The sequence below is a fragment of the Nocardioides sp. GY 10113 genome, from assembly GCF_004919105.1.
GTDB lineage: Bacteria > Actinomycetota > Actinomycetes > Propionibacteriales > Nocardioidaceae > Nocardioides.
In genome coordinates this window covers 114,360-172,030 of sequence record NZ_STGK01000001.1, presented here as the reverse complement: position 1 = coordinate 172,030, position 57,671 = coordinate 114,360, and the positions used below count along the sequence as shown (strand labels likewise).

Sequence of the window (57,671 nt, the reverse complement as noted above, 5' to 3'; positions counted from 1 at the left end):
GGCCGACTCCGGCGACCCGGTGCTGACCGCCAACTACCAGCTCTTCGACGGCACGCTGGACGAGCTGTGGAGCGCGATGGGCCAGGAGTCGACCGCCGACGTCCGCGACGTCGACGTGCCCGGCGCGGACGGGGCCCGCCTGGTGGTCGACGCCCGCAACCAGCAGCTCTACGTGACCGGCTTCGTCGAGAACGGCACGCTGTTCCAGGTGGTCAACGTGGCGGACCCGAAGCCCTACGACGAGGAGATGGTGGTCGCCGGCGTCGAGGAGACGCTGCGGGTGCTCTCGCGGCACGCGGTCGACAGCGGCGCGGGCAAGCCGGCGCCGGCGTCGGAGTCGCCGGCTGAGTCGGCCTCCGAGTCGCCGGCTGAGTAGACGGGCTTTCCCGGCACCCGTTTCGCGCCGGCGCGACCGGGCAGGCTCCGAGCATGACCGAGTCCCAGCAGATCGTCATCGTGGGCGGCGGACTCGCCGCGGCCCACGCCATCACCACGCTGCGCGAGGAGGGGTACGACGGCGCGATCACCCTGGTCGCCGCCGAGGACCACCTGCCGTACGAGCGGCCACCGCTGTCGAAGAGCTACCTGAGCGGCACGAAGACCTTCGCCGACGCCCTCGTCCACGACCAGGCCTGGTACGACGAGCACCACGTGCGCGTGCTCACCGGCACGACCGCGACCGGCATCGACCTGGCAGCCCGGACGGTGACCGTCGACCCGGCGCCGCCGCTGGGCGACCCGCTCTCCTACGACGCGCTGCTGCTGGCCACCGGCGCCGAGCCGAAGGTGCCGGACCTCCCCGGCGCCGGCGCGGCGGCGTACCTGCGGACGGTGGAGGACGCGGATGCGCTGAAGGAGGCGTTCCGCGCCGGCGGCCGGGTCGTCCTGGTGGGCGGCGGCTGGATCGGCCTCGAGCTGGCCGCCGCGGCCCGGCAGGCCGGGATGGAGGTCACCGTGCTGGAGGCGGCTCCGCTGCCGCTGGCCGGGGTGCTGGGTGAGGAGATGGCGCAGTACCTGACCGACCTGCACCGCGGGCACGGGGTGGACATCCGCACCGGCGTCACCGTCGAGGCGATCGAGACCGTCGACGGCCACCCGCAGCTCGCACCCACCGGCGTACGGACCTCCGACGGCACGTTCGACGCGGACCTGGTTGTGGTCGCGGTGGGCGCCGCGCCACGCACCTCGCTGGCCGAGGAGGCAGGTCTCGGCGTCGCGACCCGCGAGGACGGCGGCGGGATCACCGTGGACCAGCAGCTGCGCGCGACCGACCCGCACGTGTGGGCCGCCGGCGACGCGGCGCTCGCGGTCAACACCGTCCTCGGACCGCTGCGCGTCGAGCACTGGGACAACGCGATCCGCCAGGGCAAGGCCGCGGCCAAGTCGATCCTCGGCCAGGAGGTCGCCTACGACTGGCTGCCGTACTTCTACACCGACCAGTTCGACTTCGGGATGGAGTACGTCGGGCACGGGTCGGCGTCCGACACCGTCGAGGTCCGCGGGTCGCTGGCGGACGGCGAGTTCATCGCCTACTGGCTGGACGACGAGAACCGGGTCACCGCCGCGATGAACGTGAACATCTGGGACGTCTCGGACCGGTTGCGCGAGATCGTCGGCACCACCGTCGACCCGGGGACGCTCACCGATCTGCGCTGACCATCCCATCCGCGGGTCGCCGGACCGGCCCAGACCGCTCCGGCGACGCGGGGCCCGAGGGGCTGGCGACTGCTAGCGTGGCGGGTCCAGCCGAAGGGGGTCCTCCATGGACCAGGCCACTCGCACGATGTTGTCCACGTCCCGGTGCACGCCGAGTGTCTCGACGGCGGAGGCCACGGTGGGCCCCACCACCGTGCGGCACCGCCGCAAGCAGTTCCACCTCCTGCACATGTACTTCCAGTCGGTCTTCGACTACGGGTATCGAGGGCGCTGGCTGGGCGTGGCGTGCGCCGGGACGGCGCACGACTACCCCACGCCGGCCGAGATCGAGTCCGGGAGGCTGACGATCGACCCCGACGCGGTCAGCAACTACGCCACCTGGCACGGCCACCCCGGCGCCGACGGGTGGATGACCCTGGCTCAGGGCGAGGGGGTCCTCACCGCCCAGCCCGACGGCACCCTGCGCGTCGAGCGTTACCGTCGGGCCGACGAGCAGCTCTGGGACCTGGAGATCTGCAGCGTCCCGCCCTCGTCGCTGCCGCGCTACCTGGGCGCGTACTCCTGGACGTCGATCGTCCGCATCCGCAGCAAGAAGTACGGAACCTGCATCCGGCTGGACGAGGAGGACCTCTCGAAGGTGGCCGAGCCGCGCCTCGAGCAGGCCGGCGACGAGGTGAGGCCCGAGCACCTCTTCGTCGGGAGAGGCAACAGGTCCGACGTCCCACGGATCTACCCGGAGGAGGCGACCTACGCCTACTGGGAGCAGCAACTGGCCCAGGCGGGCACCTACAAGCCGCCGGGGGAGCCGGCGCAATGGGACTTCGACGCCCCCGTCACCCGACGGTTGTCCAGCTTCTCCTTCGTGCCCTCCTACGCCGTCGATGACCCGGCTCTCGCCACGGTCGCGGCGTCCCTTCCGGGCTACAACCGCGCGACCTACTGCCCGTACTACCTGGTCCTGGGGTACGAGTCATGGTCCGGCGAGCGGTCCTGGGTGGCCGACCAGATCGACCAGGCCTCCGGCACGACGCTGAGCATCTCCTTCCAGTCCGGCATCACCGAGGAGGTCGCTGAGATCTGGAACAACGTCCTCGGCACCTCTACGACCTTCAAGGCGGACACCGGCGTGGTCTTCGCCAAGGTCGGTGTCGACCAGCAGTTCGTCTACGAGCACCACTGGGGCGGCTCGAAGACCCGCGCCACCTCCAGCTCGAGCGAGGTCGCCCGCTCCTGGGACGTCCCCGCGGGGCAAGCGCTGCTGGTGCTGGCGCTCACCCGCTCCTTCGAGCTGCGCCGCGTCCAGTGGGCGGCGAGCTCGACAGGACTTCCGGCCAACCCGATCCCCGCCGGTTCGCTGGCCGAGCCGGCCGCACGCATCGAGGACCGCACGCCCTACCTGGAACAGGTGTGGCACCGCGGGTCCGATGTCGTGGTCGCCCGGACCGGCGAGGCCCAGTACCTCGGGTCCTGGCTCTCGCGCGACGCCGGTCACATCGCGTACACGCTGAGGATCCTTCTTCAGGGCCGGTCGACGACCGTCCTGTACGCCGACCTCCGCGACGCCCACAGCCCGCCCCAGTGGATCAGCGTGACCCTGACCGTCGACCCGGGCGGAAAGAACCGCAACGTCAGCTACGACCTCGAGGGTCCGGCCGCCTCCCTCGGGACGGGGACCGGCGTCCACACCTTCCCCGGCGACGGGGATGGCGAGTTCGGGATCCTGGAGTTCGTCAGCGGGCCGCTGCAGGGGGTCAGCTGGGAGCACTACGACTGGGCGTGACGCCTGGTCCGGCGGCCACCGGCGCGGCATGCGCGACCGCGCTCAGCTGCGCAGGGCCTCGAGCAGCCGCGCGGCCTTCCACCGCGTCTCGGCGTACTCCTCGGCGGGGTCGCTGTCCACGATGATGCCGCCGCCGGTGCCGAGCACGTAGGTGCCGTCGCCGGCGGTGGCCAGTGACCGGATCACCACGCCGAGGTCGGCGCGACCGTCGCCTGAGACCCAGCCGAACGCGCCGGAGTAGACCCCGCGGGGGTCGGCCTCGACCTCGTCGATGATCTCCATCGTGCGCAGCTTGGGCGCGCCGGTCATCGAGCCGGCGGGGAAGAGCGAGCGCAGGGCGCCCACCGTCGTGACGTCCTCGCGCAGCCGACCCCGGACGGTGGAGACCAGCTGGTGCACCGACGCGTAGGACTCCACCTCCATCAGGTGCGGCACCTCCACGCTGCCGACCTCGCAGACCAGGCTCAGGTCGTTGCGGAGCAGATCGACGATCATCAGGTTCTCGGAGCGGAACTTGGGGTCGCCGGCCAGCCGCGCCCGCGCCGCCGCGTCCTCCTCGGGCAGCGGGTCGCGCGGTGTCGTGCCCTTGATCGGCTTCGCCTCCAGGGTGCGGTCGGCCGTGACCAGCGCGTACCGCTCCGGGCTGGAGCTGAGCAGCCACGCCCGGGCGCCCTCGACGTCATGCTGGAGGAAGCCGGCGTACGGCGCCGGGTTGAGGCTGCGCAGGCGCAGGTAGACCGCGGCGGGGGCGAGCGGGTTCTCCACGCGGAGCCGGTGGGTGAGGTTGACCTCGTAGGAGTTGCCGGCGTGCAGGTGCTCCTGGACGCGGGCGAAGGCGGTGGCGTAGTCGGCGGGGATCTCGCCGCCCCGGGAATCCCCGCTCGACCGGGGATTCCCCGGCTTGTCGGCCATTGCAGTGCCCGTCACGCGGCCGGAAACCTCCGCGGGTGTGACGTGAGTGAACTCCAGGACGTGCGAGGGCCGCATCCACACCGCGTCCGGCAGCGCCGGGTCGGGCGCCGCCGGCAGGTCCGGCCGGGCGGCGTACCCGAAGTAGCCGAACCACTGGTCGCTCTCCGACCCCGCGGCCAGCTCGGCCTCCAGCGCGGCGAACGGGTCGTCCCCGACCACCTCGGAGCGGCCGCCGGCGTGCCGGGTCACCTCGCGCCGCGCCGCCGAGTACGTCAGCGAGACGTCGTCCTCGTCCAGCCAGCCGAGGATCGAGCGGCGCCGGGACCAGTCCCGGGCGCCTCCGCCGTCGAGCCAGACACAACGAGGACTGCGGTCCTGGACCCGGGCGAACGCCTCACCGACGTCCCCGGCCGTCACCATCGCGGGTCCCCGAGGAAGTTCGCGACCAGCTCCGCGCCGTGCTCGGTGAGGATCGACTCCGGGTGGAACTGCACGCCGACCAGCGGCAGGTCCGTGTGCTCCAGCCCCATCGTGAAGCCGGTCAGCTCGTCGATCGCGGTCGGCCGGATCCCCTCGGGCAGGTCGAGCACGGCCAGCGAGTGGTAGCGGATGGCGCGGAACCGCTGCGGCAGACCGGCGAAGACGCCGGCGCCGTCGTGGGTGATCCGGGCCTCGACTCCGTGCCCGGGCGCGACCCGGTCCACCAGCCCACCGTAGGTGGTGACCATGCCCTGCATCCCCAGGCACACCCCGAGCACGGGCCGCGCGGCCGAGATCAGCACCTCGCGGCCGACCACGAAGTCACGCCGTACGGCGGGGTGGCCGGGCCCCGGGGAGAGCACCACGTACTCGTGGCGCAGCACGTCGTCGGGCTCCGCCTCGTCGTGCTGGAGCACCGTCGGCAGGACGCCGGTGACGCCGGCGATCAGGTGCACCAGGTTGCCCGTGTAGGAGTCGTGGTGGTCGACCACCACGACGTCCGGCCTCCGCGCGGCCATCGGTCCGCCCGCCGCCCGTCGCCGCTCAGTCCAGCAGCACGTCGACCACGAGGTCGTGGACGATCGCGAACCCGTGCTCGGTGAGGATCGACTCGGCGTGGAACTGCACGCCGCGGTAGTGCGGCCCGAGGACCGCGTTGACGTCACCGGTCTCGGCATCGGCCTCGACCCGCACGCCGTCGGGGAGCACGGTGTCCGGGCCGACCCGGCCGACGAAGGTGTTGTAGAACCCGACCCGCTCCGGCTTGCCGTCGAGCAGCACCTGGGCCTGGGTGCCCTGGAAGACGATGTCCTTGTAGGCCAGCGGGATGCCGAGCTGGTGGCAGAGCGCCTGGTGGCCCAGGCAGACCGCGAGGAAGGGGCGCTCGGCCTCCAGCAGCGCGGCCACGCCGGCCCGCAGGTTGGCCATCTTCGGGTCGTCGCCGTCGCGCGGGTCACCCGGACCCGGGCCGACGATCACCAGGTCGTAGCCGTCCAGGCAGCCGGGCACGTAGTCGCGGTGCTTGACCACCTCGCTGGTCATGCCCATCCGCGCCAGCATGTGGCGCAGCATGTTCACGAAGTCGTCCTCGCCGTCGAGGATCACCGCCGACCTGCCGGCCAGCCGCGGGTCGGCCGGGGTGCCGGCCTGGTCGGCCAGCCAGAAGCCGGAGAGCCGGCCGTTGCGGGCGGCGAGGGTGATCAGCACCTCCTCGTCGGCGACCAGCGTGGCCAGGTCCGCGCCCGCGGTCGCCGGCGCCGGCGCGGGCGGGACCAGGCCGAACGCCGAGAGGATGCCGCCGGCCTTCGCGTGCGTCTCCGCGACCTCGTACGCCGGGTCCGAGTCGCGCACCAGGGTGGCCCCCGCGGTGACCTTGAGCCGCCCCTCGGTGTCGACGTCGGCGGTGCGGATCACGATGGGGCTGTCCACGACGTGCGCGCCGTCGGCGTCGCGGCCGAAGAGGGCCAGCGCCGCGGCGTAGTAGCCGCGCCCCTCGGGCTCGTAGGCCTTGATCAGCCGGCACGCGTTCTCCACCGGCGACCCGGTCACCGTGGCGGCGTACATGGTGTCGCGCAGGACCGTTCGGACGTCCCGGTTGGTGCGGCCGGCGAGCAGGTACTCGGTGTGGATCAGGTGCGTCATCGGCTTGAGGAAGGGCCCGAGCACCTGGCCGCCCTCGGTGCAGATGTCGCACATCATCTTGAGCTCCTCGTCGACGACCATGAAGAGCTCGTAGATCTCCTTCTCGTCGCGCAGGAACTCGGCCAGCCGGGCCTCCGTGCTGCGGGTCTCGCCGGCGGGCGGGCGGAGGTGGAAGGTGCCCGAGATCGGGTTCATCCGGACGTCGCCGCCGTGCACCGAGACGTGCCGCTCCGGGCTGGCGCCGATCAGGTACCGCTCGCCGGTGTAGAAGAGGAACGTCCAGTAGGCGCCGCGCTCGCGCTCCAGCAGCCGCTTGAACACGGTGAGCGCCTTGTCGGCGCCCCAGTCGGCGACGACGGCGCGGTAGTTGCGGCCGACCACCAGGTTGGCGCCCTCGCCCTGGCCGATCTCCTCGCTGATGATCGACTCGACGAGCTTGGCGTACTCCTCGTCGGTGCTCTCGAAGCCGCCGCGATCGGCGAAGTCGAGGCCGGTGTCGTCGATCGCTCCGATCACGTCGGCGACGCTGAACTCGTGCTCCTCGGCGACGTCGACCACGACCAGCGGGGTGCCGTCGTCGTGCGCCTCGAAGCCGCGCTCGGAGATCTGCCGGAACGGTACGGCGACCAGCCGGTCGCACGTGCGCCCGGGCGCCGGCGGACCGTCCTCGAGCGGGATGTCCATGATGCTCTCGGCGACCCAGCGGGGACCGCCGACCACGCCGACCGTGTCCCGGTCGCCGCTGCGGGTGGAGCGCCGGATGATCGCCCACGCCTCGTGCCCCTGGATGGCCGTGATGGCTTCCCGGGCGGTGAGGGGCGTGGTGTCCATGGCTGAAGCCTAGGGCGGGGCCGCGGGCGGGGCACGCGCTGTCCATGGTCCCGACGCGCGCCGCCGCCCGGGCGCCGCGCGCCGGCGCGGCTTCGGTGCTCGGCCGGTGCGGTCGCTATCCTCGGCCTCGGACAACGCACCCGGCGCCGCCGCCGATCGTGGTCAGGCAGGCGCCGAGGCGTCCGAGTGCGAAGGCGCACCCGGGCGCCCTCCGCTGTCCTCCACCCTCGCGGCGGGGCGCGGCGACAGGGTGCCCGAGATGAGAGTGAAGACAGCCCGTGCGTTGGAGTCTCGCCCGAGCGGCCGTCGCGGCCGCCACCACCACCGCGGCCCTGGGCGCCCTGTGCGCACCCGTGCCGTCGACGGCGCAGGCAGCGGCGACCTCCCACGCGACCGTCGCCCGCACCGCCTTCGAGGTGCCGACGCGGGCGAGGGGCTCGCGCCCGAACGTCATGATGATCACCGTCGACGACGCGGCGCCGGGTGACCTGCGCTTCCTGCCGAAGACCCGCAAGCTGCTGGGCGAGAGCGGCACCACGCTGACCAACGCGATCGCCCCGACGCCGCTCTGCGCGCCCGCCCGGGCCAGCCTGCTCACCGGGAAGTACGCCCACAACCACGGGACGCTCTCGATCAGCGGCAAGAACGGCGGCCTCGGCGCGCTCGACAGCGAGCGGAACACGCTGCCGGTGTGGCTGCAGGCGGCGGGCTACGACACGCTCTTCGTCGGCAAGTACCTCAACGGGTACGGCGAGGGCGCCTCCCGCGCCACGTACGTCCCGCCCGGCTGGACCGACTGGCGCGCGACCATCGGCAAGACGACCTACAACTACATGGGTCACCGCATCAACCTCAACGGGAAGCCGCGGAAGTTCCGCGGCGACTACTCCACGACGGTGCTGGGAGCCCAGGCCGACGACATGCTGACGGCGCCCCGGCGCACCAGCAAGCCGTGGTACCTGTGGCTCAACTACGTCGCTCCCCACCACGGCGGACCGGACGACGCGGACGACCCGACGGTGACCCACCCGCGCTTCCGGCCGGCGGTGCAGACGGCCCGCCCGGCGAAGAAGTACCGGAACACGCTGCGTCGCCTGGCGCTGCCGAGGAAGCCCAACATGTTCGCGTCCACGAGGGGCGTCGACTGGTCCGGCGCCGGACGGTCGCTGCTCCGGGAGGCGTACCAGCAGCGCGGCGAGGCACTCCGGTCGGTCGACGACGCGATCGCGAAGCACGTCCGGATCCTCAAGCGGACCGGGATGTGGAAGCAGACCGTGGTGATCTTCGCCTCCGACAACGGGTACTCCGTCGGCGAGCACAACCACCTCGGCAAGAACGTCTACTGGCGCGAGGAGACCACCGTGCCGACGATCATCACCGGCCCGGGCGTACCCAGCGGGATCACGACCAAGAACGTGATCTCGCAGCTGGACCTGGTGGCCTCGATCGTCGAGGCGGCCGGCGCCACCCCCGGCCGGTCGCTGGACGGCGAGCCCGCGTGGGACCTGCTGGCCCCGGGCGAGACGGAGGTCCGGACGGTGGGCATCGAGGCCTGGCCGGTCCGGTACGGCGGCCTGCGCGCGAACTTCACCGGCGTCCGCAAGGGCGACCGCTGGACCTACGTCCGGATGAGGTCGGGTCGCGAGTTCCTCTACGACCACGACTCCGACCCCTACGAGCTGAGGAACCTGAGGCGCTCGGAGGACCCGGCCGTGCAGGAGGTGCTGGCCCAGGTCCGCGCCGACACCGACCGCCTGTCCCGCTGCGACGGCGCCGACTGCCGCGACCGCTGACCGGCGGCGCCGGCCGATCGGACCCGCGTCCGCCGTACGGCGCCGGACAGCCCGCTCGCCGCGGTACGGTCCGCCCGTGCACAGGAGTCACGCGCGGGCCGCTGTCGTCGCAGCCGCGACGTCGCTGGCCCTGACGGCGGGCGCCTGCACCGCGACCACCGGGCCCGACGAGCCCGACCGCGCCGCGGTGGCCGACGGAGCGCGGGGTTCCGGGTCGTCCGGTGGCTCGCAGCCGGCGCCGCCGACGGGGCAGATGCGGCGGGATCGCGCGGAGCCGGGACGGCCGAACGTCCTGATGATCACCCTGGACGACGCCGCCCCGGGCGACCTCCGGTTCATGCCGAAGGTACGACGGCTGCTCGGCGAGGCCGGGACCACCCTGACCAACGCGATCGACTCGACGCCGCTGTGCGCGCCGTCCCGCGCCACGCTGCTCACCGGCCAGTACCCGCACAACCACGGCACCCTCGCGATCACCGGCGAGCACGGCGGCGTGACCTCGTTCGACGACCGCGACACGCTGCCGGTCTGGCTGCGCGACGCCGGCTACGACACCCTGTTCGTCGGCAAGTACCTCAACGGGTACGGCGAGGAGTCAGACCCCACGGCGGTGCCGCCCGGCTGGACCGACTGGCGTGCCGGGGTGGACCCGAGCACGTACTACTACCGCGGCCTGCAGCTGAACATCAACGGCCAGCTCCACCCGTTCATCGGCCAGTACTCCACCAGCGTCCTGGCCGACCAGGCCGACCAGGTGCTCGGCGCGCCGCAGCGAACCGAGCGCCCGTGGTACCTCTGGCTCAACTACGTCGCACCGCACCACGGCAAGCCCACCGACGAGGACGATCCGAACCCCCGACCCCACGACGGCGAACCGGGGGTGACCACGCCCTCGCCGGACGAGAGGTACCGCGACCGCTACCGCTCGCTGCCGCTCCCCGACAAGCCGAACATGTTCGCCGGCGGCACGGGGCAGGCCTGGGACGAGGCCGGCCGGGGAATGCTGCGCGAGTCCTACCAGCAGCGGGGCGAGGCCCTGCGCTCGGTGGACGACGCCGTCGCCGGTCACGTGCGACTGCTCAAGCAGCGCGGGATGTGGCAGCGCACCATCGTGATCCTCGCCTCCGACAACGGGTTCGCCACCGGCGAGCACAACCACTTCGGCAAGAACCGGCACTGGCGCGAGGAGACGACGGTGCCGACCGTCCTTTCCGGCCCCGGGATCCCGAGCGGGGTGCGCTCGCGCACCCTGGTCTCCCAGGCGGACCTGGTCGCCTCGATCGTCGACGCCGCCGGTGCCAGCGCGGGCCACCCGCTGGACGGCATCCCCGTCTGGGACCTGCTCGGCCCGGGCGAGACGGCGGTCCGCACCATCCCGATCGAGGCCTGGCCCGTCTTCGACGGCGGGCGGCGCCCGAACTTCACCGGGGTCCGCAGCGGCGACCGGTGGACCTACGTCCGGCTGCGATCGGGCGAGGAGCTCCTCTTCGACCACACGACCGACCCGTACGAGCTGACCAACCTCGCCGGGGTGGCCGAGGAGCGCGCGGTGCTGCGCACGCTGCGCGCCGCCTCGAGGCGGCTGCACCGCTGCGCTGGCGCGACCTGCCAGGAGCCCGCCCCGACGATGGAGTGACCGCGCCCCGGCGCCGCCCACCCGGACGGCGTCGCCGTGGCGCCGGATCAGCTGATGGTGGTCAGGTACTGCGTGGCGCGGGTCAGCACGACGTAGAGGGTCGCCCGACCGGTGACCGACTCGTCCTCGATCTCCTGCGGCCGGACGACGACGATGCCGTCGAACTCCAGGCCCTTGGTGTCGAGGCCGGTGAGCACCACGACCCGGTCGTCGCCCGACGGCCCGGCGGAGCCGTCGCGCGCGGCGGCCGCCGCCGACGGGGCGTCCTCGGCGAGCTCGGCCCAGGAGGCCAGCCACGCGTTCACCTCCGAGCGCCGCGCGCCCGGGACCACGATGCCGACGGTGCCGGCGACCGCGCCGGCCAGCTCGACGACCGCGGCACGGGTGGCCGACTCCAGGTCGGCGAGGTCCTCCAGCACCACCTCGACCGGCTCCGCACCCGTGCGCCGCACCGCCTCGGGCAGGTCGGCGTCGAGGCCGACCCGTTCGGCGTACGCCGCCGCGTGGGCGTAGATCTCGGCGGAGTTCCGGTAGTTGGTGGACAGGTGGAAGGAGTGCAGCTGCTTCCTCTCCAGCGCCTCGGCGCGGGCCGCGGCGGACTCCTCCGGCACCGGCCACGACGACTGGGCGGGGTCACCGACGATCGTCCAGGAGGCGGTCCGGCCGCGACGACCGACCATCCGCCACTGCATCGGCGTCAGGTCCTGCGCCTCGTCGATGAGCACGTGGGCGTACCCGTCGTCCTCGATGCTGTAGGTCGGCGGCTTCCAGGCCGGGCCCGAGGGCAGGCGGTCGGCGGTCGTCATCAGCTCCTGGATGTCGACGGCGCCCTCGATCAGGCCGAGCGGGTCGTCGCGCTCGTCGTCGCCGCGCCGCGGCACGTCGCCGAGGGCGTAGCGCAGCTCGTCGAGGAGCGGGACGTCCTCGATCGCGATCTGCGGGCCGATCGGGCGGGTCGGGTCCAGCGTGCTCCAGGTCTTGTGCAGCAGCCGCTGCTCGTCGGCGGTGAGCAGGCCGTCGGCGACGCGGGCCAGCAGGTCGGCGTCGCGCAGCCAGGAGAGCACCGTCGGCGCGTCCAGGGGCGGCCACCACGAGAGTGCGAAGTCGAGGAAGTCCTGGCGACCCAGCATCTCCTCGTCGAACGCCTCGCGGCCGAGGTCGCGGCCGCGCTCGCCCTTGACCTGGCGCCACAGCGCGTCGAGCAGCGCGTGGGAGATCCGCGGGAGCTGCTTGTTGCGGCGCCCCTGGGACATCAGGTTGCGCCGGATCTGGCCGAGCTTGCCGCGCTCCAGGGCCAGCCGGTCGTCGCGCCAGAAGACCCGGTACTCGGTGGGCGAGCCCGGGGCCTGCTGGCGGGCGAGGCGGCGCATCAGCTCGGCCATCCGGCCCGAGCCCTTGATGTCGGCCACGGCCGGCTCGTCGTGGCGGGTGGCGCGCACGCCGTCCACGACCTCGCCGAGGGAGCGCAGCGCGACGGCGGTCTCGCCGAGGGACGGCAGCACCCGCTCGATGTAGCGCATGAAGACGCCCGAGGGGCCGACCACGAGGACACCGCCGGACTCGTAGCGGCGGCGGTCGGAGTAGAGCAGGTAGGCCGCGCGGTGCAGGGCGACCACGGTCTTGCCGGTGCCGGGGCCGCCGGAGATGGCGACGACGCCCTTGCCGGGGGCCCGGATCGCCTTGTCCTGCTCGGCCTGGATGGTCGCGACGATGGAGTGCATCGAGCGGTCCCGGGCGCGGGAGAGCTGCGCCATCAGCGCGCCCTCGCCGACGATCGGCAGGTCGCGGCCGGCGGCCTCGGCCTCGGCAGCCGCCTCGGCGTCGAGCAGCTCGTCCTCGACGCCGACCACGGTGCGCCCGTCGGCGCGCAGCACCCGGCGTCGGATCACGTTCTGCGGGGACGCGGCGGTGGCCTGGTAGAAGACCGCGGCGGCAGGCGCGCGCCAGTCGATCAGCAGCGAGTCGTGGTCGTCGTCGCGCAGACCGATCCGGCCGATGTAGCGGGGCTCGGCGTCGACCTGCTCGGTGAGGTCGAGCCGACCGAAGACGAGGCCCTCATGCGCGGCGTCGAGCTGGGCCATCCGCTTCGCGGCCTGGAAGACCATCGCGTCGCGCTCGACGAGGCCGCCCTCGTGCCCCAGCCGGCCGCGGGAGTGACCCTCGCGCGCGAGCTCGCGCGCGACGTCCCCCGCGCGCTCCAGCTGCTGGTAGACCCGATCGACGAAGCCCTGCTCGGTCGCGACCTCGCGCTCCACCAACTCATCCGTCACCGGATCGATCCCTGCCTGTCCCTAGCCGTTCCCGATGCCGGGGCAGGCGTGACGACAGCGTCGGAACCGGCCCCATGGCAAGTCGAGAAGTCTACCGGACCGGCCCCTGGGGAACGGTCTTTACGGGGCAAGGACGAGGGTCACACCAGGCGCGCGCGGACCGGCTCGATGACGTCCTCGCGGAACCGCTCGACGCCGTCCAGCTTCTCCTGCAGCGTGGCGTCCTGGCCGCAGTAGTACATCCACGGCATGGTCATCGTCATCGTCACGCCGCCCTCGGCCGCGCGGAGGAAGTCGTCGGGGGTGATCGCGTCGGTGAGTGCCGGGACCACGTCGTACCGGGCCTCGGGATCCATCCCCGCCTCGGCCCGCATCTTGTGCAGCCGCGCGGCGACCGCGATCGCCTCGTCGACGCTGGCCATGTCGCCGATCCAGCCGTCGTGACGGGCGGCCCGGCGGAGCGCGACGTCCGAGAGTCCCCCGACCCACACCGGGATCGGCCCGGGAGGCGTCGGGCGCATCACCAACCGCTCGCAGGAGTAGAACTCGCCGTCGAACTCGGTCCAGCCCGGCGACCACAGCTCCTTCATCAGCGCCAGCCCCTCGTCGGTACGCCGTCCCCGGGTGCCGAACTCCTGGCCCAGCAGCTCGAACTCCTCCCGGCACCAGCCGACCCCGACCCCGAGCGTCACCCGGCCGCCCGAGATCGCGGCCGCCGTACCGACCGCCTTGGCCACCGAGAACGGGTCGCGCATCGCCGCGACGTAGATCGAGGTGAAGAACTCGAGCCGCTCGGTGACCGCCGAGAGCGCGCCGACGGTGACCCACGGGTCGGGCCAGTCGACATCCGTCTCCCAGCGCCGGGCGCCGTCGCGGGTGTAGGGGTAGGGCGTCGCGATCTCCTCCAGGTCGACCACGTGGTCGGCCAGGCTGAACGCCCGGAAGCCGGCCTGCTCCGCGGCGCGGGCGAGCGGGATCAGCTGGTCGATCGGCTGGTAGGCGGTCACCATCGCGAAGTCCACGCGCCCACCCTAGGGGTGGAGTAGAACAGGTTCTATGCCCTCAGACGCGTTCGCGCACCTGCTCTCGCCCGGCCGGATCGGCGCGATGGCCCTGCGGAACCGGATCGTGATGTCGCCGATGGAGACGATGTACGGCACCCCCGACGGACACCCGTCGGATCGCACGGTCGCCCACTTCGCCCGGCGCGCGGCCGGCGGCGTCGGGCTGGTCACCGTGGGTGCCACCGGCATCGACCCGCTGCACCCGGAGACGCCGGGCGGCCTGCAGATCGGCGAGGACTCGGCGGTCGACGCGCACCGTCGGCTGGTCGAGGCGGTGCACGCGGAGGGCGCGCGGATCCAGCCGCAGCTCGTGCACGCCGGCCCGGACGGCCTCGGCCCCGAGCTGCACGGCGTCACCTCGCTCGGCCCCTCGGTGATCGGCTCCTACCTGACCGGGCGACCGTCGGCCGAAGCCACGAAGGAGCAGATCTCCGGCGTCCTGGATCAGTTCCGAGCCGCGGTGGTCCGGGTCCGCGAGGCCGGGTACGACGGCCTGGAGCTGCACGCGGCCCACGGCTACATGTTCCTCGGCTCGTTCCTGGCGCCCCAGCGCAACCGGCGCGGCGACCGCTACCGCGGCACCTCGGTCGAGGGCCGGATCCGGGTGGTGCTCGAGGCGCTGGCCGCGATCCGGTCCGAGGTCGGCGCCGACTTCCCGGTCACGCTGCGGATCTCCGGCTACGAGCGGGTCGCGGCCGGCCGGCCGATCCACGACACCGCCACGATCGCTCCGCTGCTGGTGGAGGCCGGCGTCGACGCCTTCCACGTCAGCGGCGGGGTGATCGACCGGCTGGTGACCGGGATGGTGAACGCGGCCGACGACGGCGACGGCCTCAACGTCGGCGCCGCGGCGGCGGTGCGGGAGGTCGTCGACGTACCGGTGATCGCGGTGGGTCGGCTGCACGACCCCCGCCTCGCCGAGCGGGTGCTGGCCGACGGGCGGGCGGACTTCGTGGCGCTGGGCCGGCCGCTGCTGGCCGACCCGGACCTGCCGTCGAAGCTGGCCGCGGGCGAGGGGGACCGGGTGCGGCGGTGCATCTCGTGCGAGAACTGCATCGACACCCTGGAGGAGAGGCTGGCCGCCGAGTGCGCGGTCAACCCGTTCACCGGCCACGACCTGGACCTGGTGCTGCCCGCTGCGGGCCCCGGGTCGTCGTCGCAGGCGGCGCGGCACGTGGTGGTCGTCGGGGGCGGCCCCGCCGGGCTGGAGGCGGCGCGGCTCGCCGACGCCGTCGGGCACCGGGTGACGCTGCTGGAACGCTCCGACCGGCTCGGTGGCGCGCTCGTCGACGCGGTCGCCGTGCACCCGGAGAACGGCCCCTACCTGGGCTGGCTGCTGGCCGAGGTCGCGCGGTCGGGGGTCGAGGTGCGCCTCACGACGGCCGCGACGCCCGAGCTGGTCGCTGGCCTGACCCCCGACGCGGTGCTGGTCGCCACCGGCGGGCGGGTGGAGCTGCCGGAGCCGCCGGGCGCGGACCTCCCCCACGTGCTGCACGGCCTCTCCCCCCACCCGCTCGAGGGCGTGCACCGGGTGGCGGTGATCGGCGGCCGGCTGGCCGCGGTCGAGTACGCCGAGACGCTGGCCGCCACCGGCCGGCTGGTCGCGCTGCTGACCACCGAGGCGGAGATCGGACCGGAGTTCGGCCTCAAGCGGCGTACCGAGCACATGGACCGGCTCGACCGGCTCGGCGTCACCGTGCACGCCGGATGCGCGGTCGAGGCGATCACGCCGGACGGGGTGCGCTGGGTGCCGGCGCACGGCTCCGCCCGCGACCTGCCGGCCGATGCGGTGGTGCTCGCCGGCGAGGTGGTGGCCGACACCGCGCTCGCGGACGCGCTGCGCGAGCTCCTGGGCGAGCGGCTGGACGAGCGGCTGGGCGAGCGGCTGGGCGGCGTACCGGTCACGGTGATCGGCGACGCCGGGGGTCTGGGACTGATCCGCGGGGCGACGGCGGACGCCGCCCGCGCCATCGCCGGGCTCCTCCCGCGAGCCGGGGGTTAGGCACCCTCGAACCGGGGCTCAGGCACCCCGGCTCGGTCAGGGCTTGGGGCGGCTGAGGAACGCGCGCATCGCCTCGCGCGCCTCCTCCGACCCGAACAGCCGGGCCGACAGCTCCACCAGCTCCTCGCCGTCGCGGTCGATCCGGGCCAGCAGGTCGCGGCCGAGCAGGGCCTTGGTCTCGCGCAGGCCCTGGGCGGCGCCGGTGGCCAGCGAGGCGACGGTCTCCTCGACCGCCGTGGCCAGGTCGGCGGCGGGCACCGCCCGCGTGACGAGCCCGTACGCCGCCGCCTCGGCGCCGCTGAAGACCTCGCCCCCGAGCGCGGTCAGCGCCGCGGCCCGGTCCGAGAGCCGCGGCAGGACGGTCAGCGAGATGACCGCCGGGGTCAGGCCGAGCTTCACCTCGGTGAGGGCGAAGGTCGCGTCCTCGGCGACGATCGCGACGTCGGCGGCCGCGACGATCCCGATCCCGCCGGCCCGGGCGGCGCCGGCCACCACCACGACGACCGGCTTGGTCAGCGCGACGATCTGGCGCTGCAGCGCGACGATGGCCCGGGCGCCCTCGTGCATCGGCACGGTGGCGGCCTCGGAGAGGTCGGCCCCGGAGCAGAAGACCCGGCCGGACGAGGTCAGCACGACCACCCGGACCGACGGGTCGGCGTCGGCCGTCGCGAGGTGCTCGCGCAGCTCGGTGATCAGCTGGCGGGAGAGCGCGTTGCGGTTGTGCGGCGAGTCCAGGGTGATGGTCGCGACGGCGTCGGAGACCTCGAGGTGGACCAGCTCGGCGGGGGCGGCAGTCTGCTCTGACATGGGCGCCATCCTGCCCCAGGCGCCCGAGGTGCCGGACCCGGTCCGCCGATCCCCGACGAGCGCCGCGACGAACCACCCCCATGGACGAGCCACGCACGCGGACCCGGATCACCTCAGCCCTGCCCTGGGCCGGCTACGGCCTGCTCGCCGCGGCCGTCGGGCTCGGCACGGCCCACGCGCTGGCCGCGCTCACGGTGCCGGCGACCTCGCCGGTGCTCGCGGTCGGCTCGGCGGTGATCGACCTGACCCCGACGCCGGTCAAGGAGTGGGCGATCCGCTCGTTCGGGGCCGCCGACAAGGCGGTCCTGGTCGGTTCGGTGCTGGTCGGGGTGCTCGCGCTGGCCGCGGTCAGCGGGCTGCTCGCCCGGCGACGGCTCCGGTACGGGGCGACATTGCTGCTGCTCCTGGTCGCGGTCGCGGCCGCGGCGGTGCTCGGCCGGCCCGCGGCGCGCGCCACCGACCTGCTCCCCTGCCTGCTCGCCGGCGCCAGCTCCGTGGCCGCCCTCGCCTGGCTGGCCGGGGCCCACCGGGCGCAGGCGGCTCCGGCCGCGGGCGGTCGCCGCGGGGTGCTGCTGGCGGTCGGCACGCTGGCCGTGGTCGCGGCGGCGGGCGGGGCGATCGGGCGCCTCGTGTCCGGCCTCCGGCTCCGCCCGGAGGACGTCGCGCTGCCCGCACCGGCCACGCCCGTCCCCCCGCTCCCCGACGACCTCGGCGGGCGCGTCCCGGGGATCACGCCGTGGCGTACCCCGACCGGCGACTTCTACCGCGTCGACACCCGCCTCGACGTACCGGTGATCGACAGCGCCGACTGGAGCCTGACGGTCGACGGGGACGTCGCCCGGGAGGTCACCCTGAGCTTCGACGACCTGCTCGCGATGGACCTCGTCGAGCGCGACATCACGCTGACCTGCGTCTCCAACGCCGTCGGCGGGCCCTACGCCGGCGGCGCGCGCTGGCTCGGCGTGCGGCTGACGGACGTGCTGGACCTGGCCGGCGTGGGCGAGGGGGCCGACCAGATCCTCTCCACCGACGTGGGCGGGATGACGATCAGCACCCCGCTGGCGCTCGCCACCGACGGCCGCGACAGCCTGCTCGCGGTCGGCATGAACGGCGCCGCGCTCCCCCGCGAGCACGGGTTCCCGGTGCGCCTCGTGGTGCCCGGCCTCTACGGGTTCATAGGCGCGACCAAGTGGGTGACCCGGCTGACCCTGACCACGTACGCCGAGCGGTCGGCGTACTGGACCGATCGGGGGTGGGCCACGGACGCGCCGATCAAGCCGTCCGCGCGGATCGACACGCCGCGGCCGCTGGCCGTCCTCGACGCCGGCGAGGTGGTGGTCGGCGGCATCGCATGGGCACAGGGGGACGGCGGGGTCGCCGGGGTCCAGGTCCGGATCGACGGCGGCCCGTGGCGCGACGCCGTCCTCGGGCCCGACGCGGGCGACGGCTACTGGCGGCAGTGGTACCTGCGCTGGGACGCCACCGAGGGCTCGCACCGCATCGCCGCCCGGACGCTCACCGGGGACGGCGCCGCCCAGACCGCCGCCCGCGCGGACCCGTTCCCGTCCGGTGCCAGCGGGTGGCACGAGCTGATCGTCACGGTCGGCTGACCGGCGACGCACCCGACCACCGATCCGACCCACCACCCATCCGACCGGGCACCCGCGACGAATCACCTGCGTCAGTCCACCCGAACGGAAGGCACGATCATGAAGCTCCAGCACCGCCGTGGCGGCCGGATCGCCGGCATCGCCACCGCAGCCCTGGCCCTGTCCCTGACGCTCGCCGCCTGCGGCGGGGACGACAGCGACAGCGACGCCGACAGCGGCACCGACACCGAGACCTCGGCCGCGACGGAGGAGACGACCGAGGCGATGGCCTCCGAGCCCTTCGGCGAGGCCTGCTCGGCGCTCCCGACCGACGGCCCCGGCTCCCTCGAGGGCATGGTCGGCGAACCGGTTGCGACCGCCGCCAGCAACAACCCGCTGCTGACCACCCTGGCCACGGCGGTCGGTGCCGTCGACGGCCTGGCCGACACGCTCAACGGCGCCGACGCGCTGACCGTGTTCGCGCCGTACAACGACGCGTTCGCCGCGATCCCCGAGAAGGACCTGAACGCGCTGATCAAGGGCGGCCAGAAGGACGGCCAGGACAGCACGCTCTACACGATCCTCGCCCACCACGTGGTCGGCGCGAACGCCGACGCGGAGGCGGTCGTCGGCGAGCACGAGACGCTCGCCGGCGACATGATCACCGTCGAGGGCGACACCGAGTCCGGGATGACCGTCTCCGACGGAACGGTGACCGCGACCGTGCTGTGCGGCAACGTCCCGACCGCCAACGCGACCGTCTACGTCATCGACCAGGTCCTGACCGGCGTGCAGTGACGCGACCCCGCGGCCATGGGGTGTCGGTCCGCGATGGAGCGGCCGACACCCCCGGGCCCCGGACGCGTATATCCTCTCGGTCCGCGCCCATCCGGACGGTGAGCGGCTCCGAATAACCGACATCAGTACCTCGTGACCACTCATCCGGAAGGATCTGCGCATGGACCCGAGCCACGCCGCCGACGGCGGACCCGACCCGGGTCCCGACCGCTCGGCCGACACGCTCGCCGTACTGCTCAAGCGCTCCGCGCGCGGCGATCGAGTCGCCTTCGCTGATCTGTACGACGCCACGTCGGCCCGGCTCCACGGGCTGGTGCTGCGGGTGGTCCGCGACCCGGCGCAGGCCGAGGAGGTCACCCAGGAGGCGTTCCTGGAGATCTGGCGCACGGCCGCCCGGTTCGACCCCGCACGGGGCAGCGCCCTGTCGTGGCTGATGACGATCGGGCACCGCAAGGCGGTCGACCGGGTCCGCAGCGCGGAGGCGTCGAGCCGCCGCGAGGAGACCTACCAGCAGCGCCAGCACGTCCCCCCGCACGACGCGACCGCCGAGGCCGCCCAGGCCTCGCTGGAGGCCCGCCGGGTCCGCACCGCGCTCACCGGGCTCACCCCGGTCCAGCGCGAGGCGATCGAGCTGGCCTACTTCGGCGGCTACACCCACACCGAGGTCGCCGCGATGCTGGACCTACCGGTCGGCACCGCGAAGACCCGAATCCGAGACGGCCTGATCCGGCTGCGCGACGCGATCGGAGTAGAGCGATGAGCGATCCCATCAACATCGCCGACCTGCACGCCCTCACCGGCGCCTACGCCGTGGACGCCCTCGACGAGGTCGAGCGGGCCGTCTTCGAGGACCACCTCGACCTCTGCCCCGAGTGCCGGGTCGAGGTCGCGGAGCTCGCCGCTACCGCCGCCCTGCTGGCCACCGAGCCGGTGAGCCCGCCCCCGGCGGTGCGCGACGCGGTCCTGGACGGCATCGAGACCATCCGCCCGCTGCCGCCGCGCACGACGCCGACCGGCCCCGCCGCCCCCTCCGTCCCGGCGAGCGGCTACGCCGGCGTCCCCGGTGTCCCCGGTGTCCCCGGCACGTCCGGCGCCCCGACGTCCGACGAGGGCGGTGCCCGGGTCATCCGGTTCCCGCGTCCGTCGTTCCGGACACTGCTGGTGGCCGCGTCCGTCGTCCTCCTGCTGCTGGTCGCCGGGCTGACCTGGCGGCCGTGGCAGGACGCCGTGGCCCCACCGGTCCCGTCCGCGACGGAGCGGGTGCTCGAGGCGGAGGACGCGACCCGGGTGAGCCAGGAGTTCCCCGACGGATCGACCGCCACGATCGTCCTCTCCCGCGAGGAGGGACGGGCGGTGATCGTGACCACCGACATGGCCGCGGCCCCGGACGGCAAGGTGTTCGAGGTGTGGCTGCAGACGCCCGCCGGGGACATGCAGCCGGCAGCGCTGATGCCCGACGAGCCGAACGCCACCGTGCTCCTCGACGGAGACGCCTCGGAGGCCACCGGCGTCGGGATCACCGTCGAGCCCGAGGGCGGCTCCCCGGAGCCGACCAGCGACCCGATCGCCCTCTTCGAGCTGGAGGCGTGATGGGCGCTCAGCACGCGGCGGGCCCGCGCCCGCCGCGACGGGTCGCGGTGGTCGGCTCCGGCGTGGCCGGGCTGGTGGCGGCGTACGTCGCCTCCCGCTCCGCGGAGGTCACGCTCTACGAGGCCGACGACCGGCTCGGCGGTCACGCCGACACCCACCTGGTGCCGGACCCCGCCACCGGCACGGACCTGGCCATCGACACCGGCTTCATCGTGCACAACCGGCGCACCTACCCGGTGCTGCTGCGGCTCTTCGAGGAGCTGGGCGTGGAGACCCAGCCCTCGGAGATGTCGCTGTCGGTCAGCGACGAGGGGACCGGCGTGGAGTGGGCCGGCGCGCTCGGGCCGCGGGGCCTCTTCCCCGGCGGGCGCAACCTGGCCTCGCCGCGGTTCTGGCGGATGCTGACCGAGGTGCCGCGGTTCCACCGGGCCGCGCGGCGGCTGCTGGAGTCGCAGGGCGACGCGGACCCGACCGTCGACCTGACCACGCTCGGGGAGTTCCTCGACGCCGGCGGCTTCAGCCCCTACTTCCGGCGCCACTTCATGGCGCCGCTGGTGGCGGCGGTGTGGTCGTGCGACCCGGACTCCGCGCTGGACTACCCCGCGGCGTACCTGTTCGCCTTCCTCGCCCACCACGGCATGCTCAGCGTGTTCGGCTCACCGACCTGGCGCACCGTCACCGGCGGCTCGCACGCCTACGTCGGCCGCGTCGCCGCGGCGATCAACGAGGCCGGCGGCAAGATCCGCGTCGGCTCCCCGGTCACCGCGATCGCCGAGGACGCCGACGGGGTCCGGGTCGCCACCGAGGACGGCACCGAGCAGTACGACGCCGTCGTGGTCGCCACCCACCCCTCCGCCGCGCTCGGGATGCTGGCCGCACCCAGCGACCTCCAGGCGGAGGTGCTCGGCGCCCTCCCCTACGCCGCCAACACCGCGCTGCTGCACACCGACACCTCGCTGCTCCCCGACGCCCGGCAGGCGTGGGGCTCGTGGAACTTCCGGCGCCCGGCCGAGGACCGTCGGGACGTCCTCGTCACCTACGACCTGACCCGGCTGCAGCGGCTCCCCACGCCGCGCCACTACCTGGTCACGCTGGGCGGCGAGCACCTGGTCGACCCGGCGACGGTGATCGCCCGCCGCGACTACGAGCACCCCCGCTACACGCCGAGCTCGGTGGCGGCGCGGGCCCGGCTCCCCGAGATCGACACCGACCGCATCGTCTTCGCCGGCGCCTACCACGGCTGGGGCTTCCACGAGGACGGCGCGCGGTCGGGGCTGGCCGCGGTGGAGCGCCTCGGGCTGCGGTGGGGCTCCGCGGAGGCCTCGAGGCCCGCTTCGCCCGCACCTCAACCACCGACGGGCCGGACCACCTACGCGACCGACCTCACCCACACCCGCCGCGGCCCGGTCGCGCACCGGTTCCGGATCCGTTCCCGGATGACGGTCGTCGACCTGGACGACGCCGGCGCCACCCATCCCCGGGCCGGCTGGCGCCGGGGCACCTTCGAGGGCCGCGACCACTTCGCCGGCCACCTCCCGGGCGGGCCGGAGACGATCCGCGAGGGCCTGGACCGGTTCCTGGCCAGCGAGGGGATCGACCTGCGCGGCGGCCGCGCGCTGATGGCGGCGCAGCCGCGGGCGCTCGGGCACTGCTTCAACCCGATCTCGGTGCACTGGGTGTGGGCACCGGAGGCGGACCCGACCAGCCGGCCGGCGGCCACCGTCGTCGAGGTGCACAACACCTACGGCGACCGGCAGGCCTACCTGCTGCATCCCGACGAGAACGGCCGCGCCGAGGTCGACAAGGCGATGTACGTCTCGCCGTTCCACGGCACCGACGGCCGGTACGTCGTGCACGTCCCGCCGCCCACCGAGGACCGGCTCCGGTACGCGGTGAGCCTGCGACCCGACGAGGGCGAGCGGTTCGACGCGGGCCTGGACGGCCGCCCGACCGCGGCGCCCCGCGTGGCCCTGGCCGGGTTGCGCGGATCGGCGCTGATCCGTGTCCACGGCGTGTGGCTGTGGCTGCGCCGTCTCCCGATCCGGACCCGGCCCACCGACCATCCCCCCATCCCGTCCGTCCCGACGAGCACGCCCGGAGGATCCCGATGACCCTGACCAGCGAGCCCGCCCACGAGAACACCGCCGACGGCAGCACCTCCGTCGGGAGCACCGCCGCCGGGAGCGCGCGGGAGCACACCGAGCTCGGCGGCCCCGTCCCGAGCGGCCGCTGGGCCGACCTCTGCCCGGCGCCGGCGTACGGCCCCGGGGCGCGGATCGCGCGCCGGATGTTCCGCTCCGCCATCAACCGCCTCGACGTCACCGTCCACGTCGCCGCCGGTGAGCGGACCCCCGCCGAGACGCTCGGTCGCGGCGGCCCGGCGATCCACGTGCACCGGCCCGAGGAGCTCTACGCGCGGATCGCCCGGGACCACCTGATCGGGTTCGGAGAGGCCTACCTGACCGGCGCCTGGGACGAGGGCGCGCAGGGCCCGGACGCGCTCGGCGACTTCCTCGAGGTGCTGGCGGCGCGGTTGACGACCCTGGTGCCGCGGCCGCTGCAGCGGATGCGCGCCGTGCTCTCACCCCGCCTGCCGGAGACCCACCGGGGCAGCCGGCGGCACACGCGGGAGAACATCGCCGCGCACTACGACCTCTCCAACGAGCTCTTCGCGCTCTTCCTGGACCGGACGCTCACCTACTCCTCGGCGCTGTTCACCGACGCCGAGCTGGCGGGGGTCGCGCCGATCACCGAGGACGCCTTCGTCGCGGCCCAGCACCGCAAGATCGACCGCCTGCTCGACGCGGCCGGCGTCGGCGAGGGCACCCGGGTGCTGGAGATCGGCACCGGCTGGGGCGAGTTGGCCATCCGGGCCGCCGCCCGCGGCGCGCGGGTCCGCTCGATCACCCTGTCGGTGGAGCAGCGGGACCTGGCCCTGACCCGGATCGTGGCGGCCGGTCTCGCGGACCGGGTCGAGGTCGACCTGTGCGACTACCGGGCGCTGCTGGAGGACCCGGCCGCGCAGGGCGCGTACGACGCCGTCGTCAGCGTGGAGATGATCGAGGCCGTGGGCGCCCGGTACTGGACGACGTACTTCCAGACCCTGGACCACGCCCTGGCTCCGGGCGGCCGGGTCGCGATCCAGGGGATCACGCTGCCGCACGAGCGGATGCTGGCCACCCGCGACACCCACACCTTCATCACCAAGTACATCTTCCCCGGCGGCGCGCTGCCCTCGGTCCGCGCGATCGAGGAGATCACGCGGGACGAGACCGGGCTGCGCCTGGTCGACGACCTGCCCATGGGCCTGCACTACGCGCCGACCCTGCAGCGCTGGGACGCGGCGTTCACCGCGGCCCGGGCCGAGGTGGGGTCGCTCGGCTTCGACGAGACCTTCTGCCGGATGTGGCACTTCTACCTGCAGTACTGCCGTGCCGGGTTCGCCGCCGGCTACATCGACAACCACCAGCTCACCTTCGCCCGGACCGGCGCATGACGGTCCGCGGGAGGATCCAGGAGTGAGCGACACCCTGACCGCGCTGCTCCTGGGCGCGGCCGTCTCGGTGGCGGTCGCGACGCTGACGATGGTCGCGACCAGCCTGGTCGCCCGTGCCCAGGGCCGGGTGGTCGTCGTGGACACCGCCTGGGGCCTGGGGTTCGCCGCGATCGCGCTGGCCGCCGCCCTGCTCTCCGTGACCGGCGCCGGCGACGGCGAGCCGTGGCGGACCTGGCTGCTCGCGGCGATGGTCGCCTCCTGGGGCGCCCGGCTGGCCCGCCACCTGCACCTGCGCAACCACCTCGGCGAGGACCCGCGCTACGAGCGGCACCTGGGCGGCACCCTGGCCGAGGTCGGGCTCGGGGTCGCGGTCCGCAAGGTCTTCGCCGTCCAGGGCGCGGCGATGGCGCTGGTCGCCTGGCCGGCCGCAGCCGCACCGTTCGCGCCGCTGGAGCGCCCGTGGGTGCTCGCGCTGGGCACCGTGGTGTGGGCCGTCGGGCTGATCTTCGAAGCGCTCGGCGACGCCCAGCTGGCGGCGTACAAGGCGACGCCGAGAGACCGTCGGCGGCCGGTGCTGGACACCGGCCTGTGGCGCTACACCCGGCACCCGAACTACTTCGGCGACGCCTGCGTGTGGTGGGGCGTGTGGCTGGCCGGCGGCGTCGCGTCCGGCTGGGAGATCGGGCTGGCGACGGTCCTGGCGCCGATCGCGATGACCTACTTCCTGGTGCAGGCGACCGGCGCCGGGCTGCTGGAGCAGACGATGATGAAGCGCCCCGGCTACCCCGAGTACGCCGCCCGCACGTCGAAGTTCGTCCCACTGCCGCCTCGCGGCGGAACCCGGCAGCCACGGACCCCCTAGCCTCCTGGGTGTGAGCAACGACGACTACCTGCGCCTGGCGACCGTCGACAACTTCCGGGACGTGGCCGGGACGGGCTACGCGACGGTCGACGGGGGTCGCGTCCGGAGGGGCGTGTTCTACCGCTCCAACGAGCTGCGGATCTCCGAGGAGGACGCCGCGACGCTGGCCGAGCTCGGGCTGACCGCGGTCATCGACCTGCGCTCGGAGATGGAGATCGCGCAGAGCCCCGACCCGGAGGTGCCCGGCGCGGTCGGTCTGCACTTCGACCTCCTCGGGATCCCGATGGCGGAGGTCGGCGCCGCGCGCAGCCGCGAGGAGGCCGCGCACATCATGGGCCGGGTCTACCGCGGGTTCGCGACGGAGCAGCGCACCCGCGAGCTGCTCGGCGACGTCCTCCGCCAGCTCGCCACCGGCGGGAAGCAGCTCTTCCACTGCACCGCCGGCAAGGACCGCACCGGGTGGACGGCGGCGCTGCTGCTGCACATCGCGGGTGTGGACGACCCGACCATCGAGAGCGACTACCTGCTGACGAACGTGCTGAACGCGGCCAGCCGGGCGCGCACGGAGGCTCTGATCGCCGAGCACGCCGGACCGGAGAAGGTCGCGATCCTCGAACCGACCCTGGTCGCGGACATCGACTACCTGCGCGCGGCCGCCGCGGCGGTGGACAGCGAGTTCGGCGACCGGGGGTCGTACCTGCGGGACGGGCTCGGGCTCGATGACGAGGTGCTCGGCCGGCTGCGGGCGCTGCTGCGCGAGGACTGATCCGCCGCGTCACCTCCCGGGTGGTCAGCGACGGGTCCGGGGCGGCCGCGGCGCAGGTGACGCCGACGCTCGCCCCTCAGGAGCCGGTGCCGTGCGGCTCCTCCGCCGCCTCCCGGCGCGCGGCCAGCTCGGCGAGGTCCACCGGCTGGGTCGCCTCCTCGGCGGCCTCCGCTCGCGGCGGGCGCCCGGGCAGGTGCTGCCGGATCACCCGCTCGGTCCTCGGGTCGAGCACGATCGAGTGCGAGGCTCCGTCGCGGCCGTCGAACCGGACCGCAACGGTCTCGAAGCCCTTGTGGCGCTGCATCTGCGCGTACATCGCGTAGGCGCGCCGGTCGGCGTCGGTCAGGTCGACCGCGTCGGTGAACGGGGTGAGCAGCGCGCGCGGCCACAGCCGGTTGGCCAGCACCACGTTCACCTCGATGCCCAGCACGCCCATGATCGCGCCGACGTAGAGCAGCGCCATCAGCCCGAGGACGACGCTGAAGGTCTCGTTCATCTGGTTGCCCTGGGCGCTGGCGATCACCCGGGTCACGTAGACGGTCCCGACGTACTGCAGGATCGTCCACATCAGGGCGATCGTGTAGGCGCCGGGCGCCACGTGGACCACCTGCTTCTTCACCGCACGGGCCGCCGCCATCCGCAGCAGCACCGTCAGGAGCGTGCCGAGCAGCGCCAGCGCGATCAGCCGCACCACCCAGTGGAACCAGTCGTGCTGGGACAGGCTGCCGATCAGCTCGGTCTCGGTGAGGACCGCCGAGCCGACCGAGATCCCGAAGATCGCGGTGCCGGCGACGCCCAGCAGCAGCACGCTGCGGACCCGGGTCATCACCGGGTGCGGCCGGCTGTTGCGCGGCACCCCCCAGGCGGCGGACTGCACGTTCTGCAGGGCCAGGCCGAGGCCGATGGCACCGTAGAGGGCCGTCACCGAGCCGATCACGATGCCGGCGGTCGAGCCCTGCAGGCCCTCGGGTCGCCCGAGCTGGTCCCCGATGATCGGGAACTGCGCGAGCGCCGAGTCCAGCACCTCCTCCTGGAGCCCGGGGTTGCCCTCCAGGACGAAGCCCAGGATCGAGGTCGCCAGCAGCAGCAGCGGGAAGATCGCGAGGAAGCCGTAGAAGGTCAGGATCGCGGCGAGGTAGTTGCCCTGGTCGTCGAAGAACTTGTAGATCACGGCCAGCGGGAAGCCGAGCGCCGAGTTGCGGCGCTGCTCCCTGTCGACCGAACCCACGACACCCACGCCCGCCAACCTAGCGTCCGGTCCGTCGCTGGCCGCGCATATGTCGACATGGCCGGACGTGACGATCCCTACTCCGACCGGCTCCCAGAATCGGCTCAGTAGGACTTGGGCAGCCCCAGGGAGTGCATCGCGACGAAGTTGAGGATCATCTCCCGGCTCACCGGCGCGATCCGGCCCAGGCGGGCGGCGACCAGCATGTTGCCCAGGCCGTACTCCTGGGTCAGCCCGTTGCCGCCGTGGGTGTGCACCGCGACGTCGGTGGCGTTGCAGGCCACCTCGCCGCCGGCGTACTTGGCCATGTTGGCGTACTCGCCGGCGGCCATGTCGTCGCCGGCGTCGTAGAGCGCCGCCGCCTTCTGCCACAGCAGGCGCGCCTGCTCCAGCTCGATCTTCGTCTTCGCCAGCGGGTGCGCGATGCCCTGGTGGGAGCCGATCGGCTCCTTCCAGACGGTCCGCTCCTGGGCGTAGGCGACCGCCTTGTCCAGGGCGTAGCGGGCCATCCCGCAGGAGAACGCGCCGCCCATGATCCGCTCGGGGTTGAGGCCGGCGAAGAGCTGCCAGAGCCCCGCGTCCTCGTCGCCGACCAGCGCGTCGGCGGGCACCCGGACGTCGTCGAAGAAGAGCGTGAACTGCTTCTCCGGCGCCTGCCAGGACATCGGGATCGACTGCCGGGTGAAGCCCTCGGCGTCGGTGGGCACCACGAAGAGCGCCGGCTTGAGCTTGCCGGTCCTGGCGTCGGCGGTGCGCGCGACCACCAGCACCGACTGCGCCTCGTCGACGCCGGAGATGAAGGTCTTCTGCCCCTTCAGCACCCACGTGTCGCCGTCACGGGTGGCGGTGGTGGTGATCTGGTGGGAGTTGGAGCCGGCGTCGGCCTCGGTGATGCCGAACGCCATCAGGTGGGTGCCGTCGGCGATGCCGGGCAGCCAGCGCTTCTTCTGCTCCTCGGTCCCGCAGCGGCCGATGATCGAGCCGCAGATGGCCGGGGAGACCACCATCATCAGCAGCGGGGCGCCCGCGGCGGCGCACTCCTCGAGCACCGCGGCCAGGTCGCTCATCCCGCCACCGCCGCCGCCGTACTGCTCGGGGATGTTGACCCCGAGGAAGCCGTTGCGGCCCATCTCCAGCCACATCTCGGTCATCTTGCCGCCCTCGCGGGCCTGCTTCTCGACGTACTCGCGGCCGTACTTGCCGGCCAGCTTGGCGACCGCCTCGCGCAGAGCGACCCGCTCGTCGGGCTCGGTGAACATGGTGGTGGTCATGCGTTCTCCCCTTCCACGGGCTCGACCGGTTGTACGACGGCGAGCACGGTGCCCGCCTCGACCTGCTGCCCCACGGCCGCGGACAGCTCGGTCACCGTGCCGGCGTACGGCGCGGCGATGGTGTGCTGCATCTTCATGGCCTCCATGACGAGGATCGGCTGCCCCTCGGCGACCTCGTCGCCGACCGCCGCGTGCACCGCGACCACGCTGCCGGGCATCGGCGCCAGCAGGGATCCCTCGGCGACCCGGCTGGAGGGATCCACGAAGCGCGGTACGACGCGCAGGGTGACGCCGCCGCGGGGGCCGTCCGCCAGCACCGCCTCGGGACCGGGCGCGCCGGGGCCGGCGACCACGCGCGTCGCATAGCGGCGGGTCACACCCTCGACGTCGAGGACGACCTCCTCGGGCGAGGCGGCGAGCACCGTGACGGCGCCCTGCTCCTCGGCGGCGGGCCGGTAGCCCGCACGGCCGCCGAACCAGGCGACCTCGACCTCGGCGCCGCCGGCCTCGAACCGGGTCACCTGCGGGGCCGCGACGACGTTGCGGAATCCGCCGGGGATCCGGGACTGGACCCTGGCGCCCCTGCGGCGGTGCTCGGCCAGCGCGACCGCGCCGGCGAACGGCAGCAGCGGGTCGGCCCCCGCCGGTCCGGTGCCGGTCAGCGTCTCCGGGTGGTCCTCGAAGAAGGAGGTGGCCACGCCGGTGACGTCGAGGAACGCCGGGTGCCGCAGCGAGGCGACCAGCTGGTCGCGGTTGGTGACCAGGCCATGGATCCGGGCGGTCTCCAGCGTGCGGGCCAGCGCCCGCGCGGCCTGGGCCCGGGTCGGGGCGTAGGCGATCACCTTGGCCAGCATCGCGTCGTAGAAGGTGCCGACCTCGTCGCCGGACTCGAAGCCGGTGTCGAGGCGGATGCCGTGGCCCACGAGCCCGAAGGCGTCGTCGTGGTCGATCGCGAGCTCGTGCAACAGGCCCGTCTGCGGCGCGTAGCCCGCGGCCGGGTCCTCGGCGTACAGCCGGACCTCGATCGCGTGGCCCTGCGGCGCCGGCGCGTCCAGGTCCAGCGGACGGCCCTCGGCGACGTCGAGCTGCAGCTCGACCAGGTCGACGCCGTGCACCAGCTCGGTGACCGGGTGCTCGACCTGGAGCCGGGTGTTCATCTCGAGGAAGTAGAAGCGCTCGGTGTCGGCGTCGTAGAGGAACTCCACGGTGCCGGCGCCGCGGTAGGAGATCGCCTCGCCCGCCTTGCGGGCAGCCTCGTGCAGGGCGTCCGCGACGGCCGCGGTCAGGCCGGGCGCCGGGGACTCCTCGACGACCTTCTGGTGGCGCCGCTGCAGCGAGCAGTCGCGCTCGCCGAGCACCAGCACGCCGCCGGCGCCGTCGCCCACGATCTGCACCTCGACGTGGCGGCCGCGCTCGACGTACGGCTCGACGAAGACGGTGCCGTCGCCGAACGCCGAGGCCGCCTCGGCGGACGCCTTCTCCACCTCGCCGGCCAGGTCGGCCAACGCCCGGACCACCCGCATGCCGCGGCCGCCGCCGCCTGCGGACGCCTTGACCAGCAGCGGCAGGTCCGCCTCGGTGGCGGTGTCGACCGACAGGTTGCCGAGCACCGGGACCCCGGCGGCCTCCATCAGCTTCTTGGACTCGATCTTGGAGCCCATCCGCTCGATCGAGTCGGGCTCGGGACCGATCCAGGTCAGGCCGGCCTCGGCGACCGCGCGGGCGAACCCGGCATTCTCCGACAGGAAGCCGTAGCCCGGGTGGACGGCGTCGGCGCCGGCCCGCTTCGCGGCCTCGATCACGAGGTCGCCGCGCAGGTAGGTCTCGGCGGGGGTGTTGCCCGGCAGCCGGACGGCGGCATCGGCCTCGGCCACGAACGGCAGCCCGGCGTCGGCGTCGGAGTGGACGGCGACGGTCTCGATGCCCAGGCGGCGGCAGGTGCGGACGACGCGGCGGGCGATCTCGCCGCGGTTGGCGACGAGGACACGGGTGATCATCAGATGGTTCCTCTGGGGTCGACGTTCTGGTTTCGACGCGCCCGCTGCGACCTCGTCCCTCGGTCGCAGGGCTTGCTCACCCTGAGCTCGCGACGCGCCGTGCTCGTTCCTCGCATGTCGCTGCTCGCTCACATCCGGAAGACGCCGAAGCTCATGGCGCCCTCGATCGGCTGGGTGTCGATGGCGGAGAGGCAGATGCCGAGCACCGACCGGGTGTCGCGCGGGTCGATCACGCCGTCGTCGTAGACCATCCCGGAGAGGACGTAGGGCAGCGACTGCTCCTCGATCTGCTGCTCCACGGCGGCCTTCATCGGCGCGAAGCCGTCGGCGTCGAAGACCTGCCCGCGGGACTCGGCGGACTGCCGGGCGACGATCTCGAGGACGCCGGCCAGCTGCGCCGGGCCCATCACCGCGGACTTGGCGCTGGGCCAGGCGAAGAGGAACCGCGGGTCGTAGGCGCGGCCGTTCATGCCGTAGTTGCCGGCGCCGTAGGAGGCGCCCATGATCACCGTCAGGTGCGGCACCGTCGAGTTGGAAATCGCGTTGATCATCATCGCGCCGTGCTTGATGATGCCGTTCTGCTCGTACTCCTTGCCGACCATGTAGCCGGTGGTGTTGTGCAGGAAGAGCAGCGGCGTGTCCTTCTGGTTGGCCAGCTGCACGAACTGCGCCGCCTTCTGCGCCTCCTCGCTCATCAGGACGCCGCGGGCATTGGCCAGGATGCCGATCGGGCGTCCGTGCAACCGGGCCCAGCCGACGCAGAGCGCGCTGCCGTAGAGCGGCTTGAACTCGTCGAAGGGGACCTCGTTGCCGGGGCCGGTGCCGTCGACGATGCGCAGGATCGCCTCGCGCGGGTCGAACGGCTCCTTGAGGTCGGTGGGGATCAGGTCGAGCAGGTCCTCGGGGTCGAGGTCCGGTTCGGCGTACTCCTCCAGGTACCCGTTGGTTGAGGCGCGAGCGCAGCGAGCCTCGAAACCGGCCTTGCGCCAGTTCAGCCGGGCGACGGTACGCCGGGCCAGGCGGATCGCGTCGCGCTCGTCGACGGCCAGGAAGTCGGCCAGTCCCGACGTCCGGGCGTGCATCTCGGCGCCGCCGAGGCTCTCGTCGTCGGTCTCCTCGCCGGTGGCCATCTTGACCAGCGGCGGACCGGCGAGGAACACCTTCGCCTGCTCCTTGACCATGATCACGTAGTCGCTCATGCCGGGCACGTAGGCGCCGCCGGCGGTGGAGTTGCCGAAGACCACGGAGATCGTCGGCCGCTTGGCGGCCGAGGCCCGGGTCAGGTCGCGGAACCCGCGGCCGCCGGGGATGAAGATCTCCTTCTGGGTCGGCAGGTCGGCGCCGCCGGACTCCGTCAGGTTGATGGTCGGCAGGCCGTTGACCGCGGCGATCTCGGCGGCCCGGAACGACTTCTTCACCGACCACGGGTTGAGCGCGCCGCCCTTCACCGTGGGGTCGTTGGCGACGATCATGCACTCGACGCCCTCGACCACGCCGATCCCGGTCACCATCGAGGCGCCGACGGCGAAGTCGCTGCCCCAGCCGGCCAGCGGCATCAGCTCCAGGAACGCCGAGCCTTCGTCGACGAGCAGGTCGATCCGCTCGCGGGCGGTGAGCTTCCCGCGCTGCTGGTGGCGGGCGATGTACTTGCCGCCGGCCTCGACGGCCTTGGCCTGCTCGGCGTGGAGCTCGTCGATCTTGGCGAGCATCGCCCGCCGACGGGTCGCCTCCACCGTCAGCTCCTCGGTCCCGGTCGCGGTCACTGCTGTGCTCCTTCGGCCTCGAGGACGGCCTTCATCCGCTCCAGGGTGGTGCGCATCCCGCGCTCGTTGGTCCGTCCCCGCAGGTGGCCGAGCAGCACCCAGTAGGCGCGGACGTACCAGGCCGGGCTGAGCCGGAAGTACTCCGTCACCCGGGTGCCCTCGACCCCGCCCTCGGTGGCCGGCTCGAGGCGGTAGCCCCAGTTGTTGATCGGGTTGGCGTCCAGCCCGACGGAGAACTCGAAGAGCTCCCCGGGCACGCAGGCGGTGACCGTGCAGGGCGACCAGTAGACGGGGCCGACGCCGTTGCGCTTGACGTGGCCCTTGAACCGGGCGCCGACCTCGGGCCCGGTCGAGCCGTGGGTCCAGACCGCCTCGAAGGTCTCCGGGGAGAACTCGCCGATCCGGGTGACGTCGCTGACCAGGTCCCAGACCTGGTCGGGGGTGGCGCGCATGTGCACCGACACGGAGCCGGTGAGCGGCTTGATCAGGGGCATCGCTTGTCCTTCGGGAAGATCGGGAGCGGTACGTCGGGAGCGGGAGGGGAGTCGTCGAGGGTCTCGGGGTCAGGCGTAGCCGAGCAGCCGGGCGGCGAGGTCGGTGAGCACCTCGGTGGCGCCCCCGCCGATCGGCAGGATCCGGGCGTCGCGGTAGTGCCGCTCGACCTCGGTGCCGTGCAGGTAGCCGGCGCCGCCGAAGAGCTGGACGGCCAGGTCGCTGACCGCGACCGCGGTGTCGACCGAGGTCTGCTTGGCCAGGCACGCCTCGGCGATGACCGACTCGCCGGCGAGGTGCCGGCGCGCCACCTCGAGCGTGTAGGTCCGGGCCACCTCGACCTGGCGGTGCATCTCGACGAGCTGGGCGCGGACCACCTGGTTCCTCACCAGCGGCTTGCCGAACGTCTCGCGCTCGCGGGCGTAGCCGGCGGCGAGGTCGAGGCAGCGCATCGCGTGGCCGTAGCCCTGGAGGGCGAGCAGGATCCGCTCGACGACGAACTGCTCGGCGATGTAGTAGAAGCCCTGGTTCTCCTCCCCGACCAGGTTCTCGACCGGGACCCGCACGTCGTCGTAGGCGAGCTCGGCGGTGTCGGAGCAGTGCCAGCCCATCTTCCGCAGCGACCGGCTCACCGAGAACCCGGGGGTGCCCTGGTCGACGACGATCAGGGAGATGCCGGCGTGGCCGGCCTCGCCGGTGCGGCACGCGGTGACCACGTAGTCGCCGCGGACCGCCGAGGTGATGAAGGTCTTGGCGCCGTTGATCACCCAGTGGTCGCCGTCGCGGACCGCGCGGGTGGTCAGGCCGGCGACGTCGGAGCCGCCGCCGGGCTCGGTGATCCCGAGGCTGCCGATCTTCTCCCCGGCCAGCGTGGGCCGGACGTAGGCGTCGAGGAGGTACGGCGAGCCGTGGGCGATCATGTGCGGCACCGCGATGCCGTGGGTGAACAGCGAGGCCATCAGACCGCCGGAGACGCCGGCGGACATCAGCCCCTCCTGGAACGCGCAGACGTCGATCAGGTCGCCACCGTCCCCGCCGACCTCCTCGGGGTAGCCGATGCTCAGCATCCCGGCCTTGGCCGTGGCCCGGGTCAGGCTGCGCGGCAGCTCGCCGGCGTCCTCCCAGTCGGCGAGGTCGGGGATGATCTCGCGGCGGGCGAACTCCGCGGCGGCCTCGCGCAGCGCGCGACGCTCGTCGTCCCAGATGCCGTCCCAGCTCATCGCGCTCCTCCGTCGATGGACCCGGCGGGGGTCGTGTGCCCGAGACCCCGGCCCGGCGATGCCTGGGGCACACGACCCGCCCCACGAGTCGGCACGGCGCTCATACGAGGTCCTCCTGGATGTGCACCGCGCGGCTGCGCATCCACTCGCCCAGCCCCTTGGCCTGCGGGTCGAACCGGGTCGAGGCGGCCACGCCGTCGCCGAGCAGCCCGTGGACGACGACGTTGACCGCGCCGAGGTTGGGCAGCAGGTAGACGTCGACGTCGAGGTCGGATGCCTCCGGGATCAGCTCGCGCACCTTGCGCGGGCTCATCAGCTTGGCCAGCCAGGTGACCCGCGCCGCGTACCGCTCCGAGCCGTCGTTCTTGACCCAGAGGCCGATGTTGGCGTTGCCGCCCTTGTCACCGGAGCGGGCGTGCACGAACGCGCCCAGCGGCATCCGGCGGGTGATCGTGTCCGCCGGGGCGGGGTACGGCGACGGCCGCCGCCCCAGCGCCGGGTCGAGCTCGTCGGGCGCGACCTGCTCCAGGTAGGTGCCCGGGTCGGCGATCACCTCGCGGCTGCCGTCGGCGTGCACCACCGTGTGCTCGACGTCGCCCCGGTCGACGTACGCCGGCGTGTAGACGCCGTACGGCGACGGCTTGCCCGGCGGCGTGGTCATGGTGAAGCCGGGGTAGGAGGCCAGGGCGAGCTCGACCAGGGGCGAGGTGAACGCCTTGCCGACCGGGTCGGGCGCGGGGTCCTTCACCACGCACCGGAGCAGCACGGAGGCGCCCTCCTCGGTGTCGGCGTCGGCGGCACGGTGGCCCGAGAGGCTCCAGGCGACCTCGTCGGCGACCAGGTGCGGGGTCAGCTGCTCGCGCAGCCAGTCGGCCTTGGCGTCGATGTCGAGGCCGGTGAGCACGAACTCCGCCTGGTTGCGCCAGCCGCCGACGGTGGTGACCGCGACCTTGAGCCGCTCCGGCGGCGGGGCGCCGGTCACCCCGGAGATCTCCACCCGGTCGGTGCCGACCTCGCGCAGCCGGATCGAGTCCAGCCGGGTGGTGACGTCGGGGTTGAGGTAGCGGGTGGACTGGATCTCGTAGAGCAGCTGGGCGGTGACGGTGTCCACGGTGACGGCGCCGCCGGTGCCCTCGTGCTTGGTGATCACGCTGGAGCCGTCGGCGGCGATCTCGGCGATCGGGAAGCCGAGCGGGCGGGTCATCGGGCGGCCGGCGCGGAACAGGTCGACGAAGCCGGAGAAGTTGCCTCCGGTCGCCTGGGTGCCGCACTCGATCACGTGGCCGGCGGCGACCGCCCCGGCGAGCTCGTCGTGGTCCTCGGGCTTCCATCCGTGGTGGGCGATCGCGGGGCCGACGACCACCGAGGCATCGGTGACCCGCCCGGTGATCACGATGTCGGCGCCGGCGGCGAGCGCGGAGGCGATGCCGAAGGCGCCGAGGTAGGCGTTGGCGGTCAGCGCGGCCTCGAACCGGCCGGAGCCGCGGAGGTCGTCGCCCTCGACGTGGGCGACCTTCGCCGGCACGCCGAGGCGGTCGGCGAGCTCGCGGACCTTGGCGGCGAGCCCGGCGGGGTTGAGGCCGCCGGCGTTGGAGACGATCTTGACGCCCCGGGACAGCGCGTCGCCGAGGGTGTCCTCGAGCTGGGTGAGGAACGTCCGGGCGTAGCCGAGGTCGGCGTCGCGGATCGTGTCCTTGCCGAGGATCAGCATGGTCAGCTCGGCCAGGTAGTCGCCGGTGATCACGTCGAGGTGGCCACCGTCGAGCTGCTCGCGCAGGGCGCTCAGCCGGTCGCCGTAGAAGCCGGAGCAGTTGCCGATCCGGATGGGCGCGCTCATGCGTCCTCCCCCTTCGGGTCTCGTCCGCCGCCCGGAGGGCCGGCGAAGGCCTGGGCGATGCCGAGCCAGCGCTCGGCCTCCTCGCCGACGGCGGCCAGGTCGGTGTCGTCGCGGTGGAGGCGCTGGGTGACCAGCTGGCAGAACTCGTACGCCGACCCGCTGACCCGCTGGGCGGCGTCCTCGGGCCCCCAGGCCCAGGTGGCACCGCTGGGCGCGGTGAGCTCGACGCGGAACTCCTCGGCGGGCGGCTCCATCTGGCGCTGACCGAAGGCGAAGTTCCGGGTGCGGACACCGATGTGGGCGACGTGGCGGATCCGGTCGGTCGGCTCGGGGCGGGCGAGCCCGGCGCCGGCGGCGAGCGCGTCGTAGACGTCGAGGGAGTGGGCCCAGGTCTCCATGAACCGCGCCGTGCCCATCGAGGTGGGCGACATCGGCGGGCCGAACCACGGCATCCGCTGCCCCTCGGGCACCGCGCGCAGCGCCTCCTGGAGGCCGGCGCGTGCCGCGTCCCAACGGGCCAGCAGCGCGGACGGCGGCAGGTCCGCGACCTCCAGGGCACAGGCGTCGACGTAGCCCGTCGGGTCGTTGATCGCGGCGAGGACCACGGCGTCCCAGGCCTCCTTGCCCGCCGGCGTGTGCGCGGCGGCGGCCAGCGCCGCGACCTCGTCGGTCCACAGCAGGTGCGCGACCTGGGTCGCGATGCTCCACCCGGGCGCCGGGGTGGGCGTGGCCCACTGCGCCGGGTCGAGGCCGGCCACGGCCGCCCTCAGCTGGTCGCCCTCGGCGGTCAGGTCCGCCAGGACGTCGTCCAGGACGCTCATCGGGTCTCCTTCTGCTGCGGAAGCTGTGGTCGCGCGGGGGTGGCGGAGTCTGCCGGGGTCGCGCGGTCGGGCGCCAGGGCCGTGTCGAGGGTGCGCGCCCACTGCGCGAGGATCCGCCGGCGGCGTGCGGTGTCGTCGCCGAGCGTCGCGGCCAGGCCGAGGCCGCGGACCAGGTCGAGCGTGGCCTGGACGAGCTCGCGCGCACCCGGCTGGGACTCGTCGACGCCGAGCAGCTCGACGGTGAGCCGGTGGGTCTCGCGGCCGACCCGCTGCTCGAGCGGGGCCACGGCATCGTGGAGGGCGGGGTCGGTCCGTGCGGCGACCCACAGCTCCAGGGCCGCGGTGAAGACGGGCGAGGCGAAGTGGTCACCGAGCATCTCCAGCACGGCGAGGGTGCGGTGTGTGCCGTCCGGCAACGCGGCGGCGGCGCGCTCCAGGTCACTGCCCCGGATCTCCGTCAGGTGGGCGACGGCGGCGACGACGAGGTCGTTCTTGGTCGGGAAGTGGTGGAGCTGGGCGCCCCTGCTGACCCCGGCGCGTTCGGAGACCAGCGTGGTGCTGGTGCCGCCGAACCCCTTCTCGACGAGCAGCTCGACGGTGGCCTCCAGCAGCCGGGCGCGCATGGCACGGGTGCGCTCCTCCTGCGGGACGCGGGTCGGTGCTGTGGCCACGGCCACATCGTGCCCCCGCGCAAACAAACAGTCAAGACTGTCTGTAAGTCATTTCTTCTGGGGGCCGGCAGTCCGGCGCTGACTGGGTCGTGTGCCCCAGACCCGCCTATGCGCGTGCCTCAGGCACACGACCCGACCCCGGCCCCGCCGCGGCAGCCCACTCCGCCAGCACCTCGCCCTCCCGGTCGCGGGAGAGCCCGGTGACCACGGCGCCCGGCTCCGCACCCAGCCACGCCGCGGTGTCGGCGAAGGTCTCCGCGAGGGGTCGCAGCGCCAGTCCGGCGTCGATCGCCGGCGTCGGGTCGTGGGCCAGCATCCCGTCGTACGCGGGGCGCGGGAGCCACAGCGGCAGCGACTCCGGGCCGGCCCAGGGCTCCACACCGTGGGCGGCGAGGAACTCCGCGTCCACCCAGACCAGCTCCGCCGCAGTCCCGGCGGCGGCGAGCAGGTCGGCGATGCGCACCGGCTCCCCGACGGCGTCGTAGGTGCCCGTCGTGCCGCGCTCGGCGAGCGCCACGATCCACGCCGCCAGGTCCCGCACGTCGATCACCTGGACGACGTCCTCGGGGCTGCCGGGCGCCAGCACCCGCTCCCCCGCCCCGGCCGCCGCCAGGCGCTCGGCCCAGTACGTGAACCGCCCGGTCGGGTCGCCGGGACCGACGATCAGCCCGGGCCGCACCACCGTCGCCCTCGCCGCGCCGGCCCGCACGACCTCCTCGCACGCGACCTTCATCGGCCCGTACGCCGCGGGGTGCTCGGCCAGGTCGAGGTCCTGGTGCAGCGCCGGGTGCAGCACGCCCTGGCCCGGGCCGGCCGGCGAGGCGTCGTCGGCGTACGCGCTCACCGAGGAGACGAAGAGGTGGTGGGCGTCGGGCAGCAGCGCGACGGCGCGGGCGACCACGCCCGGCAGCCGACCGACCTGGACCACCGCGTCGAACCCGGCGCCCGCCCCGGGGTCGGCCAGCGCCGCGGGCGGCTCCTCGGACCAGTCCCAGCGGACCAGCTCGGCGCCCGCAGGCACCGCACCCGACTCACCCCGACAGGCGCAGACCACCTCGTGCCCGCGGTCCACCGCCGCCGCCGCGACCTCCCGGGAGAGGAAGACCGTTCCGCCCAGCACCAGGATCCTCATGCGCCCACTTCAGCACGCGGGGCCAGGCAGGGGAACGGACACGGGGAACGGTCAGGCGGGACCTTCGAGGTCCAGGTCCTCCGGCGGGTCGGCGAACGCGCTCGCCACCGGTCCGCTCGGGGCGCTGTCGACGCCCTCGTCCGCGGCCGCCGCGCCGCCCGACGTCATCGCCGCGATCACCGCCGCCGACGCGGCCCACCGCGACGTGACCAGCGCCGTACGACGCCGCCGGCGGGCGGGCTGGGGCTGGGGGCGGGGCTGGGGCTCCTCACTGCTGTCACCGGTCATGGTCAACGACCATGACAGCCCAGGCTGAGAGCGCCCTGAGCCGCTGAGCGCCGGCCGGGGCCGCCCCTCAGTCCCGACCCTGCCAGGTCGCGATGTCGACCTCGTTTCCCTCAGGATCGGCGAGCGTCCACCAGGCCGGCGCGAAGTCGTCGTTGACCAGGGTGCCGCCGGCGGCGAGCGCCTCGGCGACCCGGGCCCGGGCCTGGTCGTGGGGAACCCCGACGTCGATGTGGATCCGGTTGCGGCCGGTCCGCGGCTGGTCCATCTGCTGCACGTAGACGGGCGGGTAGAGCCCGAGCGGGTCCGAGACGTCGGTGTCGCCGTCCCGCTCGTAGCCGAGCACCGCGCACCAGAAGTCCCGGACCGCGTCCACGTCCATCGCGTCGAGCGCGAACTCCCAGGTCCGCACGTGCTGCACCTCCGCCTCGACCCCGAGCGCGCGTGCCGCCGCGGAGATCTCCCGGGCCAGCGAGAGGTCCAGGTCGGTCAGCGAGCCCGCGGAGTGCGTGGCCAACCGGATCTCGAGCCGGCCGTAGCGCAGGTTGAGGTCGGGGTGGTGGTCCGCCGCCTCGGCCAGCCGGCCGATCTCGTTGACGAACGCCAGCCCGGTCGCGAAGTCGCCGGTGCGGTAGACCGCGAAGGCCTGCCACCACAGCACCCGCCAGTCCTCGACCCCGTCAGCCTCCGAGAACTGCTGCGCGGTGATCTTCTCCATGGGCCCACGCTAGGCCGATCCGGACCGGGACGCACCCGACGACCCGCGCGTCGGGGCTGCGAGGATGCCGGGCGTGGGCATGGTGTTCGACTGCGAGATCCAGGCGCGGCTGCGCGACGTCAACCTCGGCGGGCACGTCGACAACGTGGAGGCCGTGCGGGTCCTGGACGAGGCCCGGCTGCTCTTCTTCCGCTACGTCCCGGTGCCGGGCACGGACGGCCGCCCCGGGCTGCTCCACGACCTTCCCGCCCAGGTCACGATGCTGATGGGCGCGCAGCGGATCGAGTACCACGCGGAGATGCGCTTCCAGCCGTTCCAGCCCTTCCTGGTCCGGATCTGGGTGGCGCACGTCGGCCGCACCTCGATCACCGTCGACTACGAGCTGCGGGTGGCGCCCGACCAGGAGCCGGCGGTGGCCGCGGAGAGCACCCTGGTCCTCTGGGACACCACCACCGAGGCGGCGTGGCCGATCAGCGACGAGGTCCGCGCCACGCTCGAGCGGTACCGCAACGACCCGGTCGCGCTGCGGCCGCGCCCCGGCGCCTGAGCCGGGCGGGCGACCGCAGCGAGCGGGGCCGGGAGCCGAGCCGGCTCAGAAGACGCCGGCGCCGCTGAGGATCAGGATCAGACCGAAGAGCGCGAACAGCGCGGCGGCGCCGTAGGAGATGACCTTCTCCGGAAGCTTGCGGCCCAGCAGCGCGCCGACCGCGATCGCCAGCGCGTCGGCGGCGACCATGCCCAGCGTGGAGCCGATCCAGGTGCCCAACCAGCCCTCCTGGGTGGCCAGGGTGATCGTGGCCAGCATGGTCTTGTCGCCGAGCTCGGCGAGGAAGAACGCGGTGCCGACCGCGACGATCGCCAGGCCCTTGCTGTTGCGCGCCTTGGCGGCCTCCTCCTCGGTCAGCTCGTCGCCGCGCAGCGTCCAGGCCGCGAAGCCCAGGAAGGCGACGCCGGCGAGGATCTCGATGATGTGCTGGGAGTCGGCGAAGGCGTCGCCGATCAGCACGCCGATGCCGACCGAGACCAGGTGCACCAGCGCGGTCGCGGCGGTGATCGCGATCAGCACGTCGCGGGCGCGGTAGCGGGCGGCGAAGGTCATCGCCATCAGCTGGCTCTTGTCGCCGAGCTCGGCCACGAAGATGACGGCGGTGCTCAACAGGAATGCGTACATGGTTCTCTCTCCGGCTGCCGGCCGGAGGAACCCTGGGGACGCCTTCGACCAGGCACTCCACTCGGGTTGTCGCCCGCCCGAAGGACGGGTCGACGGTGTCTGGCCGAAAGTCTCGTCCGCCATCCGACGCGTCTGATGGCCTGCCGCGCCGGATCCCGTCCCAGCACTCGGGTGAGCACTGAAGCCGGGGTCAGTATGTCGACGCGACCGTTGGGGACTACTCCCTCTCGATGGCACCCAGCCTAGGGCACCGCCGCGCGCGGAGGGAAACCGCTGCCCGGGCACGCGGCACCTTGGCGCGTGCGTTCCCCGTCGGGAACCCTGGAGCGGTGCCGTCGCTGCCCCAGACCCGCAACGCCGTCGCCGCCAGCTTCGCGCTCGCGGGGTTCACGTTCGCGACGCTGGTCTCCCGCCTGCCCGATGTCCGCGGCGGCCTGGACCTGGACAACGCCGCGCTCGGGCTGCTGCTCTTCGCGATCGCGCTCGGCTCGATCGTCGCGATGCCCTCGGCGGGGTGGGCCATCGATCGCACCAGCGCCGCGGCGGTTGTCCGCCTGGGCGCCTGCCTGGTGGCCGGCGGCCTGGTGGTGGCGATGCTCGGCGCGGCCAGCGGGACGGTGGCGGTCACCGCGGTCGGCTTCCTCTCCCACGGCGCCGGCACCGGACTGTGGGACGTCGCCATGAACGTGGAGGGCGCCGAGGTCGAGCGCCGGCTCGGGCGCACGATCATGCCCCGGTTCCACGCCGCCTGGAGCGCCGGCTCCATCGCCGGCGCGGCGCTCGGCATCCCGATGGCCGCGCTGCACGTGCCGCTGCTGCTCCACGTCGGGCCGGCGGTGGCCGCCGCGCTGCTGCTCGCCTGGCGGGGCGCCGGGTCGTTCCTGCCGACCGAGCGACTCGTCGGCGACGCCGCGGAGGCGTCCACGGGACCCGCCGGCCGCTCGGCCTGGCTCGAGCCCCGGACGCTGGCCATCGGGGCCATGGTGCTCTCCTTCGCGCTGGTCGAGGGCACGGCGAACGACTGGCTCTCGCTCGCGCTCATCGACGGGTACGACGTCCGACACTGGGTCGGCGTCGCCGGCTTCTCGCTCTTCGTCTGCGCGATGACGACGGGCCGCCTGGTCGGCCCGGTGCTGCTGGACCGGTTCGGCCGCGCGGCCGTCCTGTGGGGCTGCGCGGCGGCGACCACGGTCGGGGTGCTGCTCGTCGTGCTGGGCGGCGCGGTGGCCCCGGAGACCCCGGTGGCCCCGGTGGCGGCGGTGGCCGTCGGCATCGTCGTCTGGGGCCTGGGCGCGTCGCTCGGCTTCCCGGTCGGGATGAGCGCGGCGGCCGACGACCCCGCGCGGGCGGCCCGCCGGGTCAGCGTCGTCTCCACCATCGGGTACGGCGCCTTCCTGGCCGGCCCGCCGGCGCTGGGACTGCTCGCCGACCACGTCGGCACCCTGCGCGCCCTGCTGGTGCTCGCGGCGCTGATGCTCCCGGCCAGCCTGACGGTGCTCGCCGCCCGCCCGGCGCGCGACCGCGAGGGCGCGGCCCCCGCCGCCGTCTGACCGGCAGCCGGGAAATCACGCGGACCCGTTGCCTGCAACTTCGTGTTGCGCTAACTTCGGGATAGTGCGACACCGTGTTGCAGTCAGCCGGCTGCCATCGGGAGGCACTCACGAACACCGGGGCCGCCCCGCGGCTCCCCCGCACCGCACCCCATCCACAGCCCACGGCGACGATTCGACGACGAGAGGTGGCCGGCGATGACCGCGACCCAGGAGCACTCCACCCAGACCCGCACGGACACCCGCACCGACTCCCCGACCGATACCCCGACCGACTCAGGGATGAGCTACGAGGACACCCTCCGGATGCTCTCCGAGGCGTCGGTCCACCAGCACTTCGACGCGTTCCTCGACATCGACTGGGACAACCCGGAGTACGCCGTCCACGCCGACGACCCGCGCTGGGTGCTGCCGGTGGCCGACGTCCTCGGGCGCACCGAGTGGTACCGCTCGCTCCCGCTGGAGGAGCAGATCCGGATCGGCCTCTACCGCCAGGCCAACGTGACCAAGGTCGGCCTCCAGTTCGAGCAGATCCTGATCTCGGGGCTGATGAACTACGCGTTCGGCCTGCGCAACGGCTCCCCGGAGTTCCGCTACTCCACGCACGAGGCGACCGAGGAGTGCCACCACACCCAGATGTTCCAGGAGTTCGTCAACCGCTCCGGGCAGGACGTCAAGGGCGGCAGCCTGGCCTTCCACCTGCTCGCGCCGGTCCTGCCGCTCGCGGCCAAGGTCGTCCCGGTCGCCTTCTTCTTCGGCGTGCTCGCCGGCGAGGAGCCGATCGACCACGTGCAGAAGTCGATCCTGCGCGCCGGCGACGACATGCACCCGCTGCTGCGCCGGATCATGCAGATCCACGTGGCCGAGGAGGCCCGCCACATCGGCTTCGCCCACCGGTACGTCGAGAACCACGCCCCGAACCTGCGCCGCATCGACCGGTTCCTGCTCTCCCTGATCGTGCCCGTGCTGATGCGGTGGCTGTGCAACGAGATCCTCGTGCCCAGCAAGCGGGCGCAGCGCGACATGGGCATCCCCGACGACGTGATGAAGCAGGTCTACTGGGACTCCGAGGAGTCGCAGAAGTTCCTCCGCGACCTGTTCGGCGACGTCCGCATGCTCGCCGACAACACCGGCCTGCGCGGCCGCGCCGCCCGCCGGGTCTGGAAGGCCATGAAGATCGACGGCCGCCCGTCCCGCTTCCGCAGCGAGCCGGCCTCCGCCGCCTCCTGAGCCGCACCCACCGCAGCAACCCGAGACGGAAACCAGGGGGGTCCTCCGTGCCGTACGTCGTCACCCAGTCCTGCTGCGCCGACGCCTCGTGCGTCGTCGCCTGCCCGGTCAACTGCATCCACCCGGCGCCCGGCGAGCCCGGGTTCGCCGAGGCCGAGATGGTCCACATCGACCAGGACGCCTGCGTCGGCTGCGGCGCCTGCGTGACCGCCTGCCCGGTCGGAGCGATCAAGGCCGACACCCGGCTCTCGACCGGCGAGCAGCCGTTCGTCGCGCTGAACGCCGAGTACTACGAGGTCTTCCCGCACGCGGACCGTGCCCCGGTGGCCGTGGTGCCGCCACAGCGCCGCCTCACCCGGCCCGGCCCGTTCCAGGTGGCCGTGATCGGCGCCGGACCGGCCGGCCTGTACACCGCCGACGAGCTGCTCAAGCACCCCGAGGTCGCCGGCGTCGACGTCTACGAGCGGCTGCGCACGCCGTACGGGCTGGTCCGATTCGGCGTCGCTCCCGACCACACCACGACCAAGCAGGTGAGCCGACTGTTCGCCACGATCGAGCGGCAGCCGCGGTTCCGCTACCGGCTCGGCGTGCACGTGGGGCGGGACGTGACGCTGGCCGAGCTGCGGCAGCGCTACGACGCGGTGGTGTACGCCGTCGGCGCCTCCGCCGACCGGCGCCTGGACATCCCCGGGGAGGACCTGCCCGGCTCGGTGGCGGCCACCGAGCTGGTCGGCTGGTACAACGGGCACCCGGACCGCGCGGCGCTCGAGGTGCCGCTGGACCACGAGCGGGCGGTGGTGATCGGGAACGGCAACGTCGCCCTCGACGTGGCCCGGATCCTGACCGCCGACCCGGAGACCCTGGTCGGCACCGACCTGGCCGCCGGCCCGCTGGGCCGGCTGCGGACCAGCGCCGTGCGCGAGGTCGTCGTCCTCGGACGCCGCGGGCCGGCGCAGTCCGCGTTCACGGTCCCCGAGCTGATCGGCCTGTCCGCGCTGGCCGACGCCGGCGCGATCGACGTGGTGATCGAGGCCGACCCGGACGAGCCGGCCGGCACCGACACCCGCTCGCGGCTGCTGGCCGGGCTGGCCCGGCGTACCCCGTCCGGCGACGGCCAGCGTCGTAGGATCGTGCTCCGGTTCGGGCACTCGCCGATCGAGCTGCTCGGGGAGCACCGGGTCGAGGGGGTGCGCGTGGTCCGCAACCGCCTCGAGCGCGCGGCCGACGGATCGGTCCGCGCGGTGCCGACGGACGAGACCTCCGTGATCGACGCCGGCCTGGTGGTCCGTTCGATCGGCCACCGCGGCCTCCCGGTCCCCGACCTCCCCTTCGACGAGGCCACCGGCACCGTGCCGAACGACGCGGGGCGGGTCGAGCCGGGCGTCTACGTCGTCGGCTGGATCAAGCGCGGTCCGGTCGGCTTCATCGGCACCAACAAGACCTGCGCCGAGGAGACCGTCTCCAGCCTGCTCGACGACCTCGACGCCGGCCTGCCCGCGCCGCCCGCACCGGCCGCGGCGGAGGAGCTCGACGGCCACCGCGGCCGAGACCGGCGGCGGGCGACCGTGGGGGCCGGCTCCTGATGGGTGGCACGCGGTCGGGCGACGGCCGGCAGCTGCGCTGGGAGAAGCACAAGCGCGAGCGCCGGCAGGTGGTGATCGACGCCGCGGTGGAGGTGCTGGAGCTGCACCCGGCCGGCACCGCCGTGCACGTGCAGGAGATCGCGGACCGAGCCGGCATCCACCGGACGGTGCTCTACCGCCACTTCGAGGACCGCACCGACCTCGACCTCGCGGTGCAGACCGAGATCTGCCGCCGCGCAGGCGACACGGTCATCGCGGCGATGAGCCTGGAGGGCACCCCCAGCCAGATCACCCACCGGATCGTGGCCACCTTCGTGGAGTGGATGGTCGACCACCCGGCACTGGTCCGCTTCGTCGAGCGCGACCTCTCCGGCGGAGACGTGACCCCGCTGGAGCAGTCGCTGCAGCAGGTCGCCGAGCGGGTCGAGCTGCTCATGCACTCGATCGTGCAGATGCTCGGCACCGAGCTGCCCGAGGAGAGCCGCGACGCCCTCGACCCGTTCGTCTTCGGGCTGATCGGCAGCGGCTTCCAGACCACCAAGCGCTGGGCCTCCCGCCCCGAGCTCCGCCCGCCCCCGCGCGACTTCATCGACCTGCTCTCCCGCAACATCTGGCGCCAGATCACCGGCATGGCCGCCGACAACGGCATCGAGCTGCCCGACGTACCCGTCGAGGCGCTGCTGACGCTGCTGACCCCCGAACCGTCCACCACCACCCCAGGAGCGTGACCCCGTGAGCGACGGAGCCACCGAGCACCTCGACGTCCTGATCGTCGGCGCCGGCCTGTCCGGCATCGACGCCGCCTACCACGTGAGCAAGGCCTTCCCGGGGCGCAGCTACGCGCTGCTCGAGGCACGCGGCGCACTGGGCGGCACCTGGGACCTGTTCCGCTACCCGGGCATCCGGTCGGACTCGGACATGTACACGCTGGGCTTCAGCTGGAAGCCGTGGCTGGGGAAGAAGTCGATCGCCGACGGCCCGGACATCCTGGCCTACCTCCAGGAGGCCGCCGCCGAGAACGGGATCGACCAGCACATCCGCTACCACCACAAGGTGGTCCGCGCCGACTTCTCCACCGCCGAGGCGCGGTGGACCGTGACGGTGGAGCGCGGCGGTGTCGACGGCAGTGTCGAGACCGTCCGGCTGACCGCCGACTTCCTCTTCTCCACCAGCGGGTACTACTCCTACGAGGAGGGCTACACGCCGGATTTCGAGGGCGTCGAGGAGTTCACCGGCCGGGTGATCCACCCGCAGGAGTGGCCCGAGGACCTCGACTACGCCGGGAAGCGGATCGTGGTGATCGGCTCCGGCGCCACCGCGGTGACCCTGATCCCCGCGCTGGCCGAGTCCGGCGCCGGCCACGTGACGATGCTGCAGCGGACCCCGTCGTACGTGATCAGCCAGCCCGGCAGCGACCCGCTGTCGTACAAGATGCTGACCCGGCTGCCGACCAGGATCGCCGCCCCGCTGGTCCGCGCCCGCTACATCGCCACCCGCACCTGGTTCTACGAGTTCTGCCAGGCCCGCCCCGAGCTGGCGCGCAAGATCCTGCGCAAGGGCGTCGAGCGCCAGCTGCCCGACGACGTCTCCTTCGACGAGCACTTCAAGCCGCCGTACAACCCGTGGGACCAGCGCCTCTGCGCGGTGCCCCACGGCGACCTGTTCAAGGCGCTGCGGCGGCACACGGTGGACGTGGTCACCGACCACATCGACCGTTTCACGTCGAACGGGATCCTGCTGAAGTCCGGCAGGGAGCTCGAGGCCGACATCATCGTCACCGCGACCGGCCTCAACCTGCTCGCCTTCGGCGGTGCGTCGCTGGCGGTGGACGGTCGTGACGTCGCGCTGCCCGACACGATGGCGTTCAAGGGCGCGATGCTCTCCGACATCCCGAACTTCGCCTTCATCGTCGGCTACACCAACGCCTCCTGGACCCTCAAGGCCGACCTGGTCTGCCAGTACGTCGTGCGGGTGATGCAGCACATGGCCTCCACCGGCACCTCGATCGTGGTGCCGCGCCGCGATCCGTCCGTCGCCGAGGAGCCGTTCCTCGACTTCGCCGCCGGGTACGTGCTGCGCAGCGTCGACCAGTTCCCCAAGCAGGGGTCGGTCGAGCCGTGGCGGCTGAGGATGAACTACTTCCGCGACCTCAAGGTGTTCGGGGCGTCCGCCGACGACCCGGCGCTGGAGTACAGCTCGCCGGTGCGGGAGAGGGCGCGGGCGTAGCTGGGCTGGAATCCCCGGTCGACCGGGGACTCCCGGGCGTGACGGCCATTGCACTGGCCGTCACGCGCGGGAAGTGGCCGCCCGGTGTGACGCCAGGGATGCCTGAGGCACACGACCCCAGATCCGCCCGGTGCCCGGCCTCGCGCCACCACCCCGCGACTGGACATCTGTCCAGCAACCCTCCCGCCCGACTGGAACTTGTTCTAGCCTGACCGGCACGCGGGCACCGCGGCCCGCCACGGGAGGGTAGGCATGGACGTCCAGGAGTTCCCCGAGCTGGCCTGCTACGGCCTGGCCGGCCACAGCGCGAGCCCGCGCGACCTGATCGACGAGGTCCGACTGGCCGAGGAGCTGGGCCTCGGCTCGGTGTTCCTCTCCGAGCGGTTCAACGTCAAGGACGCCGGCGTGATGGCCGGCATGGCGACCGCGGCCAGCAGCCGGATCGGGATCGCGACCGCGGCCACCAACCCGCACACCCGGCACCCGCTGGTCACCGCCACCATGGCCACCACGCTGCACCGGGCCTCCGAGGGCCGCTACGCCCTCGGCCTGGGCCGCGGCTTCGACCTGCTCTTCGACGTGATGGGCATCCCCCGCGTCACCGGCGCGCGGCTCGTCGACACCATCGACATCCTGCGCACCCTGTGGTCCGGCGGCAGCGTCGTCGGCCACGACGGCCCGGCCGGCAGCTTCCCGTACCTGTCCCAGGACAGCAGCTTCGACGAGAAGATCCCCGTGCTGATGATGGCGATCGGCCCGAGGTCGCTCGAGCTGGCCGGTCGCCACGCCGACGGCGTCGTGCTGCACACCTTCTTCACCGACGACACGCTGCGCCGTGCGGTGGAGACGATCCGCGGCGCGGCCGCCGACGCCGGCCGCGACCCGGCGTCGGTGCGGATCTGGTCCGTGCTCGCGACCGTCACCGACGACCTCCCGGAGGAGCTGCGGCTGCGCAAGCTCGTCGGGCGGCTGGCGACGTACCTGCAGGGGTACGGCGAGGTGCTGGTCCGCGGCAACCGCTGGGACCTGGCCGACCTGGAGCGGTTCCGCAACGACGACCTCGTGCAGGGCTATCCCGGAGCGTTCGACGCGATCGGCACCGTCGAGGAGCTCACCCACCTGCGCGACGCGGTGCTGCCGGCGCAGTGGCTGGCAGCCGCCGCGACCGGGTCCGCCGCCGACTGCGCGGCCCGGATCGCCGACCAGCTCGACGCCGGCGCCGACAGCGTGGTGCTGCACGGCGCGACGCCGAGCGAGCTGGCGCCGGTGCTCGACGCGTGGCGCGAGATCCGTCCGGAGCGCCTCGACGCGCTGCCCGCCAACCCGGGGTGGATGAAGTGAGCGGGGCGGACGCGGTGACCACCGGGACCCTGGTCGGCTCCGCCGAGGAGCTCACCGTCGACTGGGCCCGCACCGTGCTCGGCGCTGCGGTCGAGGCGGTCGAGGTGACCCGCGTCGGCACCGGCCAGATCGGCACCTGCTACCGGGTCGCCCTCACCGCGCCCGGGGATCCCGCCCTCCCGACGACCGTGCTGGTCAAGCTCCCCGCCGAGGACCCGGCCGCCCGCGAGCTGCTCGCCAACGTCTACCGCACCGAGGTGCGGTTCTACGACGAGATCGCGCCGACGGTCGCCGTCCGGGTGCCGCACTGCCACCTGGCGACGTACGCCGGCACCGGGGCCGAGTTCACCCTGGTGATGGCCGACGCGGCGCCGGCGACGCAGGGCGACCAGCTCGCCGGCTGCAGCGCCGACCAGGCACGCGACGCCGTGGTCAACCTGGCCGGGCTGCACGGACCGCGCTGGTGCGACCCGACCCTGCTGGAGATCGAGGGCCTGAGCATCAACGGCCCCGAGGACGCCGACCTGATGGCCGAGCTCTACGGTCCGGCCACGGAGATCTTCGTCGACCTGCTCGGCGACCGGCTCACCCCGGAGTGCGTCGCCACGCTGCACGAGGTGGCCGCCGTGATCGGCCCGTGGGCCCTCGGCCGGGCGGAGCGCTTCGGGCTGGTCCACGGCGACTACCGGCTGGACAACCTGCTCTTCCCGCCCGACGACGCTCCCGGCGTGATCGCGGTCGACTGGCAGACCCTCTCGCTCGGGCTGCCCGCGCGGGACCTGGCCTTCTTCCTCGGCACGTCGCTGGAGCCCGCGCAACGGCGCCGCGACGAGCGGAGCCTGGTCGCGGCCTACCACCGCGCCCTGCTCGACCACGGCGTCACCGGGTACGACGAGGGCCTGGCCTGGGACGACTACCGGTACGCGATGCTCCAGGGCCCGCTGATCGCGGTCTTCGGCTGCGCCTACGGCACGCGCAGCGAGCGCGGTGACGCGATGTTCGCGGTGATGGTGGAGCGGTCCTGCGCGGCGATCCGGGACCTGGGCAGCCTGGCGCTGGTCGGCTGAGCCGGGTCCCATGGAATCCCCGGTCGACCGGGGATTCCCTCGCGGGACGGCCACTGCAACGCCCGTCACGCGAGGGAAGTGCCCGTCAGGCGTGACGCAAGGGGCACCTGAGGCACACGACTCGCCGCCGCCGCCGGCTTCGCGGCCCTACCGGTCGGGCCGCACCTCGCTGCGCAGGTCGCTCATCGTGGCGTCCAGGGAGGCGGCGGTCTCGGCGGCGACCTTCAGCTCGTCGGCCAGCCCGGGCGGCACGGTGCCGTCGTACTTGTAGTAGATCGAGTGCTCGACGCTGGCCCAGAAGTCCATCGCGATCGTGCGGATCTGCAGCTCGACCGGCACGTGCTCGGTCCGGTCGGAGAGGAAGACCGGGATCGTGACCAGCAGGTGCAGGCTCCGGTACCCGTTCTCCTTCGGCGTGATGATGTAGTCCTCGACCTCCATCACCGTCAGGTCGGGCTGACTGGTCAACATGTCGCTGATCCAGTAGACGTCGGAGGCGAACGGGCAGACCACCCGTACGCCGGCGATGTCGCGGACCTGGGCCTCGATGGTCGGCAGCGTCGCCGGCAGACCGAGCCGCCGCACCTTGTCGATCACGCTCTCCGGCGTCTTCAGCCGGGTCCGCACGTGCTCGATCGGCGAGTGGTCGTGGGTCTCCTCGAACTCCTGCCGCAGGATCGAGATCTTGGTGGTGATCTCGTCCAGGGCGAACTTGTACGGCAGCCGGAATCGCTGCAGGGTCCGGTACAGGACCTCCTCGGAGACCGCCTCGTCGAGCGGGTCGCGGCCCGAGCCGGCCGCGGCCAGCTCCTCCATCAGATCGGTGTGGGCGGGGTCGGTGACGCTCATCAGTCCTCCCGTACGGGGTCGGCCTCCAGCATGCCTGGAGCCTCAAGCCGCCGGTCCCTCACCCCGTTGGCCGATGCCGGGATGGCCCGCTCCAGGCCGAGCGCCAGCACCGCGATCACGCCGCAGCCGACCACCATCACGCCGATGTAGACGCCGGGGAGGTGCAGGTCGAGCAGGAACCCCGCGACCACCGGGCCCGCGATCGCGCCGAGCTGGAAGGCGCCGGCGTTGATCGCGTTGTAGCGGCCGCGCGTGTGGTCAGCGGCCAGGTCGTTGTTGATCGCCGGCACCGTCGGCTGCAGCAGGGTCTCGCCGAGCGCGAAGACCGCCATGAACGCCATCACCCCGACTACCGCCGTCGCCGTGCCCGGCACCAGGCCGGTGCTGCCCAGGAGCAGCCACGCGACCGACCAGATCGCGGCCATCACCATCATCACCCGGGTACGCCGCCGCCCGCTGATCCGGCGTAGCACCGCGAACTGCAGCGCCACGATGACCGCGGTGTTGACCGCGAACGCGACCCCGATCGCGGAGGTGGAGACCTCGGCGACCTGCCGCACGAACCCCGGGAAGCCGGCCTCGAGCTGCCCGTAGCCGAGGAAGACGCCGATGAAGGTGATCACGGTCAGCCGCTGCACGGCGGGCTCGCGCAGGATCGAGAGGTAGCTGACCGGGGAGGTCGTGCCGCCCTCCTCCGGGTCCGGCGCCGCCGCGGCGCCGCGGACGTGTCGCAGCGGGCCCAGCAGGAGACCCATCGGGACCAGCATCGAGGCGGCGTCGACGAGGAAGATCGTGGTGAAGGTGGCCGGCTCGTGCACGTCGACGTACAGGCCGCCGACCACGCCGCCGACGCCGATCCCGAGGTTGACCAGGGCGAAGTTGACGCCGAAGTACTGCTGGCGAAGGTCGCCGGTGACGATCGAGGCGATGAAGGCGTTGAACGCCGGCCAGGAGACGCCGAAGTTGATGCCGATCAGCACCAGCGCGACGGCGGCGACGGCCGGGGTCGTGGCGAAGGCGAGCAGGGCGTTGCCGACGATCATGCAGGAGATGCCGGCCAGCAGCACCGGCCGCGCGCCGTACCGGTCCGTCAGCACGCCGCCCGGCCCGGTCACCACCAGACCGGCGCCGGCGATCAGGCCCATCAGCACCCCGGAGAGGCCCAGGTCGAAGCCGCGCACCTCGTGCAGGTAGATCAGGGTGAACGGCAGCGTCAGCCCGCGACCCAGGGTCTGGATCGCGACGGTCGACAGCAGCCAGCGGCCCTCGGTGGGCAGCGCTGCCCAGAACCCTCGCATCGTCACCGACACATCTTCGTCTCCGGCGCCGACACTCGGACATCCGGGGCGCGGCCGACCCCCGGCCGACCGCCGCACCAGGGCGGCCGGACGGGGATCGAGCGTCAGGCGATCGGCGAGGCGTCCAGGCTCACGGTCGCGGTCCGGCTCTGCCCGGAGGTGTCGGTCCAGGTGATCTGCACCGAGTCGCCCGGCTCGTGGTCCCCGATCGCGCCGGTCAGGTCGTCGACCGAGGAGACGGTCTCGCCGTCCACCGAGGTGACCACCGAGCCCGCGGTCAGTCCGGCCCGGGCGGCGGGGCCGCCGGACTCCACGTCGGCGATGGTGGCGCCCGAGCCGGACGCCTGCGTGCTCACCGAGACGCCGAGGTAGGCGTTCGGGCCGATCCGGGTGGAGGAGGTCTCCACGCCGGACTCGACCTGGTCGACGATCTGCATCGCGTCGTCGATCGGCACCGCGTAGCTGCGCGTGAGGCCGCCGGTGGTGGTGGCGACCGTGACGCCGACGACCTCGCCGTCCTCGTCGACCAGCGGGCCGCCCGAGTCGCCGCTGACGGCGTACACGTCGTTCTCGATGAGGCCGGTCAGGTCGTCGCCGCCCCCGGTCAGCTGGTCGGCGGTGGTGATGTCCTGGTCCAGGCCGAGCACCTCGCCGCTGGCCGCCGAGAGGTAGCCCTGACCCTCGGAGTTGCCGATCGTGGTGACCTTCTCGCCGACGTCGACGCCGTCGGTGTCCAGCTCGACGGGGGTCAGCCCGGAGGCGCCGTCGAGCGACAGCACCGCGATGTCGGCGGTCTCGTTGTGGCCGACCACCGTGGCGTCGTAGGTCTCCCCGGTGCTGGCCAGCGTGACGCTGATCGAGGTGCTGCCGTCGACCACGTGGTAGTTCGTGACGACCGTGCCGTCGGCGTCGACCACGAACCCGGTCCCGGCGCCCGCACCGCCGGTCAGCGTGGTGTCGATGAGCACCACCCCGACCTCCTGCTCGTCGGTGGCGTCGGACTGGCTGGCCGAGCCGAGCGAGCCATCGCCGGGGCGCCCACCCCGCGGGTCCGACGGCGCCTGCTGATCCCCCCAGGGCGCGGTCTGCGAGTCGGAGCCACCGCCACCGGGGTACGTCGCCGTGCCGCGGTCGGCGCTGACCCCGGTCTCGCCCTGCTGGTGACCGACGGCGAACCCGATGCCGCCGCCGATGCCCATCGCGGCGACCGCCGCGAGCGCGCCGCCCGCCGCGATCGCCACCCGCTTGCGGCGGCGGGCCCGGTGCGGGTCGCCGTACGCGTGGGCGGGGTGCAGGGGCGGGTACGGCGGCGGCGGGAACGCCGGCTGGTACGCCCAGTGCGGGCCGGCCGGAGGAGCCGGAGGAGCCGGAGGGGTCGGCTGGGTCGGCTGCTGGACGGGCAGCGGCGTGGTGGGGTGCGGCTGGTCGTCCCGCGGGCATGGCGGCTGCGCCGGGCGGGGGGCACCGGTGGGGTCGGTCTCGGACATGTCCACCAGTGGACCCGGCGATCCTGGGGCGATCCCCGGAGAATCCTGTGCGTTTGTTGTGCGTTCCTCAGCCACGTCGGCCCCCTCGCTACGCTCGCCCCCATGCTGCCACCCACCCTGCGGCGCCTCGCGGTCTTCCTCGGCTCCCGCCCCGGCGCGGACCCCGCGTTCGCCGAGACGGCCTACGCCGTCGGCCATCGGCTCGGGGAGCGCGGCATCGAGCTCGTCTACGGCGGCGGGTCGTCCGGACTGATGGGGGCCCTCTCCGACGGGGTGCTCGACGCCGGCGGCCGGGTGTACGGGGTGATCCCCCGGTTCATGGTCGAGCGGGAGTGGGCGCGCACCCACGGCGAGCGGGTCGAGATGCACGTGGTCGGCACCATGCACGAGCGCAAGGCCAGGATGGCCGAGCGCGCCGACGCGTTCCTCACCCTGCCGGGCGGCCTGGGCACGCTCGAGGAGCTCTTCGAGATCTGGACCTGGGGCACCCTCGGGCTGCACCGCAAGCCGATCGGGCTGCTGGACCCCGACGGGTTCTGGCAGCCGCTGGTGGCGACCTTGGACCGGATCACCGACGCCGGGTTCATGGACCGGAGCACGCTCGACGCGCTGGTGGTCGCGGGGGACCTGGACGCCGCACTGGCCGGCCTCGCCGACCGCCTGTCCCAGCCGGCGTAAAGGAGTTCCTCGGCGCCCCCGAGACCTGCCACACTCGGCGGGTGCTGGGCGTCATCGATCTGCCGACCTACCTGGTCGGGCTCGTGCTGATCATCCTCCTCCCGGGGCCGAACTCCCTCTACGTGCTCTCGGTCGCCGCGCGCCGCGGCGTGCGCAGCGGGTACGCCGCCGCGGCCGGCGTGTGGACCGGAGACGCCGTGCTGATGACGCTGTCGGCGGCCGGCGTCGCCTCGCTGCTGCAGGCCAACCCGCTGCTCTTCGACCTCGTGAAGTGGGCCGGCGCCTGCTATCTCGCGTGGCTGGCCGTCGGACTGATCCGGGGCGCCTGGGCACTGTGGCGCAGCCGGCGCGACGCCGCGCTGGCCGAGGCCGGGCTGCCGGTCCCGGTGGTCACCGAGCGTCCCTATCGGCGGGCGCTCGCGGTCAGCCTGGTGAACCCGAAGGCGATCCTGTTCTTCGTCGCCTTCTTCGTGCAGTTCGTGGACCCGGCCTACGCCCACCCGGCCATCTCGTTCCTGGTGCTGGGCACGTTCGCCCAGCTCGCCAGCGTGATCTACCTGAGCGCGCTGATCCTCGGCGGGACCCGGTTGGCCGCGGCGTTCCGCCGCCGCCGGGTGCTGTCGGCGGCGGGCAACTCGGCGGTGGGCGCGCTCTTCCTCGGGTTCGCCGTCAAGCTCTCGATCGCCGGTACCTGACGGACCCGGTGGTCGAGGTGCGGGCGCAGCGAGCCTCGAAACCACCGCCCAGGACGCGTGGTGGTTTCGAGGCTCGTCGCTGGCGCTCCTCGCACCTCAACCACCGGCAGGGTCGTCGCTGGCGCTCCTCGCACCTCAACCACCGGCGACTGCCGGCTCGGGCACCGCTGCCGCCGGAGCCGCCACCCGGCGTCGCGGCCACGCCCGCTCGCCGAGCAGCACCAGCGCCGCGGGCAGGATCACCAGCCGGATCACGGTGGCGTCCAGCAGGATCGCGGCGGCCAGCCCGACGCCCATCATCTTCATCTCCATCATCGACAGCGTCGCGAAGATCGAGAACACCGAGACCATCACCGCCGCCGCGCTGGTGATCACCCCCGCGGTGTCGGCGATCCCCTGACGCACGGCCTCGCGGGCCGGGAGGCCCAGGTCGACCAGCTCGCGGACCCGGCTGAGCACGAAGACGTGGTAGTCCATCGACAGTCCGACGAGCACCACCAGGACGAAGATCGGGATCCAGTCGATCACGAACCCGGGGCTGGTGAAGTCGAGCAGCGACTCCCCGACGCCGTGCTGGAAGACCACCGACAGGACGCCGAACGCGACGGCCACCGAGGCCACGTTCAGCGCCGTCGACACCGCCGCCAGCAGCACGCTGCGGAACGCGGCGGCCATCATCAGCGCGGTCAGCAGCAGCACGAAGCCGAGCAGGTAGGGCATCCGCTGACCCTGGCGGGTGGCGTAGTCCAGGGAGTCCGCCGCGTCGCCGCCGACCGCCCACTCGCCGACACCGTCCAGGGTGGCCGGCGCCAGGTCGTCGCGCAGCGCCTCGACCGCCGCCGCGGCGCGGTCGTCGGACTCGTCGTACGGGATCGGCAGCGTCAGCACGCTGGTGCCGCCGCCGGCGGAGGTCCGCACCGCCGCTCCCGTGGCGTCGAAGTCGCCGGACCCGGCGGCGGCCCGGCGCAGGGACGCCAGCGCCGGCAGCGCCTCGGCTCGGTCCGCCCGGAGCACCACCTCCGCGGCGGTGCCCTCGGCCGGGAAGGCCGCGGTGATCGACCGGTAGGTCTGCACGCCGGGCAGGTCCTGCGGCAGCGTCTCCAGGGAGGACTGGTGGGTGGACAGCGTGGCGGCGGGTACCGCGAGCGCTACCACCCCGGCGCCCGCCACCACGAGCGCGACGACCGGGTGCCGCACCACCGGCGCGAGCAGGCGGCCGCCGACCGCCCCGCGCCGCAGCCGGCCCGTGAGCCGCCACAGCAGCGGCACCCGCGGCCGGTCCACCCAGCGACCGAGCTTGACCAGCAGGGCCGGCAGAACGGTGATCGAGCCCAGCACCGCGATGGCGACCACCAGGATCGCGGCGGTGGCCAGGGAGTTGAAGGTGACGTCGCCGAGGACGAAGAGACCGGCCAGCGAGGCCATCACCGCCGCTCCGGAGACCAGGATGGCGTGCCCCGAGGTCTCCGCGGCGATCGCCACGGCGTCCCTGGTGCTCCGGCCCAGGGCCCGTTCCGCCCGCTCCCGCTTGAGGTAGAAGAGGGAGTAGTCGACCCCGACCGCCATGCCGATCAGCACGATCATGCTGTTCACGGACAGGTCGGCCGGCACCAGGTGGGAGATCGGCGCGGTGATGCCGATCGTCGCGGCGACGCTGGTCGCCGCGAGCAGCACCGGGATCCCCGCGGCGATCAGCGCGCCGAAGGCGAGCAGCATCAGCAGCAGCGTGATCGGGACGCTGGTCGCCTCCGCGGTGTGCAGGTCGTGGCCGACGCGCTCGTTGATGGCGGCGTCCAGGCTGTTCGCGCCGGCCTGCTCGACCACCAGGTCGGGGTGGTCGGCCTGGACGGACGCGGTGGCAGCGAGCAGGGGCGCGGCGTCGGTCTCCACCGACGCCAGCTCGACCGTGATCAGCAGCGCGGAGCCGTCGGCGCTGGGAACCGGGTCGCCGACCTCGACCACGCCGGGCAGTCCGGTCATCCCGGCGGCGACCTCGGCCGCCGCGGCCGCGCCGGCCGCTGGGTCCAGGGCACCGTCGGCCCCCGTGATCAGCACGCTCTCGGTCGGCGGCTCGACCAGGCCGGCGTCCTCCGCCATCGCGGCCGCCCGCCCGGACTGGCCGACCCGGTAGTCGGCATCGACGGTGTGCCGGGTGGAGATGGTCGCGGCCAGGGCGACGGCGGCGACGACGAGCAGCAGCCACAGGCCGATCGCTCGCCAGGGATGCGTGGCGCTCCAGCGCGCGGCCAGCACGGGCACGCGGGTCAGCGGGACTCGGGACATCGTGACTCCTGGAGGAGGGGAGAGCGGGACGGGAGCAGGTCCCCTCCAGCCTCGGCCCGTTGGCGTCCCCCGTCAGGGGCGCCAGGACCCGAGCGGAGGGTGGTGCCAGCACCACTGCACCGGGCTTGGGTTCGCGGGAGGATGGCCCGGTGGACGAGGATGCGCAGCCCCGGGTCGGCCGCCTGGCGGTGACCGGCTACGCCGCCCTGCAGGTGCTCCTGTTCCCCGTCGTCGTGGTGGTCTTCGTCCTCTGCGTCGTCAGCGCCGTGCTGGTGGTCGTCTGGGTCGGCATCCCGCTGCTGGTCGCGGTGCTGCCCGCGGCCCGCGCCCTGGCCGGCACCGAGCGCGCGCTCGCCTCCCGGGTCCTCGGCGCTCCACTGTCGCCGCCGTACCTCCCGCTCCCCCCGGGCGCGCTGGCCGGCCTGCGGGCACGCGCCGCCGACCCGGCGACGTGGCGCGACCTGCTGTGGATGCTCTGGGCGATGACCCTCGGCTTCGCGATCTCGCTGGTGGTGCTGGTGCTGATGCTGGCCGTGGTCACGCTGCCGATCTGGTGGTACGGCGCGGTCCCGCTGATGCGGCTGCGCTCGGCCGTCGACCGGGCCGTCCTCTGCACCGGCCGCACCGAGCGCCTGGAGCGCCGGGTCGACGCGCTGACCCGGTCGAGGGCCACGGTCGTCGACCACTCCGCGGCCGAGCTGCGTCGCATCGAGCGGGACCTGCACGACGGTCCCCAGGCGCGGATGGCCGCCGTGGCGCTGGGCCTCGGGTTGGCCGACGACCTCTTCGAGGACGACCCGGACGC

48 protein-coding genes (2 of these 48 cut by a window edge) are annotated in these 57,671 nt (G+C 73.5%); 25 read left to right on the top strand and 23 right to left on the bottom strand.

Annotated elements, in window-relative coordinates; genetic code table 11:
• From E8D34_RS00725 to E8D34_RS00715, 3 genes are all read left to right on the top strand, one after another.
• Positions 1 to 376, top strand: partial view of a hypothetical protein gene (locus E8D34_RS00725; RefSeq protein WP_136592660.1) — the 3' portion only. 266 nt of this gene lie to the left of the window's left edge; the window shows 376 of its 642 coding nt (coding positions 267-642); its start codon lies off the left edge, out of view; the stop codon is at positions 374 to 376.
• A 53-nt stretch (positions 377 to 429) separates the two neighbouring features.
• Entirely contained in the window at positions 430 to 1,656 is a 1,227-nt protein-coding gene (locus E8D34_RS00720) for an FAD/NAD(P)-binding oxidoreductase (protein WP_136592659.1), read from the top strand.
• 178 nt (positions 1,657 to 1,834) lie between these two features.
• Positions 1,835 to 3,436 (top strand): hypothetical protein, encoded by a 1,602-nt coding sequence (locus E8D34_RS00715; RefSeq protein ID WP_136592658.1) that lies wholly within the window; start codon positions 1,835 to 1,837, stop codon positions 3,434 to 3,436.
• A 42-nt stretch (positions 3,437 to 3,478) separates the two neighbouring features.
• On the opposite strand, the gene E8D34_RS00710 is transcribed toward E8D34_RS00715, so the two are convergent.
• Genes E8D34_RS00710 through E8D34_RS00700 form a run of 3 tightly spaced genes read right to left on the bottom strand, consistent with a single transcriptional unit; the run spans position 3,479 to position 7,300 of the window.
• Positions 3,479 to 4,768, bottom strand: coding sequence for an anthranilate synthase component I family protein (locus E8D34_RS00710; RefSeq protein ID WP_136592657.1), 1,290 nt, complete (start codon positions 4,766 to 4,768; stop codon positions 3,479 to 3,481).
• Positions 4,762 to 5,346: an aminodeoxychorismate/anthranilate synthase component II gene (locus tag E8D34_RS00705; RefSeq protein ID WP_136592656.1), complete on the bottom strand. Its 585-nt coding sequence runs from the start codon at positions 5,344 to 5,346 to the stop codon at positions 4,762 to 4,764. The genes E8D34_RS00710 and E8D34_RS00705 overlap by 7 nt, the downstream gene beginning before the upstream one ends.
• A 25-nt stretch (positions 5,347 to 5,371) precedes the next feature.
• Positions 5,372 to 7,300 carry an anthranilate synthase family protein gene (locus E8D34_RS00700; RefSeq protein WP_136592655.1) on the bottom strand — a complete coding sequence of 643 codons (1,929 nt, stop codon included), beginning with the start codon at positions 7,298 to 7,300 and terminating at the stop codon, positions 5,372 to 5,374.
• Between the two features lie 278 nt (positions 7,301 to 7,578).
• Between E8D34_RS00700 and E8D34_RS00695 the strand changes: the two genes are divergently transcribed.
• Together E8D34_RS00695 and E8D34_RS00690 are read left to right on the top strand one after the other, a co-directional pair.
• Positions 7,579 to 9,093 (top strand): sulfatase-like hydrolase/transferase, encoded by a 1,515-nt coding sequence (locus tag E8D34_RS00695; protein WP_136592654.1) that lies wholly within the window; start codon positions 7,579 to 7,581, stop codon positions 9,091 to 9,093.
• 76 nt (positions 9,094 to 9,169) lie between these two features.
• Positions 9,170 to 10,729, top strand: a complete 1,560-nt coding sequence (locus E8D34_RS00690; RefSeq protein WP_136592653.1) for a sulfatase-like hydrolase/transferase — start codon at positions 9,170 to 9,172, stop codon at positions 10,727 to 10,729.
• A gap of 47 nt (positions 10,730 to 10,776) precedes the next feature.
• Here E8D34_RS00690 and E8D34_RS00685 read toward each other — a convergent pair whose 3' ends face one another.
• A complete protein-coding gene (locus E8D34_RS00685; protein ID WP_136592652.1) occupies positions 10,777 to 12,999 on the bottom strand; it encodes a UvrD-helicase domain-containing protein in 2,223 nt (740 codons plus the stop codon).
• 140 nt (positions 13,000 to 13,139) lie between these two features.
• Entirely contained in the window at positions 13,140 to 14,021 is an 882-nt protein-coding gene (locus E8D34_RS00680; RefSeq protein ID WP_206056486.1) for a TIGR03619 family F420-dependent LLM class oxidoreductase, read from the bottom strand.
• 34 nt (positions 14,022 to 14,055) lie between these two features.
• Between E8D34_RS00680 and E8D34_RS00675 the strand changes: the two genes are divergently transcribed.
• Entirely contained in the window at positions 14,056 to 16,065 is a 2,010-nt protein-coding gene (locus E8D34_RS00675; RefSeq protein WP_136592651.1) for an FAD-dependent oxidoreductase, read from the top strand.
• 36 nt (positions 16,066 to 16,101) lie between these two features.
• On the opposite strand, the gene E8D34_RS00670 is transcribed toward E8D34_RS00675, so the two are convergent.
• Entirely contained in the window at positions 16,102 to 16,872 is a 771-nt protein-coding gene (locus E8D34_RS00670; protein WP_136592650.1) for an enoyl-CoA hydratase-related protein, read from the bottom strand.
• A gap of 80 nt (positions 16,873 to 16,952) precedes the next feature.
• Between E8D34_RS00670 and E8D34_RS00665 the strand changes: the two genes are divergently transcribed.
• From E8D34_RS00665 to E8D34_RS00630, 8 genes are all read left to right on the top strand, one after another.
• Positions 16,953 to 18,482, top strand: a complete 1,530-nt coding sequence (locus E8D34_RS00665) for a molybdopterin-dependent oxidoreductase (protein ID WP_136592649.1) — start codon at positions 16,953 to 16,955, stop codon at positions 18,480 to 18,482.
• Positions 18,483 to 18,581: 99 nt separating this feature from the next.
• On the top strand, positions 18,582 to 19,259 hold the full coding sequence (locus E8D34_RS00660; RefSeq protein WP_136592648.1) for a fasciclin domain-containing protein: 678 nt from the start codon (positions 18,582 to 18,584) through the stop codon (positions 19,257 to 19,259).
• 160 nt (positions 19,260 to 19,419) lie between these two features.
• Positions 19,420 to 20,019, top strand: coding sequence for an ECF RNA polymerase sigma factor SigK (sigK, locus tag E8D34_RS00655; protein WP_136592647.1), 600 nt, complete (start codon positions 19,420 to 19,422; stop codon positions 20,017 to 20,019).
• Positions 20,016 to 20,849 carry an anti-sigma factor gene (locus E8D34_RS00650; protein WP_136592646.1) on the top strand — a complete coding sequence of 278 codons (834 nt, stop codon included), beginning with the start codon at positions 20,016 to 20,018 and terminating at the stop codon, positions 20,847 to 20,849. The genes sigK and E8D34_RS00650 overlap by 4 nt, the downstream gene beginning before the upstream one ends.
• Positions 20,849 to 22,960, top strand: a complete 2,112-nt coding sequence (locus E8D34_RS00645) for an FAD-dependent oxidoreductase (RefSeq protein ID WP_136592645.1) — start codon at positions 20,849 to 20,851, stop codon at positions 22,958 to 22,960. The genes E8D34_RS00650 and E8D34_RS00645 overlap by 1 nt, the downstream gene beginning before the upstream one ends.
• Positions 22,957 to 24,345 (top strand): class I SAM-dependent methyltransferase, encoded by a 1,389-nt coding sequence (locus E8D34_RS00640; RefSeq protein ID WP_240771009.1) that lies wholly within the window; start codon positions 22,957 to 22,959, stop codon positions 24,343 to 24,345. Before E8D34_RS00645 ends, E8D34_RS00640 begins: the two co-directional genes overlap by 4 nt.
• A gap of 22 nt (positions 24,346 to 24,367) precedes the next feature.
• On the top strand, positions 24,368 to 25,207 hold the full coding sequence (locus E8D34_RS00635; protein WP_240771008.1) for a DUF1295 domain-containing protein: 840 nt from the start codon (positions 24,368 to 24,370) through the stop codon (positions 25,205 to 25,207).
• A gap of 10 nt (positions 25,208 to 25,217) precedes the next feature.
• On the top strand, positions 25,218 to 25,973 hold the full coding sequence (locus E8D34_RS00630) for a tyrosine-protein phosphatase (protein ID WP_168929285.1): 756 nt from the start codon (positions 25,218 to 25,220) through the stop codon (positions 25,971 to 25,973).
• A gap of 76 nt (positions 25,974 to 26,049) precedes the next feature.
• Here E8D34_RS00630 and E8D34_RS00625 read toward each other — a convergent pair whose 3' ends face one another.
• The 12 genes from E8D34_RS00625 to E8D34_RS00570 form a co-directional block, all read right to left on the bottom strand.
• Positions 26,050 to 27,210 (bottom strand): YhjD/YihY/BrkB family envelope integrity protein, encoded by a 1,161-nt coding sequence (locus E8D34_RS00625; RefSeq protein WP_240771007.1) that lies wholly within the window; start codon positions 27,208 to 27,210, stop codon positions 26,050 to 26,052.
• A gap of 95 nt (positions 27,211 to 27,305) precedes the next feature.
• On the bottom strand, positions 27,306 to 28,472 hold the full coding sequence (locus tag E8D34_RS00620) for an acyl-CoA dehydrogenase family protein (protein ID WP_136592643.1): 1,167 nt from the start codon (positions 28,470 to 28,472) through the stop codon (positions 27,306 to 27,308).
• Positions 28,469 to 30,469, bottom strand: coding sequence for a biotin carboxylase N-terminal domain-containing protein (locus E8D34_RS00615; protein ID WP_136592642.1), 2,001 nt, complete (start codon positions 30,467 to 30,469; stop codon positions 28,469 to 28,471). The genes E8D34_RS00620 and E8D34_RS00615 overlap by 4 nt, the downstream gene beginning before the upstream one ends.
• Before the next feature lie 128 nt (positions 30,470 to 30,597).
• On the bottom strand, positions 30,598 to 32,178 hold the full coding sequence (locus tag E8D34_RS00610; RefSeq protein WP_136592946.1) for an acyl-CoA carboxylase subunit beta: 1,581 nt from the start codon (positions 32,176 to 32,178) through the stop codon (positions 30,598 to 30,600).
• Positions 32,179 to 32,228: 50 nt separating this feature from the next.
• A complete protein-coding gene (locus tag E8D34_RS00605) occupies positions 32,229 to 32,726 on the bottom strand; it encodes an SRPBCC family protein (protein WP_136592641.1) in 498 nt (165 codons plus the stop codon).
• Positions 32,727 to 32,795: 69 nt separating this feature from the next.
• Positions 32,796 to 33,944 (bottom strand): acyl-CoA dehydrogenase family protein, encoded by a 1,149-nt coding sequence (locus E8D34_RS00600; RefSeq protein ID WP_136592640.1) that lies wholly within the window; start codon positions 33,942 to 33,944, stop codon positions 32,796 to 32,798.
• 100 nt (positions 33,945 to 34,044) lie between these two features.
• A complete protein-coding gene (locus E8D34_RS00595) occupies positions 34,045 to 35,781 on the bottom strand; it encodes an acyclic terpene utilization AtuA family protein (RefSeq protein WP_136592639.1) in 1,737 nt (578 codons plus the stop codon).
• Positions 35,778 to 36,602 carry a TIGR03084 family metal-binding protein gene (locus tag E8D34_RS00590; protein WP_136592638.1) on the bottom strand — a complete coding sequence of 275 codons (825 nt, stop codon included), beginning with the start codon at positions 36,600 to 36,602 and terminating at the stop codon, positions 35,778 to 35,780. Before E8D34_RS00590 ends, E8D34_RS00595 begins: the two co-directional genes overlap by 4 nt.
• The gene (locus E8D34_RS00585; protein ID WP_168929284.1) at positions 36,599 to 37,273 is read right to left on the bottom strand and encodes a TetR/AcrR family transcriptional regulator; all 675 of its coding nucleotides are present in this window, start codon (positions 37,271 to 37,273) and stop codon (positions 36,599 to 36,601) included. The genes E8D34_RS00590 and E8D34_RS00585 overlap by 4 nt, the downstream gene beginning before the upstream one ends.
• Positions 37,274 to 37,379: 106 nt before the next feature.
• Entirely contained in the window at positions 37,380 to 38,405 is a 1,026-nt protein-coding gene (locus E8D34_RS00580; protein ID WP_136592637.1) for an NAD-dependent epimerase/dehydratase family protein, read from the bottom strand.
• A 51-nt stretch (positions 38,406 to 38,456) separates the two neighbouring features.
• Positions 38,457 to 38,693 (bottom strand): hypothetical protein, encoded by a 237-nt coding sequence (locus tag E8D34_RS00575; RefSeq protein WP_136592636.1) that lies wholly within the window; start codon positions 38,691 to 38,693, stop codon positions 38,457 to 38,459.
• A 67-nt stretch (positions 38,694 to 38,760) separates the two neighbouring features.
• Positions 38,761 to 39,408 (bottom strand): VOC family protein, encoded by a 648-nt coding sequence (locus tag E8D34_RS00570; protein WP_136592635.1) that lies wholly within the window; start codon positions 39,406 to 39,408, stop codon positions 38,761 to 38,763.
• A gap of 79 nt (positions 39,409 to 39,487) precedes the next feature.
• On the opposite strand from E8D34_RS00570, the gene E8D34_RS00565 reads away from it, so the two are divergent.
• Positions 39,488 to 39,955 (top strand): thioesterase family protein, encoded by a 468-nt coding sequence (locus E8D34_RS00565; protein WP_240771045.1) that lies wholly within the window; start codon positions 39,488 to 39,490, stop codon positions 39,953 to 39,955.
• Positions 39,956 to 40,000: 45 nt separating this feature from the next.
• On the opposite strand, the gene E8D34_RS00560 is transcribed toward E8D34_RS00565, so the two are convergent.
• On the bottom strand, positions 40,001 to 40,564 hold the full coding sequence (locus E8D34_RS00560) for a TMEM165/GDT1 family protein (protein WP_240771006.1): 564 nt from the start codon (positions 40,562 to 40,564) through the stop codon (positions 40,001 to 40,003).
• A 344-nt stretch (positions 40,565 to 40,908) separates the two neighbouring features.
• Here E8D34_RS00560 and E8D34_RS00555 point away from each other — a divergent pair, with 344 nt between their 5' ends.
• The 7 genes from E8D34_RS00555 (at position 40,909) to E8D34_RS00525 (ending at position 49,576) form a co-directional block, all read left to right on the top strand.
• Positions 40,909 to 42,129, top strand: a complete 1,221-nt coding sequence (locus E8D34_RS00555; protein WP_136592632.1) for an MFS transporter — start codon at positions 40,909 to 40,911, stop codon at positions 42,127 to 42,129.
• 198 nt (positions 42,130 to 42,327) lie between these two features.
• The gene (locus E8D34_RS00550) at positions 42,328 to 43,359 is read left to right on the top strand and encodes a diiron oxygenase (RefSeq protein WP_240771005.1); all 1,032 of its coding nucleotides are present in this window, start codon (positions 42,328 to 42,330) and stop codon (positions 43,357 to 43,359) included.
• 47 nt (positions 43,360 to 43,406) lie between these two features.
• Positions 43,407 to 44,942, top strand: a complete 1,536-nt coding sequence (locus E8D34_RS00545; protein ID WP_136592631.1) for an FAD-dependent oxidoreductase — start codon at positions 43,407 to 43,409, stop codon at positions 44,940 to 44,942.
• Entirely contained in the window at positions 44,942 to 45,670 is a 729-nt protein-coding gene (locus E8D34_RS00540) for a TetR/AcrR family transcriptional regulator (RefSeq protein ID WP_136592630.1), read from the top strand. The genes E8D34_RS00545 and E8D34_RS00540 overlap by 1 nt, the downstream gene beginning before the upstream one ends.
• Positions 45,671 to 45,674: 4 nt before the next feature.
• Positions 45,675 to 47,168: an NAD(P)/FAD-dependent oxidoreductase gene (locus E8D34_RS00535; RefSeq protein ID WP_136592629.1), complete on the top strand. Its 1,494-nt coding sequence runs from the start codon at positions 45,675 to 45,677 to the stop codon at positions 47,166 to 47,168.
• A 252-nt stretch (positions 47,169 to 47,420) separates the two neighbouring features.
• Entirely contained in the window at positions 47,421 to 48,509 is a 1,089-nt protein-coding gene (locus E8D34_RS00530) for a TIGR03857 family LLM class F420-dependent oxidoreductase (RefSeq protein ID WP_136592628.1), read from the top strand.
• Complete coding sequence (locus E8D34_RS00525) at positions 48,506 to 49,576, top strand: phosphotransferase (RefSeq protein WP_206056485.1); 1,071 nt, start codon at positions 48,506 to 48,508, stop codon at positions 49,574 to 49,576. Before E8D34_RS00530 ends, E8D34_RS00525 begins: the two co-directional genes overlap by 4 nt.
• Positions 49,577 to 49,723: 147 nt before the next feature.
• Here the strand turns inward: E8D34_RS00525 and E8D34_RS00520 are convergent, their stop codons facing one another.
• The 3 genes from E8D34_RS00520 to E8D34_RS00510 all read right to left on the bottom strand — a co-directional run bounded on the left by E8D34_RS00520 (position 49,724) and on the right by E8D34_RS00510 (position 53,210).
• Positions 49,724 to 50,425, bottom strand: coding sequence for a GTP pyrophosphokinase family protein (locus E8D34_RS00520; protein ID WP_168929281.1), 702 nt, complete (start codon positions 50,423 to 50,425; stop codon positions 49,724 to 49,726).
• Positions 50,425 to 51,723: an MFS transporter gene (locus tag E8D34_RS00515; RefSeq protein WP_136592941.1), complete on the bottom strand. Its 1,299-nt coding sequence runs from the start codon at positions 51,721 to 51,723 to the stop codon at positions 50,425 to 50,427. Before E8D34_RS00515 ends, E8D34_RS00520 begins: the two co-directional genes overlap by 1 nt.
• A gap of 104 nt (positions 51,724 to 51,827) precedes the next feature.
• A complete protein-coding gene (locus E8D34_RS00510; RefSeq protein ID WP_168929280.1) occupies positions 51,828 to 53,210 on the bottom strand; it encodes a trypsin-like peptidase domain-containing protein in 1,383 nt (460 codons plus the stop codon).
• A 102-nt stretch (positions 53,211 to 53,312) separates the two neighbouring features.
• On the opposite strand from E8D34_RS00510, the gene E8D34_RS00505 reads away from it, so the two are divergent.
• A complete protein-coding gene (locus E8D34_RS00505) occupies positions 53,313 to 53,888 on the top strand; it encodes a TIGR00730 family Rossman fold protein (RefSeq protein ID WP_136592626.1) in 576 nt (191 codons plus the stop codon).
• Between the two features lie 41 nt (positions 53,889 to 53,929).
• Positions 53,930 to 54,583, top strand: a complete 654-nt coding sequence (leuE, locus tag E8D34_RS00500; protein WP_136592625.1) for a leucine efflux protein LeuE — start codon at positions 53,930 to 53,932, stop codon at positions 54,581 to 54,583.
• A gap of 135 nt (positions 54,584 to 54,718) precedes the next feature.
• Here leuE and E8D34_RS00495 read toward each other — a convergent pair whose 3' ends face one another.
• Entirely contained in the window at positions 54,719 to 56,866 is a 2,148-nt protein-coding gene (locus E8D34_RS00495) for an MMPL family transporter (RefSeq protein WP_136592624.1), read from the bottom strand.
• 149 nt (positions 56,867 to 57,015) lie between these two features.
• Between E8D34_RS00495 and E8D34_RS20645 the strand changes: the two genes are divergently transcribed.
• A protein-coding gene (locus E8D34_RS20645; protein ID WP_168929279.1) for a sensor domain-containing protein crosses the window boundary here: on the top strand, positions 57,016 to 57,671 show its 5' portion. 490 nt of this gene lie beyond the right edge of the window; the window shows 656 of its 1,146 coding nt (coding positions 1-656); the start codon lies at positions 57,016 to 57,018; its stop codon lies off the right edge, out of view.

Coding starts and splice junctions, on each gene's coding strand:
- E8D34_RS00540 (WP_136592630.1), top strand. CDS start 44,942: ATGGGTGGCACGCGGTCGGGCGACGGCCGGCAGCTGCGCTGGGAGAAG.
- E8D34_RS00580 (WP_136592637.1), bottom strand. CDS start 38,405: ATGAGGATCCTGGTGCTGGGCGGAACGGTCTTCCTCTCCCGGGAGGTC.
- E8D34_RS00520 (WP_168929281.1), bottom strand. CDS start 50,425: ATGAGCGTCACCGACCCCGCCCACACCGATCTGATGGAGGAGCTGGCC.
- E8D34_RS00615 (WP_136592642.1), bottom strand. CDS start 30,469: ATGATCACCCGTGTCCTCGTCGCCAACCGCGGCGAGATCGCCCGCCGC.
- sigK (WP_136592647.1), top strand. CDS start 19,420: ATGGACCCGAGCCACGCCGCCGACGGCGGACCCGACCCGGGTCCCGAC.
- E8D34_RS00670 (WP_136592650.1), bottom strand. CDS start 16,872: ATGTCAGAGCAGACTGCCGCCCCCGCCGAGCTGGTCCACCTCGAGGTC.
- E8D34_RS00710 (WP_136592657.1), bottom strand. CDS start 4,768: ATGGTGACGGCCGGGGACGTCGGTGAGGCGTTCGCCCGGGTCCAGGAC.
- E8D34_RS00565 (WP_240771045.1), top strand. CDS start 39,488: ATGGTGTTCGACTGCGAGATCCAGGCGCGGCTGCGCGACGTCAACCTC.
- E8D34_RS00550 (WP_240771005.1), top strand. CDS start 42,328: ATGACCGCGACCCAGGAGCACTCCACCCAGACCCGCACGGACACCCGC.
- E8D34_RS00645 (WP_136592645.1), top strand. CDS start 20,849: ATGGGCGCTCAGCACGCGGCGGGCCCGCGCCCGCCGCGACGGGTCGCG.
- E8D34_RS00600 (WP_136592640.1), bottom strand. CDS start 33,944: ATGAGCTGGGACGGCATCTGGGACGACGAGCGTCGCGCGCTGCGCGAG.
- E8D34_RS00595 (WP_136592639.1), bottom strand. CDS start 35,781: ATGAGCGCGCCCATCCGGATCGGCAACTGCTCCGGCTTCTACGGCGAC.
- E8D34_RS00505 (WP_136592626.1), top strand. CDS start 53,313: ATGCTGCCACCCACCCTGCGGCGCCTCGCGGTCTTCCTCGGCTCCCGC.
- E8D34_RS00650 (WP_136592646.1), top strand. CDS start 20,016: ATGAGCGATCCCATCAACATCGCCGACCTGCACGCCCTCACCGGCGCC.
- E8D34_RS00575 (WP_136592636.1), bottom strand. CDS start 38,693: ATGACCGGTGACAGCAGTGAGGAGCCCCAGCCCCGCCCCCAGCCCCAG.
- E8D34_RS00640 (WP_240771009.1), top strand. CDS start 22,957: ATGACCCTGACCAGCGAGCCCGCCCACGAGAACACCGCCGACGGCAGC.
- E8D34_RS00675 (WP_136592651.1), top strand. CDS start 14,056: ATGCCCTCAGACGCGTTCGCGCACCTGCTCTCGCCCGGCCGGATCGGC.
- E8D34_RS00700 (WP_136592655.1), bottom strand. CDS start 7,300: ATGGACACCACGCCCCTCACCGCCCGGGAAGCCATCACGGCCATCCAG.
- E8D34_RS00665 (WP_136592649.1), top strand. CDS start 16,953: ATGGACGAGCCACGCACGCGGACCCGGATCACCTCAGCCCTGCCCTGG.
- E8D34_RS00605 (WP_136592641.1), bottom strand. CDS start 32,726: ATGCCCCTGATCAAGCCGCTCACCGGCTCCGTGTCGGTGCACATGCGC.
- E8D34_RS00610 (WP_136592946.1), bottom strand. CDS start 32,178: ATGCTCGCCAAGATCGACGAGCTCCACGCCGAGCAGGCCAAGGCCGTC.
- E8D34_RS00570 (WP_136592635.1), bottom strand. CDS start 39,408: ATGGAGAAGATCACCGCGCAGCAGTTCTCGGAGGCTGACGGGGTCGAG.
- E8D34_RS00660 (WP_136592648.1), top strand. CDS start 18,582: ATGAAGCTCCAGCACCGCCGTGGCGGCCGGATCGCCGGCATCGCCACC.
- E8D34_RS00590 (WP_136592638.1), bottom strand. CDS start 36,602: ATGAGCGTCCTGGACGACGTCCTGGCGGACCTGACCGCCGAGGGCGAC.
- E8D34_RS00530 (WP_136592628.1), top strand. CDS start 47,421: ATGGACGTCCAGGAGTTCCCCGAGCTGGCCTGCTACGGCCTGGCCGGC.
- E8D34_RS00720 (WP_136592659.1), top strand. CDS start 430: ATGACCGAGTCCCAGCAGATCGTCATCGTGGGCGGCGGACTCGCCGCG.
- E8D34_RS00705 (WP_136592656.1), bottom strand. CDS start 5,346: ATGGCCGCGCGGAGGCCGGACGTCGTGGTGGTCGACCACCACGACTCC.
- E8D34_RS00495 (WP_136592624.1), bottom strand. CDS start 56,866: ATGTCCCGAGTCCCGCTGACCCGCGTGCCCGTGCTGGCCGCGCGCTGG.
- E8D34_RS00515 (WP_136592941.1), bottom strand. CDS start 51,723: ATGCGAGGGTTCTGGGCAGCGCTGCCCACCGAGGGCCGCTGGCTGCTG.
- E8D34_RS00620 (WP_136592643.1), bottom strand. CDS start 28,472: ATGACCACCACCATGTTCACCGAGCCCGACGAGCGGGTCGCTCTGCGC.
- E8D34_RS00510 (WP_168929280.1), bottom strand. CDS start 53,210: ATGTCCGAGACCGACCCCACCGGTGCCCCCCGCCCGGCGCAGCCGCCA.